52 protein-coding genes and 1 riboswitch (2 of these 53 running past the window's edge) are annotated in these 56,740 nt (G+C 67.4%); of the genes, 26 read left to right on the forward strand and 26 right to left on the reverse strand.

Annotated elements, in window-relative coordinates; all coding sequences use genetic code 11:
* The 3 genes from NA12_RS00550 to NA12_RS00560 form a co-directional block, all read right to left on the reverse strand.
* On the reverse strand, positions 1-1,085 hold the 5' portion of the coding sequence (locus NA12_RS00550) for a saccharopine dehydrogenase NADP-binding domain-containing protein (RefSeq protein WP_067444581.1). It extends 40 nt beyond the left edge of the window; 1,085 of the gene's 1,125 nt are visible here — the first part of the coding sequence; it begins with the start codon at positions 1,083-1,085; the stop codon falls past the left edge of the window.
* Positions 1,086-1,238: 153 nt separating this feature from the next.
* On the reverse strand, positions 1,239-2,219 hold the full coding sequence (locus NA12_RS00555; protein WP_067444584.1) for an enoyl-CoA hydratase/isomerase family protein: 981 nt from the start codon (positions 2,217-2,219) through the stop codon (positions 1,239-1,241).
* A complete protein-coding gene (locus tag NA12_RS00560; protein WP_067444587.1) occupies positions 2,216-3,553 on the reverse strand; it encodes a M28 family metallopeptidase in 1,338 nt (445 codons plus the stop codon). The genes NA12_RS00555 and NA12_RS00560 overlap by 4 nt, the downstream gene beginning before the upstream one ends.
* Positions 3,554-3,606: 53 nt before the next feature.
* Between NA12_RS00560 and NA12_RS00565 the strand changes: the two genes are divergently transcribed.
* Positions 3,607-4,224 (forward strand): TetR/AcrR family transcriptional regulator, encoded by a 618-nt coding sequence (locus tag NA12_RS00565; protein WP_067444591.1) that lies wholly within the window; start codon positions 3,607-3,609, stop codon positions 4,222-4,224.
* Between the two features lie 1,200 nt (positions 4,225-5,424).
* On the opposite strand, the gene katG is transcribed toward NA12_RS00565, so the two are convergent.
* Both katG and NA12_RS00580 read right to left on the reverse strand, forming a co-directional pair.
* Positions 5,425-7,656, reverse strand: coding sequence for a catalase/peroxidase HPI (gene katG / locus NA12_RS00575; protein ID WP_067444597.1), 2,232 nt, complete (start codon positions 7,654-7,656; stop codon positions 5,425-5,427).
* 22 nt (positions 7,657-7,678) lie between these two features.
* Entirely contained in the window at positions 7,679-8,134 is a 456-nt protein-coding gene (locus NA12_RS00580) for a Fur family transcriptional regulator (protein WP_067444600.1), read from the reverse strand.
* Between the two features lie 190 nt (positions 8,135-8,324).
* Here NA12_RS00580 and NA12_RS00585 point away from each other — a divergent pair, with 190 nt between their 5' ends.
* Positions 8,325-8,966: a hypothetical protein gene (locus NA12_RS00585; protein ID WP_132369820.1), complete on the forward strand. Its 642-nt coding sequence runs from the start codon at positions 8,325-8,327 to the stop codon at positions 8,964-8,966.
* Positions 8,967-9,119: 153 nt separating this feature from the next.
* Here the strand turns inward: NA12_RS00585 and NA12_RS00590 are convergent, their stop codons facing one another.
* Complete coding sequence (locus NA12_RS00590) at positions 9,120-9,470, reverse strand: histone-like nucleoid-structuring protein Lsr2 (RefSeq protein WP_067444608.1); 351 nt, start codon at positions 9,468-9,470, stop codon at positions 9,120-9,122.
* Between the two features lie 271 nt (positions 9,471-9,741).
* Between NA12_RS00590 and NA12_RS00595 the strand changes: the two genes are divergently transcribed.
* The 3 genes from NA12_RS00595 to NA12_RS00605 all read left to right on the forward strand — a co-directional run bounded on the left by NA12_RS00595 (position 9,742) and on the right by NA12_RS00605 (position 12,949).
* Positions 9,742-10,551: an MmyB family transcriptional regulator gene (locus NA12_RS00595; RefSeq protein ID WP_067444611.1), complete on the forward strand. Its 810-nt coding sequence runs from the start codon at positions 9,742-9,744 to the stop codon at positions 10,549-10,551.
* Between the two features lie 432 nt (positions 10,552-10,983).
* Positions 10,984-12,690, forward strand: coding sequence for an alpha/beta hydrolase (locus NA12_RS00600; protein WP_165914792.1), 1,707 nt, complete (start codon positions 10,984-10,986; stop codon positions 12,688-12,690).
* A gap of 28 nt (positions 12,691-12,718) precedes the next feature.
* The gene (locus tag NA12_RS00605) at positions 12,719-12,949 is read left to right on the forward strand and encodes a DUF1049 domain-containing protein (protein WP_067444618.1); all 231 of its coding nucleotides are present in this window, start codon (positions 12,719-12,721) and stop codon (positions 12,947-12,949) included.
* Positions 12,950-13,062: 113 nt separating this feature from the next.
* Here the strand turns inward: NA12_RS00605 and NA12_RS00610 are convergent, their stop codons facing one another.
* From NA12_RS00610 to NA12_RS00625, 4 genes are all read right to left on the reverse strand, one after another.
* On the reverse strand, positions 13,063-13,896 hold the full coding sequence (locus NA12_RS00610; RefSeq protein WP_067444621.1) for an alpha/beta fold hydrolase: 834 nt from the start codon (positions 13,894-13,896) through the stop codon (positions 13,063-13,065).
* A gap of 362 nt (positions 13,897-14,258) precedes the next feature.
* Positions 14,259-15,077 (reverse strand): alpha/beta hydrolase, encoded by an 819-nt coding sequence (locus NA12_RS00615; protein ID WP_067444624.1) that lies wholly within the window; start codon positions 15,075-15,077, stop codon positions 14,259-14,261.
* 22 nt (positions 15,078-15,099) lie between these two features.
* A complete protein-coding gene (locus NA12_RS00620; RefSeq protein ID WP_067445203.1) occupies positions 15,100-15,927 on the reverse strand; it encodes an alpha/beta fold hydrolase in 828 nt (275 codons plus the stop codon).
* A gap of 95 nt (positions 15,928-16,022) precedes the next feature.
* Positions 16,023-18,806 (reverse strand): helix-turn-helix transcriptional regulator, encoded by a 2,784-nt coding sequence (locus NA12_RS00625; protein ID WP_165914793.1) that lies wholly within the window; start codon positions 18,804-18,806, stop codon positions 16,023-16,025.
* A gap of 167 nt (positions 18,807-18,973) precedes the next feature.
* On the opposite strand from NA12_RS00625, the gene NA12_RS00630 reads away from it, so the two are divergent.
* The gene (locus tag NA12_RS00630) at positions 18,974-19,957 is read left to right on the forward strand and encodes a helix-turn-helix domain-containing protein (protein ID WP_067444627.1); all 984 of its coding nucleotides are present in this window, start codon (positions 18,974-18,976) and stop codon (positions 19,955-19,957) included.
* Between the two features lie 9 nt (positions 19,958-19,966).
* Here NA12_RS00630 and NA12_RS00635 read toward each other — a convergent pair whose 3' ends face one another.
* The gene (locus tag NA12_RS00635; RefSeq protein WP_165914794.1) at positions 19,967-21,217 is read right to left on the reverse strand and encodes a PucR family transcriptional regulator; all 1,251 of its coding nucleotides are present in this window, start codon (positions 21,215-21,217) and stop codon (positions 19,967-19,969) included.
* 273 nt (positions 21,218-21,490) lie between these two features.
* On the opposite strand from NA12_RS00635, the gene NA12_RS00640 reads away from it, so the two are divergent.
* The gene (locus NA12_RS00640) at positions 21,491-22,249 is read left to right on the forward strand and encodes a MerR family transcriptional regulator (protein WP_067444633.1); all 759 of its coding nucleotides are present in this window, start codon (positions 21,491-21,493) and stop codon (positions 22,247-22,249) included.
* An 87-nt stretch (positions 22,250-22,336) separates the two neighbouring features.
* Here NA12_RS00640 and NA12_RS00645 read toward each other — a convergent pair whose 3' ends face one another.
* The 6 genes from NA12_RS00645 to NA12_RS00670 all read right to left on the reverse strand — a co-directional run bounded on the left by NA12_RS00645 (position 22,337) and on the right by NA12_RS00670 (position 29,402).
* Positions 22,337-23,986 (reverse strand): FAD-dependent monooxygenase, encoded by a 1,650-nt coding sequence (locus tag NA12_RS00645; protein WP_067444636.1) that lies wholly within the window; start codon positions 23,984-23,986, stop codon positions 22,337-22,339.
* 232 nt (positions 23,987-24,218) lie between these two features.
* On the reverse strand, positions 24,219-25,583 hold the full coding sequence (locus NA12_RS00650) for an NtaA/DmoA family FMN-dependent monooxygenase (protein ID WP_067444639.1): 1,365 nt from the start codon (positions 25,581-25,583) through the stop codon (positions 24,219-24,221).
* A 10-nt stretch (positions 25,584-25,593) separates the two neighbouring features.
* Positions 25,594-26,802: an LLM class flavin-dependent oxidoreductase gene (locus NA12_RS00655; RefSeq protein ID WP_067445208.1), complete on the reverse strand. Its 1,209-nt coding sequence runs from the start codon at positions 26,800-26,802 to the stop codon at positions 25,594-25,596.
* 381 nt (positions 26,803-27,183) lie between these two features.
* On the reverse strand, positions 27,184-27,597 hold the full coding sequence (locus NA12_RS00660; protein ID WP_067444642.1) for a hypothetical protein: 414 nt from the start codon (positions 27,595-27,597) through the stop codon (positions 27,184-27,186).
* Between the two features lie 55 nt (positions 27,598-27,652).
* Positions 27,653-28,477, reverse strand: coding sequence for an SAM-dependent methyltransferase (locus NA12_RS00665; protein ID WP_067444644.1), 825 nt, complete (start codon positions 28,475-28,477; stop codon positions 27,653-27,655).
* Positions 28,478-28,508: 31 nt separating this feature from the next.
* The gene (locus NA12_RS00670) at positions 28,509-29,402 is read right to left on the reverse strand and encodes a helix-turn-helix domain-containing protein (RefSeq protein WP_067444646.1); all 894 of its coding nucleotides are present in this window, start codon (positions 29,400-29,402) and stop codon (positions 28,509-28,511) included.
* 157 nt (positions 29,403-29,559) lie between these two features.
* Between NA12_RS00670 and NA12_RS00675 the strand changes: the two genes are divergently transcribed.
* Positions 29,560-31,011, forward strand: coding sequence for an NsdA family TPR-like regulatory protein (locus NA12_RS00675; RefSeq protein WP_067444648.1), 1,452 nt, complete (start codon positions 29,560-29,562; stop codon positions 31,009-31,011).
* An 80-nt stretch (positions 31,012-31,091) separates the two neighbouring features.
* Complete coding sequence (locus NA12_RS00680) at positions 31,092-31,709, forward strand: hypothetical protein (RefSeq protein ID WP_067444651.1); 618 nt, start codon at positions 31,092-31,094, stop codon at positions 31,707-31,709.
* A gap of 24 nt (positions 31,710-31,733) precedes the next feature.
* Here NA12_RS00680 and NA12_RS00685 read toward each other — a convergent pair whose 3' ends face one another.
* The 7 genes from NA12_RS00685 to NA12_RS00710 all read right to left on the reverse strand — a co-directional run bounded on the left by NA12_RS00685 (position 31,734) and on the right by NA12_RS00710 (position 39,625).
* A complete protein-coding gene (locus NA12_RS00685) occupies positions 31,734-33,233 on the reverse strand; it encodes an ABC transporter ATP-binding protein (RefSeq protein WP_067444654.1) in 1,500 nt (499 codons plus the stop codon).
* Positions 33,226-34,041 (reverse strand): ABC transporter permease, encoded by an 816-nt coding sequence (locus NA12_RS00690; protein ID WP_067444656.1) that lies wholly within the window; start codon positions 34,039-34,041, stop codon positions 33,226-33,228. The genes NA12_RS00685 and NA12_RS00690 overlap by 8 nt, the downstream gene beginning before the upstream one ends.
* Positions 34,038-35,009, reverse strand: coding sequence for an ABC transporter permease (locus NA12_RS00695; protein ID WP_067444659.1), 972 nt, complete (start codon positions 35,007-35,009; stop codon positions 34,038-34,040). Before NA12_RS00695 ends, NA12_RS00690 begins: the two co-directional genes overlap by 4 nt.
* A gap of 5 nt (positions 35,010-35,014) precedes the next feature.
* Positions 35,015-35,776: a class I SAM-dependent methyltransferase gene (locus NA12_RS00700; RefSeq protein ID WP_067444662.1), complete on the reverse strand. Its 762-nt coding sequence runs from the start codon at positions 35,774-35,776 to the stop codon at positions 35,015-35,017.
* Positions 35,773-37,299 carry an ABC transporter substrate-binding protein gene (locus NA12_RS00705; RefSeq protein WP_067444665.1) on the reverse strand — a complete coding sequence of 509 codons (1,527 nt, stop codon included), beginning with the start codon at positions 37,297-37,299 and terminating at the stop codon, positions 35,773-35,775. Before NA12_RS00705 ends, NA12_RS00700 begins: the two co-directional genes overlap by 4 nt.
* A gap of 109 nt (positions 37,300-37,408) precedes the next feature.
* A riboswitch (cobalamin riboswitch) is annotated at positions 37,409-37,528 on the reverse strand.
* Complete coding sequence (locus NA12_RS32905; RefSeq protein ID WP_157106368.1) at positions 37,527-38,444, reverse strand: LLM class F420-dependent oxidoreductase; 918 nt, start codon at positions 38,442-38,444, stop codon at positions 37,527-37,529. (Overlaps the previous riboswitch by 2 nt.)
* Positions 38,445-38,512: 68 nt before the next feature.
* Positions 38,513-39,625 carry a GGDEF domain-containing protein gene (locus tag NA12_RS00710; RefSeq protein ID WP_067444668.1) on the reverse strand — a complete coding sequence of 371 codons (1,113 nt, stop codon included), beginning with the start codon at positions 39,623-39,625 and terminating at the stop codon, positions 38,513-38,515.
* 194 nt (positions 39,626-39,819) lie between these two features.
* On the opposite strand from NA12_RS00710, the gene NA12_RS00715 reads away from it, so the two are divergent.
* From NA12_RS00715 to NA12_RS00780, 14 genes are all read left to right on the forward strand, one after another.
* The gene (locus NA12_RS00715) at positions 39,820-40,473 is read left to right on the forward strand and encodes a TetR/AcrR family transcriptional regulator (RefSeq protein WP_243654857.1); all 654 of its coding nucleotides are present in this window, start codon (positions 39,820-39,822) and stop codon (positions 40,471-40,473) included.
* A gap of 244 nt (positions 40,474-40,717) precedes the next feature.
* A complete protein-coding gene (locus NA12_RS00720; RefSeq protein WP_243654858.1) occupies positions 40,718-41,269 on the forward strand; it encodes a hypothetical protein in 552 nt (183 codons plus the stop codon).
* 2 nt (positions 41,270-41,271) lie between these two features.
* Complete coding sequence (locus NA12_RS00725) at positions 41,272-42,102, forward strand: MlaE family ABC transporter permease (protein WP_067444671.1); 831 nt, start codon at positions 41,272-41,274, stop codon at positions 42,100-42,102.
* Positions 42,102-42,956 (forward strand): ABC transporter permease, encoded by an 855-nt coding sequence (locus tag NA12_RS00730; RefSeq protein WP_067444674.1) that lies wholly within the window; start codon positions 42,102-42,104, stop codon positions 42,954-42,956. Before NA12_RS00725 ends, NA12_RS00730 begins: the two co-directional genes overlap by 1 nt.
* Positions 42,957-44,222, forward strand: coding sequence for an MlaD family protein (locus NA12_RS00735; protein WP_067444676.1), 1,266 nt, complete (start codon positions 42,957-42,959; stop codon positions 44,220-44,222). It abuts the gene before it with no gap.
* Positions 44,219-45,256: an MlaD family protein gene (locus tag NA12_RS00740; RefSeq protein WP_067444678.1), complete on the forward strand. Its 1,038-nt coding sequence runs from the start codon at positions 44,219-44,221 to the stop codon at positions 45,254-45,256. The genes NA12_RS00735 and NA12_RS00740 overlap by 4 nt, the downstream gene beginning before the upstream one ends.
* A 4-nt stretch (positions 45,257-45,260) precedes the next feature.
* Complete coding sequence (locus NA12_RS00745) at positions 45,261-46,271, forward strand: MCE family protein (RefSeq protein WP_067444681.1); 1,011 nt, start codon at positions 45,261-45,263, stop codon at positions 46,269-46,271.
* Positions 46,268-47,371, forward strand: coding sequence for an MCE family protein (locus tag NA12_RS00750; protein WP_067444684.1), 1,104 nt, complete (start codon positions 46,268-46,270; stop codon positions 47,369-47,371). The genes NA12_RS00745 and NA12_RS00750 overlap by 4 nt, the downstream gene beginning before the upstream one ends.
* Entirely contained in the window at positions 47,368-48,474 is a 1,107-nt protein-coding gene (locus NA12_RS00755) for an MlaD family protein (RefSeq protein ID WP_067444687.1), read from the forward strand. The genes NA12_RS00750 and NA12_RS00755 overlap by 4 nt, the downstream gene beginning before the upstream one ends.
* Complete coding sequence (locus NA12_RS00760) at positions 48,471-49,757, forward strand: MlaD family protein (protein ID WP_067444690.1); 1,287 nt, start codon at positions 48,471-48,473, stop codon at positions 49,755-49,757. The genes NA12_RS00755 and NA12_RS00760 overlap by 4 nt, the downstream gene beginning before the upstream one ends.
* Before the next feature lie 44 nt (positions 49,758-49,801).
* The gene (locus tag NA12_RS00765) at positions 49,802-50,413 is read left to right on the forward strand and encodes an Rv1363c family protein (RefSeq protein ID WP_067445214.1); all 612 of its coding nucleotides are present in this window, start codon (positions 49,802-49,804) and stop codon (positions 50,411-50,413) included.
* A gap of 128 nt (positions 50,414-50,541) precedes the next feature.
* A complete protein-coding gene (locus NA12_RS00770) occupies positions 50,542-51,819 on the forward strand; it encodes a cytochrome P450 (RefSeq protein WP_067445216.1) in 1,278 nt (425 codons plus the stop codon).
* A gap of 30 nt (positions 51,820-51,849) precedes the next feature.
* A complete protein-coding gene (locus tag NA12_RS00775; RefSeq protein WP_067444693.1) occupies positions 51,850-52,686 on the forward strand; it encodes a mycofactocin-coupled SDR family oxidoreductase in 837 nt (278 codons plus the stop codon).
* 66 nt (positions 52,687-52,752) lie between these two features.
* On the forward strand, positions 52,753-52,947 hold the full coding sequence (locus NA12_RS00780; RefSeq protein WP_067444696.1) for a ferredoxin: 195 nt from the start codon (positions 52,753-52,755) through the stop codon (positions 52,945-52,947).
* Between the two features lie 142 nt (positions 52,948-53,089).
* Here NA12_RS00780 and NA12_RS00785 read toward each other — a convergent pair whose 3' ends face one another.
* Together NA12_RS00785 and NA12_RS00790 are read right to left on the reverse strand one after the other, a co-directional pair.
* A complete protein-coding gene (locus NA12_RS00785) occupies positions 53,090-53,314 on the reverse strand; it encodes a hypothetical protein (protein WP_067444699.1) in 225 nt (74 codons plus the stop codon).
* 20 nt (positions 53,315-53,334) lie between these two features.
* Positions 53,335-54,165 carry an SDR family oxidoreductase gene (locus NA12_RS00790; protein WP_067444702.1) on the reverse strand — a complete coding sequence of 277 codons (831 nt, stop codon included), beginning with the start codon at positions 54,163-54,165 and terminating at the stop codon, positions 53,335-53,337.
* 95 nt (positions 54,166-54,260) lie between these two features.
* Here NA12_RS00790 and NA12_RS00795 point away from each other — a divergent pair, with 95 nt between their 5' ends.
* The 3 genes from NA12_RS00795 to NA12_RS00805 all read left to right on the forward strand — a co-directional run.
* Complete coding sequence (locus NA12_RS00795; RefSeq protein ID WP_067444704.1) at positions 54,261-55,838, forward strand: methylmalonyl-CoA mutase family protein; 1,578 nt, start codon at positions 54,261-54,263, stop codon at positions 55,836-55,838.
* On the forward strand, positions 55,838-56,239 hold the full coding sequence (locus NA12_RS00800; protein ID WP_067444706.1) for a cobalamin B12-binding domain-containing protein: 402 nt from the start codon (positions 55,838-55,840) through the stop codon (positions 56,237-56,239). The genes NA12_RS00795 and NA12_RS00800 overlap by 1 nt, the downstream gene beginning before the upstream one ends.
* Before the next feature lie 69 nt (positions 56,240-56,308).
* Positions 56,309-56,740, forward strand: partial view of a TIGR03564 family F420-dependent LLM class oxidoreductase gene (locus NA12_RS00805; protein ID WP_067444710.1) — the beginning only. 525 nt of this gene lie beyond the right edge of the window; 432 of the gene's 957 nt are visible here — the first part of the coding sequence; it begins with the start codon at positions 56,309-56,311; its stop codon lies beyond the right edge, outside the window.

Here is a 56,740-nt window from a genome sequence, read left to right on the forward strand (position 1 = left end):
GAAAGGCCGTGCTCGGTGAGTCCGGCGAGAAAAGTCTTCGGATCGACAACCTGCGCGGGGGCCAACGCACCGGCTGCCTCGAAGGAGTCGTGAAGGGTGACTTCGGCGATTCTGGCGGCGATCGGCGCGGTGATGTCGAAGATTCCCGCCGCGGCGAGGGTCGCTGTTCGCACGATCGTGTCGGCTCGGAGGGTGACCGCGATTCGGAAACGGGTGGGATCGTTGTCGATCCTGTCGTGTGAGGAACCGGTCGTGGCCTCCAGAACTTTTTTCACCAGGGGTGCGGCGGGTCCCCGCAATCCCTTCCCGATCGCTCTGGTCACTGTTGGCACGAGTCGGTCCGGAACTGGTGTTCTGAAGGTGGATGTCGTCATCGATGTCCGTATGCGGTCGATATTCTGGTGTCGCGGGAGGGTGAGCACTTCGGGTGCGGGATAGGTGAAAACTCGCTGTGCTCCCCGCGTTCGGCCGAAGTCGGCCGTGTAATAGGCGGGCGTGGCGACATCGATGAATCCGTGATCGAACTGGACGACGGGTTGGCCGATGCCGCGCAGGAAATTGTTGTATGCGGCGCCGCTGGGGGTCCAATCGGTGATGTCGTAGGCGATATCGACGGTATCGATGCGGTCGAGGCCGGCAGCGGTGATCGGCACGAGCATATCGGCGAGCGCGGCGTAGAACGCCGCGGAGGGAATGACCGCGATCCCGGCGGACACGGCGAGGTCGTGTAACTCGTCGAACACGAACCGGATCGGGCTTTGCTCGCCGCTGATGTCGAGGTAGTGAGTTCGCGTGGTGATCGCGGCGCGAGCGATCGGTTCGCAGGTCTCGGCGAACGAACCCGCGGCGTTGACGACGGTGGTCACCATGGCGCAGATCGCCTCGAGCCGTGGGCGATCGGTCAAATCCACGATTTCGATCGGAACGGGTTGACCAAAGGTGGCGGTCAGCGCTTCGAGTGTGGCGCGGTCGCGGCCGACGCAGACGACGTCGCGGCCGGCGGCGAGCAACTCACGGACGATCTGTTTTCCGGTGTAGCCGGTCGCTCCGAAAACGGCGACCTCGTGGGCCCGATGGCTTGACATGAATGGCTCCTCGAGACATTGCGTGGTGAAGGGAAGGGATCGACAGCGAGTACGGGATTCGATCGCGGGCGCGAATCTCTCGCTGGGGTGTCGGCACCGAGCACCGGTCGGCTGCGCTGACCGATTCGAGGGATTGCCCCGCGTTTCGCGTGTTCAGATGTGCTGTCCGGTGTCGGCGTTTCCGAGCAACGGTGTCCAGCCCCGCAGGATCACCTCGTCGGTCAAGGGCTCGTGCGTGGCGAGGTAGTCGTCGTAGATAGCCAACGCCCGCGCCGCGTCATCGGTGGTGAGGGTGCGGATCAGGCTCGCCGTCTCCGCGCGGAGGGCAGCCCGTGCCGGTCGCGTGGCGGAATCGTAGACCGACCGTTTGATTTCGCGAGTGACAGCCGGAGATCGGCCGGCCAGACGCTCCGCGATCGCACGCGTTCGCGCGGGCAACTCGGCACGCGGGTAGACGTGGTGGACCAGACGCGACCGCGCGGCTTCCTCAGCGGTCAGCACGCGACCCTCCAGGAGCAGCTCGACCGCGGTCGCGGCGCCGACGGCGTGGGTCAGCCGTTGCGTGCCGGTCGCGCCCGCGAGAACCGCCAGGCCCGATTCGACCAACCCGATCTCGGTGTCGTCGGCCATGATCCGGATATCGCAGGCCAGCGCGAAGATGAACCCCATGCCCAGGGCCAACCCGTTGATCTCGGTGATCACCACTTGGTCGAGACGTGACAGCCGGTCCAATGCGGCGTAGGTGCGGGCCACGAACAACGCGTCGCGGGCGACGGTATGTCGCAGCGCCGCGTCGGCTTGTCGGCAGGCGACGGTGAGCCGCGCGGCGGCGGCGATCAGTCGGGCGGGGCGGTAGCCGATCGAGACCGGCGCCGCCTCGGCACCTCGGCGGAGGGCGGGGACGTGGAAGTGGGTGAGGTAGGTGTCGGCCGAGCCGGTGAATATCACCGCTCGCACCGTGGAATCCCGGCGCAGAGCTTTGGTCAGCGCGTCGAGCTCGATGCTCATCTGTTCGTCGAAGAAGTGGCGTGGCGGGTTGTCGAACCTGACGGTCAGTACGCGACCTGACCGGTGCGCGATCAATCGGCGGCCGGTGGTGGGAACTCCCGGATCGTCGGTGCGGACGGCGTTCATGGTCGGTCGACCTCGACCTCGGTGTGGGCGGACTCTGTCGCCCACGTCCGCGCGATGTGTCCGGTCAGGCGCACCGCATTGTGCACGGTGTTCCAGTCGACGTTGTCGACGGTATCCGAGGGTTGGTGCAGGTTGCTGATCCATCCGTCCTCGACTGACAGCAGCGACACCGTGGGCAGGCCCGCGACGGTCATCACGGCGGCGTCGGTCGCGTTGGGGATGGCGATCTCGTCGACCGAAAGGTCCAACTCGGCCGCGGCCCGCAGCGCCCGGTCGACGGCACCGGCGTCGGAGCGGTTCGTCAGCCCTTCACGGCGGGCGACACCGAGTGGTCCGTGACTGCCGACCGCGTCGAGATTGACAACCAGTGTCGTGGCGGGGTCGAGGTGGCGTCCGGTCGTGTGCAGCCAGTCCCGGATGCCGCCGTTGGCGGCTTCCTCGCCGCCTGGGAACACGATCACGACCGTGGTGTCGGGCAGCGGGTCGAGCGCCAACTGACGCGCCACTTCGAGGACTCCCGCGACACCGGACGCGTTGTCATTGGCGCCCGGCGCCGTCGGGCTGCGCATCGACTGAACCATCAGGGCGGCGCTGATGGCCATGATCGCCCCGGCGGCGGCGCGAGCCTTTCGGGAAGGGATCGCTGCCGCAGTCAACGCCGCCAGTGGCATCGCGTGGCTCGGGAGCGCGCGGCCGGTCGACTTCGCCAACGAGCGGCTGCCGGCCACCGCGTGCGGATGCCAGACCATGCCCATGTGCGCGGCGTCGTGATGGGCCACCAGCACCAAGGTTCGCCGGGTCGTTCCCTCGACGGGGATCCGGGCGGACACGGAAGTTCCGCGGCGGGCAGGCAACAATCGCTTCGCCACATTCAGGCGCCCGGAAACCTCCAGCTCGTAGGCCGCCGCCACGGCGGCTCCCGCGATCCGCGCGGCGGGATTCGACAGCAGCGCGAGGTCGGCCCCGATCGCGAGGTAGGCCAAATGTGCTGGTGCCCAGGATGATTGAGTTCGGAATGTGGTTGTAGCGATATCCTTCGCGCCGATCTCGGCGAGCCGGGTGGCGAGGTAGCGCGCGGATTCGCGTTCGCCCCGGCCCACCGTGCGACGGTCCAGACCGACGAGCTGTTCGACGTCGCGCCGCAGCCGGGCAGCGGCTTCGGCGGGCACGGTGTGGTCGGTGACATCGGGTGACGCGCTGGTTGTTCGCGTGATGGAGGTCATCGTGGGGTTCCTTCCTTCGGGCTTCTCGTCCCGGACCGGGTCAGCGGTGGAGACGAACGACAGGGGTTCGCGGGCGAGGATGGCGGGCTGGTCTCGCGGACGAACGTACATTCACAGAGTGTGACTCTGTAACCGAGTTACAGTCTGCGAGTATGGTCGGCTCTATGAGTGACGTCAAGCCCCGTCGCCGCGATATCAGTGCGGCCCTCACCAGAACGGCAGTGCTGGACGCGGCACGCGCACTGTTCACCAGCAAAGGCTTCGAAACGACCTCGATCGACGAGATCGCCCGCGCCTCGCAATCGAGCAACGGCGCCGTGTATCACCACTTTCGGGACAAGCAGGAGATCTTCGCCGAGGTCTTCCGCGCCAGCCAGGCCGCGGTCATGCACGCCGCCGTCGCCGCCATGCCGTCCGAGGCCACCGCCTGGCAACGCGTCGAACAGGCCACCCGCGCGTTTCTGCGCAGCTATGTCGTCGACGACGACGCCAGGGCGCTGCTGCGGCAGGCGATCAGCGTGCTCGGGTGGGACCGCGTGCGCGAACTCGATGAAGAGCAGTCGCTTCCGTTGATCCGGGCGACCCTGGCCGAGGCCATGCGAACCGGTGAAGCCAAACCCGTTCCCGTCTCCGCCGCCGCCGACATCCTTTTCAGCGTCTACTGCAACGCTGTTCTGGTCATCGCCGCCGGACCCGACCCCGGCCGAGCCGCCGACGATGTCGAAACCGTCATCGTCACCCTGCTCGGCGGATTACGCGCCGATCCGGAACGCGCGGAATAGATATCCGCTCCGTGAATAACGCCGTCGACGCGGGAAGGTGGGGCGTTCGGCCGGTTCGGTTTCGATGATGCGCGCTTCTTCGACGACACGGGTTGTTCCGTGCTGTTCTCGCGGGGGCGGTGTGGATATCCGTGCCCGGCCGCTACCGTCGAGGGACGGCGGTCGGGGTGTCCTGACGTGCGAATCGGCGGGCGAACGGCCGTGAGCGAGTCCGGTTGGGAGGGTGACCTGTCGGAACGATAATTCACTGTTAGTGAATGAAAATTCGTGCTGTATGTGCCGAATTGTTCGTGCATTCGCCTCCGGTGCGAAACTGATCGCGGTCGACCGTTGCCGTGGAGCCGTCACCGCGCCCGCGATTGTCACGATTTCATAAACTATTTCGATGGATTCGCTGTCCATTCGACGTGTTATGTAGCTGCGCGCCCAGCGTGGAGCCACATTGTTGCCGCAAGAAATCTTTCACCGATAAATGACGACCCCGGAAATCGGTGAACGAGTTCGCGTTTTCGGCTTCCATCGACTTCGGTGATCTGGCACGCTATGGGTCACCGACGGAGCGGCGTCGACTTCAACGACCGCAATTCTCGGCTGAGCCGATCGTCGCTATCAGGGGAATATTCGGGCGTGGGTGAAATTGTCCGGCTGGGGTGGCCGGGTGGAGGATGGCATGGTCTACATCAGAACTCGCATCGATAATCGGTTCGCGGTGCCGGAGTACGGCGATGATTCGCACCGTGGGATATCAGACGAACGCGGTGACGAGTTGGCGCCGTTGGCGCCGCTTGCCGTCATTGTGTCGTTCGCGCTGGTGGCAACAGGATGCATCGCCTCCCCGTCGATGGGGACGTGGATCCGAGACTATGGGGCAGAGCTTGTCGTCTTCGCCTTTTGTCTGCACATGTCTCTTTCCGTTTTGCTGGGTTCATGGGGACTTCGCGTGTGGCGGCATTCGCGATAGCTCGCTCGGGCACCGCGATCGTGGTTGGCGGTTGCCGGGGCCGTCGTCTGGGACAGCGTCCGCACGGGGCGCACTGGTCCCGGCAACCGCCCGCCTACCGGTCGAGAGTTCGGCCATCCCGTCCCCGGTGGCGGTCCTGGGTGTACAAGTCGGCGATACCCGGACGCGCCGCGTCCAAACCGGAGGCTGACGCGACAAACCCCGGCCGACTTCGGGTCGACCGGGGTTCGCCGGACAGATCAGCGCAGGTCGAACCGATCGTTGTCGACCACCTTGACCCAGGCATCGACGAAATCGTTCACGAACTTCGCGCCCGCTGTGTTCTGCGCGTACACCTCGGCCACCGCGCGCAGCACCGAGTGTGAGCCGAAGAGCAGATCGTTGGCGGTGGCTGTCCATCGCTTCTCGCCGGTTCGCCGGTCGACACCGTCGTAGACGTTCTCCGCCGACTCCGAGGCCTTCCACTCCGTGCTCTGATCGAGCAGATTCACGAAGAAGTCGGTCGACAGCACGCCCGGCCGGTCGGTGAAGACACCGTGTGCGGTGCCACCGTAGTTGGCGCCGAGCGCACGCAAGCCGCCGATCAGCACCGTCAACTGCGGCGCGGTCACGTCGAGCATGTACGCGCGGTCGAGGAGCAGACGCTCGAGCGGAGCCTTCTCGCCTGCCCGCACGTAGTTGCGGAACCCGTCGGCGCGCGGCTCGAGCACATCGAAGGTGTCGACATCGGTGTCCTCCTGCGAGGCATCGGTGCGCCCCGGTGAGAACGGCACGGCGACCTGATGACCGGCGTCGCCGGCGGCCTTCTCGATCGCCGCCGAACCGGCCAAGATGATCAGGTCGGCCAACGAGACTGCCTTGCCACCGGTGGCCGAGGCGTTGAAATCACTTTGGATCTGCTCGAGGACCGGCAATACCTTCGCCAGCTCGGCGGCCTCGTTGACCTCCCAGTCGCGCTGGGGTTCGAGCCGGATCCGGGCGCCGTTCGCGCCGCCGCGCTTATCGGTGCTGCGGAAGCTCGCGGCCGATGCCCACGCCGTCTTGACCAGTTGCGCGACCGACAGGCCGGACGCGAGCACGGTGTCCTTCAGCGCGGCGATGTCTTGCTCGTCGATCAGTGCGTGGTCGACGGCGGGAACGGGGTCCTGCCACAGCTGCGGCTCGGGTACCCACGGGCCGAGGTAACGGCTGAGCGGGCCCATGTCGCGGTGCAAGAGCTTGTACCAGGCCTTCGCGAATGCCTCGGCCAACTGCTCGGGGTGGTCGAGCCAGCGTCGAGTGATCTCCGCGTAGATCGGGTCCTCGCGCAGGGACAGGTCGGTGGTGAGCATCGTCGGGGTGCGCGCGGGGCCATCGAACGGATCGGGGATAAGGCCTTCGCCCGCACCGTCTTTCGGCTTCCACTGCCACGCGCCGGCGGGGCTCTTGGTGAGTTCCCATTCGAAGCCGTAGAGGTTCTGCAGGAAGCCGTTGCTCCACTGGGTCGGGGTGGCCGTCCACACGACCTCCAGCCCGCTGGTGATCGCGTCCTTGCCCTTGCCCGTGCCGTAGGTGCTCTTCCAGCCCAGGCCCTGCTGCTCGAGCGGCGCGGCCTCGGGTTCGGGGCCGACCAGATTCGCATCGCCGGCACCGTGGGTCTTGCCGAAGCTGTGACCGCCGACGATCAGGGCGGCGGTCTCCTCGTCGTTCATCGCCATGCGCGCGAAGGTCTCGCGGATGTCGCGTGCCGCGGCCACCGGATCCGGCCTGCCGTTGGGCCCTTCCGGGTTCACGTAGATCAGACCCATCTGGACCGCGCCGAGCGGGCCCGACAGCTCACGGTCGCCGCTGTAGCGTTCGTCGCCGAGCCAGGTGTCCTCCGGGCCCCAGAACACTTCCTCGGGCTCCCAGACATCGGGTCGGCCGAAGCCGAAGCCGAACGTCTGGAAACCCATGGACTCGAGGGCGACGTTGCCGGTGAACACGAGCAGGTCGGCCCAGGAGATGCTGTCGCCGTACTTCTGCTTGACCGGCCACAGCAGCCTGCGAGCCTTGTCGAGGTTGGCGTTGTCGGGCCAGCTGTTGAGCGGCGCGAAACGTTGCGCGCCCTGACCGCCGCCGCCACGTCCGTCGGCGATGCGGTAGGTGCCTGCCGCGTGCCAGCTCATCCTGATGAACAGGCCACCGTAATTGCCGTAGTCGGCGGGCCACCAGTCTTGCGAGTCGGTCAGCACCGCGGCGATATCGGCTTTGAGCGCCTCGACGTCGAGCTCGGCGAAGGCCGCCGCGTAGTCGAAGTTCTCGCCCAGCGGGTTGGACTTGGACGAGTGCGCGTGCAGGACCGATACGTCGATCTGTTCCGGCCACCAGTCCTTGTTGGAGTGGGGGCGGCGATCGGTCTGCGCGGTGGGCGAGGGGATCGCCGGATTCTCGCTCTCGCTGTTGCTGAGCGTATCGGCGTCAGGTGCAGGTGGGCGGCTATCGGAGGTCACGATATTCCTTCCTGGACGGGTCTTACAGGCTGCGAGCGGAGTTGGCTTCGCTGTGCGCGGAGTTCGCGCACTCGGGGCACAGGCCCCAGTAGATGACCTCGGCCTCATCGATCGCGAAGCCGAGGTCGTCGGAGGCGGTCAGGCAGGGCGCGTCGCCGATCGCGCAGTCGACATCGGCGATGGCGCCACACGTTCGGCAGATCACGTGATGGTGGTTGTCACCGACCCGGGCCTCGTACCGAGCCAGCAGACCGCGGGGTTGGATGCATCGGAGCAATCCGGCTGTGGTGAGCGTGCGCAAAGAGTCGTAGACGGCCTGATGCGAGACCGCCGACAGGCGAGATCGAACGGCACGGATGATCGAATCCGTGTCGGAGTGTGGGCTGGCGTGCACGGCGCTCAGTACCGCCACCCGGGGTGCCGTCACCCGCACGGATACTCCCCGCAGCATCTGCTGGAACTCCGCGTCGGTGGGCATGTTCGCAGTGTTCCCCGTTTTCTGGAATCAGTCAAGTATTTGCTGGGCCGCTGTGTCGATGTATTGCCTGATGGCGAACCGCCCGGTGCGCGGCGGGCAGTCGGGCGATGGGCGACGAGCGAACCGGGATCCTAGGATGGCGCGTGGGCCCGGGACAGTGGGCGCGGACGAGATCGATGAGGAGCAGGTTGTGTCGGACACGTTTGTTGTCGCTGCGCGAATTCCCATGGATCGGGCGGCATTCGAACAGTGGTTGCGGACACCGGCGCTGGGGCCGGGCAGCATCGACAATCACGACTCGATGTACGACGGGTGGTTCTGGGACGGGAAAGCGCCGGACTGGCGCCAGGCCGAGCAGGGGACAACGCCACGGGAGTATTTCGCCGACTGTTTCGGGGAGGACACCGGCGGGCTGACCTATGTGCTGCGGTATCGCGAAGGAGCGCTCGAGGCGTATCTGATGCACTTCGGGTTCTGTGAGTCGAACATCTATACCGCGCTGGTGATGCTCGCCGCGGCGGGGCGGTCGAGTTCCGCGGCGGCGCCGAGTGTGGTGCTGTTCTGGGCCGAGACCAGCGGGTCGCTGTTCGAGGCCGATTCGCGGGGGTGGCTGGCGACCTTGTCGGTGGGTGTTGACGGGGCGAGGTTCGCCACCGATATCGACCTCACACCCACGATCGCGCAATTGCGGACGGCCGAGGCGAGCTACTTCGACTTGCTCGTTCGACTTGCCGAGAAACAGGAAGCGGTCGGCGCCGACGGCGGGTCCGGGTTCGCCGCGATCGCCCGTGATCCGCGATATGTGGATGCCGCAGTCCTCGCCGAGGTCTGAGCGGGGTCGGTGCTGGACCCGGACGTTGTGCGCCCGGACGCCTGGGCACCGGCCACACATCTACGCCGGGATCCGACGCGCGACCCGTTGTCGGTCATACGCGGCCGGCCATCCGCCGAAATCCACTACGTCATTCGGGGTCATCGGTGTATCTCAGGCGGAGGCTGCGTCATAGGCGGCGATGATGTCCGCGGAGATGCGTCCGCGCGTCGATACCGTGTGGCCGTTGTCGGCGGCCCAAGCGCGAATGGCCGCGAGGTCGTTGCGACGGATCGGTGTGCTCGCAGGAGTTTTCGCGGCGGGTCGACCGGCGGACGACTTGGTGCGGCCGATGCGGCGGGCGTAGGGGAGCCACTGGTCGAAGGTTTCGCGCAGTTTGGTGGCATTGGTATCGGACAGATCGATTTCGTAGGCGACTCCGTCGATTGCGAAGGTGACCGTCTCGTCGGCTTCGGAAGTGCCGTCGAAGTCGTCGATAAGGCTGACAATGACTTTGCGCGCCATGGGATTCCTTTTCATTCGGGTACAGACGGTGTCCACGGATCGTAGTGGCCCAAGCCGTATCGAGCGCGTCCAGTGCCAGCGCACAGGCAGCAAAAGGGCGCGAAGCCCGAACCGCGGTCGTCGGTGCTCCGGGACCGGCGCCGCGCGTGGGCTGTGCCGAACCTCGGGGAAGGCCTTTATCGTCGACCCGAACCTGCGTGTTCCTGGCCGGTAGCGGGCAGTAGTGGCTATCGTGCAGGGCGTAGGCAAGGCTCGAACGGGAGTGAAAGCCGTGAACCAACTGACCAGGTCGCGCGATTCGGAACTGTTGACGTTGCCGACATTCGGCAACTTCTTACGGTGGTTGCGCGACGAACGCCGAATGTCGCGTGAACGACTCGCCATGTCGGCGGGAGTCAGCGCCAGCTACATCACCCACCTGGAGTGGGGCGACCGGGATCATCCAGCGCGTGCGGTCGTCGAATCCTTGGTCGATTGTCTGGGTCGGGCCCGTGCGCTGACGATGACCGAGCGACGGCACCTGTTCGATCTGGCCGGACTACCGATTACCGCGACGCCCACGGTGGACCAATTGCGCGCCCGGATCAGCGACGACGCGCTGCGCATACTCGACGCGCATCGCGGTGGTGTGGCGGGATACTTCGACGCCCGCGGCAATATCCTGGCACTCAGCACCGCAGCGCGGTCGATGCTGCCGGGGCTGGGGGTGGGGGACAATGGGCTGCATTGGCTGTTCGGGAACGAGATCGCCCGGCAGGTCCTCCTGGATTGGGACTGCGTCGCTGCGGCGACGGTGAGCGGATTGCGTGGCCGAATCGGCACTTTCGGTCATGCGGACTGGCCGGAGCAGCTACTCGACGAGCTCGCTGTCTACCCGGAGTTCTGCTCGATATGGAACGCCTGCGAGGTGACGTTCACCTCGGAATTGCCGCCGATCCGACTCCGTGAATCCACGACGGCACTGCCGGTCGGCCTCAGTGTGCAGGTATTCGACGTCGATGTCGTGGATTATCCGGGCTGGTTACGCGCCTTCGTGGGGACACGGCGAGATTTTCCAGCGGCAGGGGTGTCGGTCAGGTAGCCCTGGCGAAGATTCAACCCTGTCCAGTGGTTGTACCGAACAGGGTCGACCTGTATTCAGCTCACCTTGCCGGATTCCGGGTAGAACGGTCACCTGGTCGTATAATCCACTCCACTGAAACTAATTGTGGATATGGCCTCGTTGTCGGCCTGACAGCACGAATTTTCTTGGTGAAACGCAGATTCTGGCCGATGCGCGGAGCTGCGTCGGGTTCGGTAGTGGCATCTGTGCGCCGGTGGATTTCGGTCGAGTCGCAGGGGAACGAATGCATTCCACGCGTAGACGTTTCCGACGTCGGGTCGGTCGAGCGAGACATGTCGACAACATCACCCGGCGAGCTGGGGGGTGGGGCGGGCTCGGCCCGGTAGCCGAGGGTTCGGCGGCCTCGGTACCCGTGGCATTCGGGGCAGTTACATGGAGCGGGGCGAGCGGATGAGTTCCCAGGATCCCGACGCCCCCACCGGCTCACGCCAGCAAGACTCGTCCGCACGAGCCGAGGAGTTCGCGCCACCGGCTTCCCGAGGTCGGGGATTGTCTTTCAGCGGGGCAGTGGGGGCCTCGGTGTTGGTGTGGTTGTCGCTGACGCCGTCGCTGCTGCCGAGAGGACCGCTGTTCCAAGGCATCGTCACCGGCGCCGCGGCCGCCTTCGGATATGCCCTCGGCCTCGCGGTCGCCGCCCTGATGCGGTGGATGCTGCAGCGACCGCGTCGGCCGACGCCGTCGGTGGCGTGGTGGGCGTTGGCCGTCGTGGTCTGCCTCGGATCGGTCGCGGTGCTGGCCTGGTACGGCGATTGGCAGAGTGATCTGCGTTCGCTGATGGGGGTGAACGGACTTGCCTGGCACGCCTATCCGATCATCGTGGCGATCGCCGTTGTCGTGTTCGCGGTGTTGATCGCGGTAGCGCGGCTGTGCTCGGCGATGTCGAGAGGAGTCGGTGGACTGTTGGCCCGGGTGATGCCGACGCGCGTCGCGGCGGTGCTCGGCGGTGTGCTGGTGGCCGCCGTCGCTGTCGCCGCGGTGAACGGGTTGGTCGCGGACGTGGCGATGTCGATGCTCAACGAGACCTTCAAGGCCGTGAACCAGGAGAGCTCGCCCGATACCGAGGAGCCCGTTGTCGCGGAGCGTTCCGGTGGTCCCGGCTCACTGGTGACGTGGGAATCGCTGGGCAGACAGGGCCGAATCTTCGTGTCGAGTGGTCCCACCGCGAACGAACTCGCCGCATTCAGCGCACAGCCCGCGCGCGAGCCGATTCGTGTCTACACCGGCCTCGAATCCGCGGAGACCATCCGAGCCGAAGCGGATCTGGCCGTTGCCGAATTGCGTCGGGCCGGTGGATTCGAACGAGCGGTCCTCGGGATCGCGACCACCACCGGTACCGGGTGGATCAATGAGTCGACCGCCTCGGCGTTGGAGTATCTGGCCAACGGTGACAGCGCGTTGGTGAGTATGCAGTACTCCTACCTGCCCAGTTGGTTGTCGTTCCTCGTCGATCAGGAGCGCGCTCGACAGGCCGGGCAGGCATTGTTCGAGGCGGTGCACGCCGAGTGGGACCTCATGCCGGTCGATCGTCGGCCGAAACTGGTGGTTTTCGGGGAGAGCCTCGGCTCTTTCGGCGGTGAGGCGGCGTTCTCCGGCATTCAGGACATGGCGGCCCGTACCGACGGCGTCCTGTTCGTCGGTCCCACCGCCACCAATCCGGTGTGGCGCGACGCCACCGCACGACGCGACCCCGGCTCCCCGCAGTGGCTGCCGATCTACCGTGACGGGCACACCGTTCGATTCGTCGCCGACACACCGGATCTCGCCCGCCCCGGCACCGAGTGGCCCGCACCCCGAGTGGTCTATCTCCAGCATGCCTCCGACCCGATCACCTGGTGGACGCCGGGACTGCTCTTCCAGAAACCTGACTGGCTGCGCGAGGAACGCGGACGCGATGTCTTGCCGAGTACCCGCTGGATCCCGGTGGTGACGTTTCTGCAGGTGTCGGCGGACATGGCGGTGGCGGTCGATGTGCCGGACGGGCACGGCCACACTTTCCAGGCCGATATCGCCGATGCCTGGGCCGCGATCCTGTCGCCGGCCGGCTGGACCGTCGCCGACACCGAGCGGTTACGACAGATCCTGCGTGGTGACGAGTGAACGCCACCCCATCGAAAGGAGGACTCTGATGAACGATTCCGCCGGTAAGCGGTCGGTACTGCGACGCATCTCGCCAACCCAATGGGTCGCCATCGGGTTGAGCATCCTGGCTGTCGTGTTCGTGGTGGAGAACAGAGGAAAGGTCTCCGTCGAGATCCTGTTGATCACGGTCACCTCTCCGATGTGGTTGATCCTGCTGGCGATGTTCATCGTCGGTTGGATCGCCGGAGTGCTGACCACCCGTCGCGCCCGCAAATAGCGGTGTGCGCTCGATGGTGGTGATCATCGGGGCGGAACCGATATCCACCTCGGTTCCGCCCCGACATCGCCGCCTACCGATCGCCCTCCGTCAACCGAGTCGGCGCCTGGTCGCTATCGGACCGAGTTCGCGGCCTCGGTGATGGTTTCGGCGACGATGACCGGCTGGGAGACCAGAGAGGCATGCGAGGAGCTGATCTCGCGAGTGGTCGCCGCGGCACGTCCGGCCATGAATCGTTGCGCGGTCGCGGGAATCACGCGGTCGTCGCTCGAGATCAGGTACCAGTTGGGTGTGCCCGCCCACGAGGGTGCGCCGGAGGGTTCCAGATTGGCGGTCATCGCCGCCGAGTGCTGGTGGGCGTACATGTTCGCGGCGGTGTCGTCGCTGACGTCCTGGGCGAAGATGCCGTGGAAGTACGGTTCGGCGATGTAGCCGTCGATATTCTTGCCCGCCACACCGGTGGCGTCGTCCACCACCCGTACCTGCAACGCGGGCGGGAGCAGTTGGCTGCCGGGGAACCGGATCGGGTCGAGCAGACCCAGGACGAACTCGCCCTGCGCCGGTGCGAATGCCGCGATGTAGACGTTGGCTTTGACCTTGGGGTCGTGGGTGTTGGTGATGACCGCCCCACCGTAGGAGTGCCCGACGAGCACAACCGGGCCGTCGATGGTGTCGAGTACGCCCTGCAGCGCCTGCGCGTCGTTGCTGGGTCCGCGTAGCGGGTTATCCACTACGACAACGCGATAGCCGCGTCCACGCAGCTCGGCGGCGACGCCGTCCCAGCTGGTGGCGTCGGCGAAGGCGCCGTGCACCAGAACCAGGGTGGGTTCGCCCGGATCGGCGGTCGCGAGCGCGGGGACGAACGGGCCGAGCGCGACAACCGTCGCTGCCACGACGCTCAGTATCCGGCGTCGGCGCGGACTCGCGGCGTTGGTCGACGAAGACATGATCAGGTCACCCTTTCGGTGGCGCTCACGGGGTGAGCGGTGGTGTGGAGGAGGCAATTCGATGGGGAGTCCGAGATAACCACCGCACCCGGTGGTGAACGCCCTCGGACTCCGACAGCAGACGGACGCGAGCGCGGTCGTGACTCGAGCGGCGATCAGAACCGCACCCGGATCCAGCGGTGCGAGTCGGCGGGCGACGTGCTCGAGTCCCCGAAATTACACGGAGTCGCCCGTTGTCCAGCCCGCGACATGCGGTCGGATCGGCGCGGATGTTCCCCCGTCCAGCACGTTGAGAGCGGGCGGCTCGCCGCTGTCGGCGAGCCGCACACCCGGGCCGGTGACCGCTCCTGCGCCTGCGGAAATCAGGTCGCCGAGTGGCGCAGCGACCAATCGAGTGCGTAGTCGGCGATCTCCTCCCACCCGTCCTGGCTCACCAGCCGGTGCGTGCGGTCGGGGAACTCCACCTGCTCGACCAGCGCGGTGCCCTGCGCGTACTTGCGCAGCGTGGCCTTCTGGATGGCGGGTGGCGCGACGTGGTCGATGCCACCGGAGATGAGCAGCAGCGGCGCCCGGTCCGCTTTGCGGAAGTCGACGGCGGTGATGCCCGACTTCTGCTTCGGCAGCGACAGCACGCCTTCGAAGAAGACCCGATTGGACGAATTGACCGCGCTGGCCTCCCATTCCCGGTCGGAATCGGCGCGGCTGAGATCGTTGCCGAACGTGTAGTGGAAATGCCCGGCCGAGATCGGGCTGGCTTTGCCGGACCCGAACGGATTCGACAAAATCGGCAGACCCGTGCGCAATGTCGAAAACGGCAGTGTCAGAACGCCTGCCGGTTGACCCGGCGCCACGCCGACACCGGCGATTCCGAGGCCACGATCGAGCAGCAGCTGGGTGAAGATCCCGCCGAACGAATGGCCCATGATGATGGGCCGCTCGGGTAGCGCGGTGATGAGATCGGCGTAGAAGTCGACGATCTCGACGATGCCGACGCCTTCGAGCGGGCCCGGATCCGCGCGAACCTCGGCGGGGGTGCGGTCACCGATGCCGGGCCACCCCTCGGCGATGACCTGGTGGCCGAGGTCGCGGTAGCGGTTCGCCCAGGTGTCCCAGCTCCGGGGTGTCATCCAGAGTCCGTGGATCAAGACGATCGGTGGTTTGCCGGTCTTCGGCTGGTTCATGTCGGTGTTCTCCGTTCGGTGATCAGGACTGGATGAAGTCGAGAAGGTCCTGGGACAGTCGCTGTTTCTCGGTGTCGGGCAGTGCGTGCCCGGCGCCTTCGTACACGGTCAGTTCCGCACCGTCGAGGAGCTTCGCCGAGCGCAGGCCACCGACTTCGATGGGCACGATCTGGTCGTCGTCGCCGTGGATGACCAGGGCAGGCACGGTGATCTCGGCGAGGTCGCCCCGGAAGTCGGTGGCCGAGAACGCGGCGATGCATTCGTAGGCGCCGCGATGGCCCGACGCGAGTCCCTGCGACCAGAATGCGTCACGCATGCCCTGCGGGATGTCGCCACGCCGGTTGTGCCCGAAGAACGGGCCGTCGGCGAGGTCGCGGTACAGCTGTGCGCGGCAGGCACGTTCGCCCGCGCGGATCGCGTCGAACACCTCGATCGGCAAACCCTCGGGGTTGTCGTCGGTACGCGTCATGAACGGCGGCACTGCCGAGACAAGGACGAGTTTCGCGACTCGCGACGACCCGTGGCGAGCGATATAGCGCACCACTTCGCCACCGCCGGTCGAATGCCCGACCAGCGTGACACCGGTCAGGTCGAGGGTGTCGAGCAGGGTCGCGAGATCATCGGCGTAGGTGTCCATGTCGTTGCCGTTCCAGGACTGGCTGGAGCGGCCGTGGCCACGGCGGTCATGCGCGATGACCCGACACCCGTGCTCGGCGAGGAAGAGCGCTTGGCTTTCCCAGGCATCGGAATTCAGCGGCCAACCGTGGCTCAGCAGAACGGCGCGACCCTCGACCGGGCCCCAGTCCTTGTAGAAGATCTGTATTCCGTCATCGGTGGTGATCGTGGGCATTTCGGCCTCCTGACGAACGCGCGTGTGGTGCACTGTGCTCAGCATCGGCGATCGCCGACCCTGCGCGAACCACGTATCGCACGTGGTCGTTGCGCTCAGCGACCAGGTGGCAACCGATCCCGGAGTTGGCGGCGCGAGGAAATATCCAGTTTGCGAAAGACTTTGCGCAGGTGGTAGTCGACGGTGTTGGTACTGAGGAACATGGTGGCGGCGATTTCGGCGTTGGTATGGCCTGCCGCCGCCGACGCCGCGACCTCTGCCTCCCGCGCGGTGAGCTGGGTCAGATCGGGCGCGCCGGCGACGGGCGTCGCCTCGCCGAGAGCGTTGAGCTCACGCGCTGCTCGGTCGGCGAAGGACACCGCCCCGAATCGGGTGAGTCCCGCAGCGGCGGTGCGCAAATGGACCTTGGCGTCGGCACGCCTGCGCTGCCGACGCAACCACTCGCCGTACAGCAGATGGGTGCGGTACAGGTCGATGGGGGTGTCGGTCGCGGTCAGCGCGGCGATGGCGGCCAGGTAGCGCTTCTCGGCATCATCGGTCGACGCGACCAACGCCGAGCACCGCAATGCGACGCCCTGCGCCCACGGTGAGCCGATGATGTCGGCGAATTCACTGAATTCGGTGGCGACCCGCGCGGCATCGGCGGCGCGGCCGGTGCGGGCGGCCGCTTCGACGTATTCGGGAAGCTGGTGCGGTGAGACCTGGTGGAAGCGCTCGGCCTCGTACGGCGCCAGCAGCGCGTAAGCGTCCTGATAGCGCCCCTCGGCCAGGTCGCGAATCGCCAGCGCGTTGATCGAGGCTGTGTGCGCACCGCCGAAACCCGCGGCGAGAGTGCGCTCGGCGACCTGCACGACCACCGCCGTCGGCGCTCCCGTCCAAGCCAGATAGGCGCCGTTGACGACGTGTTCGGCCGGATATCCCATCGCCTGGCGCAACTCGCGTACCCGCGCGACTGCCCGGCCCGAGGCCAGGACATCGCCGCGGTCGAGGTCGGTCAGCGAACGCATCCACAGCAGGGCATCCAACTCGCGCAGGCTGCCCGACTCGGTGGCGACGCGCTCGCCACGATCGAGCCAGTTGTCGCGGGCACCCGCATCCCACAGCGCGCTCGTCAAGACCACCCCCGCGATGGTGAACTCCAGCACTCGACGATCGTCGAGGTCTGCCAGCTCCCGAACCGCAGCCCGGATGGGGGCGACTGCCTCGCTCCACGGATCCAGGATCAGGGCGCCGAGTCCGAGCAGGACCGCGCGGGTGCTCGGTTCGGCGTCGTTCGCGGCGGCGCGCATCCGCCGACCGATCTCGACTCTGACCTCGGCGGCAGCCAATCGCTCCGCGACATTGGCCGCGTCGAAGGCCCGCAGCAGGGCGAGATGCTCGCGCCCCGCATCGCGGCCGTGGAACAGGTCCGCCGCCGCCGACAGTTGGTCGGCCGCGAGCGGAACAGCGCCCGGCTCGCCGAGGAAATTCGCCAGTGACGCGCGCACGAACAGCCACCGTCCGCCCGCGACCGGATCGAGGGCATCGGGGGCGGGGATGCGATCGGTCAGGTCGAACGCGAATCGTCCGGCTCCGGCCTCGGAGGCCGATTCGGCGGCGGCGAGCAGGCGATCGTCGCGCAGTGCGGGATCCTCGCTCAACTCGGCCGCGCGGGCGAGCAGGCTCGCCCTGGCGATCAACCCACCCCGGCGGCCGGCACGGTGCGCCGCATCGACCAGCCGCCGCGCAACCGCATCGTCTGGGCGCGCGATCGCCGCGGCGGCATGCCATGCCCCGATGTCGACCAACCCCGCCGCGTCAGCCGCGCGGGCGAGGGCGTCGTGTACGCGCCGTCGCGCGGCGGCCGTCGCGGCGCCGTACACGGCCGCCCGCACCAGCGGATGTCGAAAGGTCACGGCACCGTCGATAACGACCAATCCGGCGATATCGGCTGCCTCCCCGGCATTTTCGTCGATGTCTAGCAACGCGCACGCGCGGTCGACCAGCTTGAGATCGCCCGCTGATTCCGCGGCGGCCACCAGAATCCAGTCCTGGCACGCCTCGGGCAGGAGCGCGACCTTGCGCCGATAGAACTGTTCCATGCGGTTGCCCGCGCCCGTCGGGGAGGGAAGGAAGGACGAATCCGTGAGCTGGCGCGCGGTGAACTCACGTGCCAAGTCGGTCAGGACGAGTGGATTCCCCCCGACCGCGTCGACAACACCCGCCGCCACTCGCGGCTCGAGCTCATCGCCGAATGCCGAGGTCAGCAACTCGATGGCAGCGGGGCGCGCCAATTCCTCGACGTGCAGCACCCGCACACCCGCGAGCCGCACGTCCACATCGTCGTCCTCGCGGGTGCCGAAGACCACGACCGCAGCTTCGGCATGCAGACGCCGCGCGACGAACCCCAACACGTCCAGCGATTCTCGATCCAGCCACTGCGCGTCGTCGATCGTGCACAGCACCGAGGATCCACGACCGAGGATCGCCAGTAGCCCGAGTACCGCCCGCCCGACCAGGAATCGGTCGGGCGCCGGACCCGGCGAAACGCCCAGCGCTACCAGCAGTGCCTCCCGTTCCGGGGTGGGCAGCTGTGCGCAATGGGCCTCGACCGAACCGACCAGACGTTGCACGCCCGAATACGGCAGGGTGGACTCGGCCTCGTAGCCGTCCGCGCGCAGGATCCGAAACCCCTGGGCGGACTCGATCGTGGATTCGATCAGCAATGACTTGCCGACTCCCGGCTCGCCCCGCAGGATCACCGCGCGACCGAGACCGTTGCGCGCGGCGGCCACGAACCCGGCGAGGCTGTCGAGTTCGCGTGCTCGTCCCAGCGGTCGGGGGTGCGCTCCGCCGATCCCCGGTCGACGCGCCGATCCGAATGCGCCACCAGTAGACACCGAACCTCCCATATCGGGGCATGCACCCCGAGTCACGTTGGTGAGCGTACGGTGCCGCGACCAGTCAAACTGGAACAGGCGTGCACGATTTCTAGGCTGATCGTGCGGCGCGGATCGAGTCGCGATCAGGCGGAGTTGTTCGTTCGAGTCAGTGGAAGGCGGCGTTCGTGGCCATCGTGTTCGACACCGGCGGGGTGGCACCTGCCGAGCGTGCCGACGCCATCACCGCCGCGATGCAGGAAGCCTCGGCACCCTGCAACGTGGTCCACGAGAACCTGGACGGTTCCGCGCATGCGCGGTTCGCGGTGTGGGAGTTCGGTGATGTCAACATCTTTCGCGCGGATATGTCGGGCATCCAGCTGATCCGGACACCGAAACAGATCAGGACCAGCCCGTCGCCCCTGCTGGCCATCGCGGTACACCGCCGCAGCGCCGCCCGCTACGAGCAGAACGGCCACCAGCACGAACTCGCCGTCGGCGACCTGCACATGATGGATCTCAACGCGCCCTATGACTTCCGCTGGATGGGCGCGGGCGGGTCGACGTGCCTGCACGTTCCGCTCGATCAACTCGATCTCCCGATCGAACGCATCCGCCGCGCCGCGCCGCACCTTTCGCGCAGTCCGTTCTACCGACTCGTCGCCGGTCATATCACCGAAATGACCAGGCAGGCAGACCGGCTCAGCGCCGACCCGACCGCCCGCCTGACCGGCTCGGCCAGCGTCGACCTGATTCGTGGGCTACTGCTGTCGACCAGCGAACCGGAATACCGAGACGGCGCGGTCATTCCCTCGCAGATCATGCTCGCCGAGATCCGGGGCTACGTGCGACGAAATCTCGCCGACCCCGATCTCGACGCCGCGCGCATCGCCCGCGCCCTCAACATCTCGGTGCGCCTGCTGTACAAGACCTGCGCCGCCGCCGATTACAGCCTCGCCCAATGGATCATCAGCCAGCGCCTCGACCGAATTCGCGACGACCTCACTCGACCTCACCTTCGTCACCAATCGATCGCGGTGATCGCCCTGCGCTGGGGATTCCGCGACCCGTCGCACTTCGCGCGGCGCTTCCGCGCCACCTACGGGGTGACTCCTCGTGAGTGGCGCCGCACCACCACCGAGGACGGCGGCCACGCGGCACCGCGCGCCTGACCGGTCGGGTCATGAACCGGCACCCGGTTCGTCCTGCGCCGCGTCGGCCGCGTTGGCTTCGTGCGCGCGGGCCACCAGCGCGGCTTGCAGATACCACAGCCCGTGGACGTGTGCCGGATCCAGGCCGGTTTCGATGGCCACCCGGCGGAGTCGGTAGTCGACCGTGTTGGGATGGATATGCATGATGTTGGCGGTGCGGCGGCGATTGCGTTTGTTGCGCAGATGAACGACCAGCGTTTCCAGCAGTTCGGGTTGATCATTGAGGGGATCGAGCACGGCCGCCAGGTGCCGGCGTCCCGGGCCCGGCCGGGTGACCTGATACTCCACCACCAGGTCCGACATCTGATACACCCCCGGCGGACGGTACAGCCGCTCGGCGAGGTCGACGAGTTCGTGTGCTTGCCGGGTGGCCGCGGGGATCTTGTCGATGGGGGCGTGGGCCAGGCCGACCCGCAGCGGTATCCCGATCGCGGCCTGCAAGCGGTCGAACAGACCCACCGCCGCGGTGCCGCCGAGGATTTCGTCGGCGATCAGCACCGTGCCACCGTTCACGCCGAGCAGCGCGGGCGGCGAACCGCCGGGAAACGACGAGAGCTCCATGCGCAAGCGCTGCAACCAGCGCGGTGGGCGGCTCCCGGTATTACCGACCGGCTGGTGCTCGGTGGCCAGCGCGAGCACGTTGTAGGACTCGCTGAGCACGAACCCACTGCTGCGCGCCCATGTCGACGTCAGCGAACCCGTGATCAGAGCCGAGGCCAGCACCTCGCCCGCGTCGTCACGCTGGGCGGCCTCGGCGTGCACCACCCGCAGGTAGGCGGCGGTGAAGGTGGTCTCGATATCTTCCAGCACCACCGACAGTCGTTGTCCGGCCATCGCCAGGGCATGACCGTCGGCGCTGGTGGCGCGGTGCCACAGCTCATCGAGTACGAACCGGAAGCCCGCGTGGGTGCTGTGCTGGATGGCCTCGAGGGCCACTCCCGTTGTCGCCCACTCACCGATTCGCACCTTCAGCGCGGCGGGTACGGCGGTGGGGTGCGATCCCTGCAGTACGGCCACGGCCAGCTCCAGGCAGCCCCGCACGACCTCGGCGGCCTCGGTCCATCGAGCGCCGCACGGCATCGTCGTGCCGGTGCGGGAGGGCTGTCCCGCGATCTGCGCCAGCAAACGCTGGGATAGGCGCGGATCGCCACCCAGATGCGCGGCGGCGGGCAGGCCGCCGATCTCGAGGACTTCTGCGCAGGGACTGCTGCTCGTCGGCATGACTGTGGACACTTCCTGTGGTGCGTGGACGGCCCCTCCCCGCACGCCGACCCCTCGGCGCTGACTCATGCATTACAGCGTTGACTGTAACGGTAATCGCGTCGACAAACCACGAAATCGCGCAACTTTCCGCTGTACGCGCTGATTCTCGGGCACTCGGTGCGTTCGCGGACCAATCGGCTCAGTGTCTACTGGGACGGTTGGGTACCATCGTCACAATGCGACCATCGTCAACGATCACCTCGAACATCAGACCGGAGGGGAGGTGCGCGAATGGGGAGCGAGGAAACTGAGTACCGCGTCGCGGAACTGGCGGAAGCGGCCGCCGTCCCGGTACGCACTGTGCGCTACTACCAGGAGCGGGGCCTGCTCGACCCGCCCGCCCGCCAGGGTCGGCACGCCATCTACAGCGCGAGCCACCTCGAGCGGCTGCGGCTGATCACCGACCTCCTCGCCCGTGGGCACAGCCTCGAGGGCATAGCCGACTTGCTCGCCAGTGCCGAACACGGCGGTGGCGTCACCGAACTACTGGGTTTCGAGTCGGTCGCCGCGACCGCGTGGAGTGACAACGAGGTCCCCCTGGACATGGACCAGCTCTTCGCCCGCTTCGGTGATCAGCTCACCGCCGAGAACCTCACCGAGGCGATGGCGCTGGGATATCTGCGAGTCGAGGGAGGCCACTTCTCCTTCGCCAGCGGACGTCTGCTCGACACCGTGACGGCATTGGTGCGGGCCGGCATCCCACTCGGCTCACTGTTGACGTTGTCGTGGGAACTGGAGGCTGCCTTCGATCGGATGGCTTTCGCGTTCGTGCAACAGTTCCGCACCCATCTGCTCGGACCGGTCCTCGACCAGCCGTCCCCCCAGCACGTGCACGGGCTCGGCCACCTCCTCGACGAACTGCGCCCCGTGGTGCGCCAGGTCGCCGACGAGCTACTGGCCCGCGCGATGGATCGCCGCATCCAGCTCGACCTGCCCGAAGTCTCCCAGCAACTCAGCCACGCCACCGACTCGCCCACCTCGGCACCCTGACCGAAAAGGCTCCTCGCGCACAGGCAATTCCCGACGCAGGCAGGCCGCGGGAAGGTCGGGCTTGCCGACCTCTGGCCCCATGCTGGATCAGGCGGTGCCGAGAACGGTTTCGGGGGCCGGCGCGAAGGTGAACTCGACATGGCGGATGAGGTCGTCCGGGGTGGCGGGGGAGGCGGCGTAGCCGAGGTAGCCGTCGGGTCGGATGAGGTAGGCCGCGCCGGCGGTGCAGTGATAGTGCCGCGCGAAATCGGCGTCGCTGTCGCGGATGATCGGCAGGATTGTCGGGTCGATGGTGGCGTGCCGGCTCGCGACGAGGTAGGCGTCGAGGTGGCCGTCGGTCGCTTTTCGGAGCAGGTCGACGTGGCGTTCGAGCTCGGCGAGAGCGGTTGTGTCGCAAGCGTTGTCGATGTACCAGAGCAGGGTGTGGTCGGGGCCGGAGAGCAGGGTGAAGAGCCGGAAGGGCGACGTCGCGCCGTCCCTGGTCAGTCCGATCGCATCCGGAGCGCGGCTGCCCGCGACGGGAGACGCTGTGCCGGTGGGGGATTCGGTGACGATGGGGCTGTCGCGATAGTCGATCAGGAGTTGGGCCTCGCGCAGCAGCACGTGGGTGGGGTCCGATTCGCCGGCGCCGATCCCGTCGCGGGCGTTACGGACGGTGCGGCCGACCACCTCCTCGCCGATCGGCCTGCGTTCGGCGTCGTAGCTGGCGAGCAACGACGGCGCCGCGACCTCCTCGACGGCCAACGCGAGTTTCCAGGCGAGGTTGTGGGCGTCCTGGATGCCGGTGTTCATGCCCTGGGCGCCGGTGGGCGGGTGGATGTGAGCGGCGTCGCCCGCGACGAAAACCCTTCCCCGGCTGTAGGAGTCGACGATGCGATGGCTTATCCGGAAACTCGAGGACCAGCGTAACTGCGTGGCGGTCACCGGTTCGGGCGCCAGCCGGTCGAGCACCGCCTGGATGTCGGCCAGTCGCGGGCCGGGCCCGGCGCCGAGCCCGTGCTCGACCTGGTCGCCGCCGACGGTGGTGTCGGTCGCGAGTTCCGGTGGAACTTGCATCGACACCCGGTAGCGGTGGCGGCCCGGTAGCGGGACGCACACCAGCACGTCGTCGGTGACACCGTTCGTCTGATGCATCGACCGCACGGTGTAGCCGCGCGGTTGTGACCAGTCGAGCTCGACATCGCCGAGCATGTACTGCTCGGCGAACGCCGCGCCTTCGAAGGTCAGCCCCAGCGTCTTGCGGACGATGCTGTGCGCGCCGTCGCAGCCGACCAGGTACCGGGCCCGCACCGTGTGCTCACCCCCGGGTCCGGCGAGCACGGCATCGACGCCGTCCTCGTCCTGGGTGAAACCGACGAGCCGCACCCCGCGCTCGACGCGCGTCCCCAGTGACTCCAGTCGGCGGCGCAGAATCCGCTCGGTCTCGTACTGGGGCAGTCCGAGGAACCCGAAAGGAATCTCGGCGGGCAGCGCCAGATCCATCCGATCGGCCTCGACGCCGTTGATGTACACGATCTGACCCCGCAACAGGATCGCGGCGTCGAGGACCTCGCGCAGGACGCCCATCGCCTCGAACAGTTCGAGGGTGCGGGGCTGGACGCCGACCGCTTTCGCGTACTGCGGCGGATCGGCGAGCGCGTCGACGATCCGGCACCGGATGCCGCGCCGGGCCACCTCGATAGCGGCCGCCGAGCCCACCGGACCCGCGCCGACGATCAGTACATCGGTATCGAACATGCGACATCACCTCGTCTGGGAGTCCCCGCCTCATGCTGTTCGCCGATCGTACGCCTGGTTCCTCGGCATATCCGAGCGCCGACCAGGACATCGGTGCGGCGCGGTAGCCGCGCGCTGCGTGACCGCGCGAGGAATGCCTCGCCCGCAGACACGCCGACTCATGATGACCCGTCACGCGTGACGCGGGCTGCTGTGGGTCCCCCGAGCGAGATACCCACAGCAGCAGCATCGTTCAGGCGTCGACGGGAACGGTGGCCGACCGCAGGGCGGGCAGACCGAGATTGTCACGCAGGGTGGTTCCGGTGTAGTCCGCGCGAAGCGCGCCGCGGTCCTGGAGCAGGGGGACCACCCGGTCGACGAATTCGTCGAGGCCGGTCGGCACGAGGTGCGAGCCGAGGATGAAACCGTCGGAGCCGTCGCCGCTGACGAAGTCGTCGATCCGCTGCGCGACCTGGGCCGGGGTTCCGACGATCGGGCCGCGCTCGAACTGATCGATCACCGTCTCGCGCAGGTTCAGCTTCTTGGCCTCGGAGACCTCGCGCAAACGCCGCACGGTCGCGAAGCGGTCCTGGTGGATGAACGCGCGACCCTGGATGAACGGCGGCGCGTCGGGGTCGGGCTCGATGTCGGGGATCGGGCCCTGCGGGTCGTAGCCCGACAGGTCCCGGTTCCAGATCTGTTCGAGCAGGATCAGCGCGGTCTGTCCGGTGACCTGTTCGTTGCGGATCGTGTGGTACTTCTCGATCGCCTCGGCTTCGGTGTCGCCGAGGACGAAACTCGCCGACGGCAGGATCTTGATGTCATCGGCCGCGCGCCCGGCCGCCACCGCGCGTGCCTTGATATCGCGATAGAAGTCCGCGGCTTCGGGCAGCTTGCCGTAGGGGGAGAAGATCGCGTCGGCGTTGGCGGCGGCGAAGTCGCGGCCCTGCGGTGAGACACCGGCCTGCAGGATCACCGGCCTGCCCTGCGGGCTGCGCGGCACGGTGAATCGGCCGGAGATGTCGAACTGGCGACCACTGAACTCGAACTTACCGGCGTCGGGTCGCGCCAGGAATCGGCCACTGGCCTTGTCGGCGACGATGTCGTCGGCGCTCCACGAATCCCACAGGGCACGAACAGCATTCAGTGTCTCCTCGGCCCGCACGTACCGGTCGGCCGGGTCGAGGAAGCCGCCGCGGCGGAAGTTCTGTCCGGTGAAGGGGTCGAAGGAGGTGACCACGTTCCAGGCGGCGCGTCCGCCGGAGAGGTGGTCGAGGGTGGCGAACTGGCGGGCGAGTTCGTAGGGCTCGTTGAACGTGGCGTTGATGGTGCCCGCCAGGCCCAGGTGCTCGGTGACCGAGGCGATGGCGGCCAGCACGCCGAAGGTGTCGGGACGGCCGATGATGTCCTGATCGAAGATCTGGCCCGCGCGTTCGCGCAGGATGAGACCCTCGGCGAGGAAGAAGAAGTCGAACTTGCCGCGTTCGGCGGTGCGGGCGGTGTGTTCGAAGGAACTGAAGTCGATCTGGCTGCCTGCCTCGGGGTGCCACCAGGCGGTGTGATGGTTGACGCCGCCGAGGTAGGCGCCGAGGATGACCTGCTTACGGGGTGTACTCATCGGTGGGACCTCACACTCTGGCGTAACGGTTGGGCACGGTGGTCGACAGGCCGAGTAGTCCGCGCAGGGAACCCTCGGGGTAGCTGGTGCGGAACACTCCGCGATGCTGCAGGGCGGGCACCAGCGTCGCGGCGATCGCGGTGAGGTCGTCGACCGCGACACCGGGACGCAGCCGGAACCCGTCCACGCCCGAGGCATCCCATTCGGTGAGCAGATCGGCGAGTTCCTCGGCGCTGCCGGTGAAAATGGCCGCGTCGGAGGTGAATTCGGCACCGGACTGCTCGTTGAGCCGGGCCAGGCGCTGCTCGCCGGTGCCGTCGTCGGTGTCGAGGAAGACCACCAGGTCGGCGTACACCCGTAGTGGTTCGCCCACCCTGGTCACGCCGGCGGCCGCGACCTGTCGCAGGATGTCGGCCGGTCCGTGCTCGCGGGTGGGTGTGATGAAGACGAGATCGGCTGCCGCGGAAGCGAACTCGTAGACGCGCGGGGCGTGCGCGAGTGCGGTGACCACCGGCTGGCCCTGCGGGGGGCGCGGGGTGATGGCGGGACCACGAACAGCGAAGAAGCGACCTTCGAAGTCGATGTAGTGCAGTTTGTCGCGGTCGATGAAGCGGCGGGTGGCGACGTCGCGGATCTCGGCGCCGTCTTCCCAGCTGTCCCACAGCCGACGCGCCACCTCGACGGCGTCGGTGGCTTCCTCGAACAACGCTTCGGCGTATTCGGGGAGCTTGCCGGTGGCGACGATCTCGGCGAATTCGGCCGGTGTCGGGTCGGTGACCTCGCGGCGACCGAAGTGCTCGGCTTCCTCGGCGCCGGCCGAGACGCGCACCTGCCAGCCCGCGCGCCCGCGCGAGGTGTAGTCGAGGGTGGCCAGCGCCGTGGCGACGTGGAACGGTTCGGTGTGGGTGGTGGTCACCGTGGGGATGAGCCCGATGTGGTGGGTGATCGGCGCGAGGGTGGCGGCGATCAGATGCGCGTCGAGTCGGGCACGGACCTGGTCGGTGGCCCCGTCGTCGCGAGTGTGCAGTGGACCGGGGACGCGCAGGCTGTCCTCGATGGTGACGAAGTCGAGCAGCCCACGCTCGGCGGTGGCGACCAGGTCGGTCCAGTAGCGGGCGCTGAACAATTCGGTGGGCCGCGAGTTCGGTGCTCGCCAAGCGGCCGGGTGCCAGCCCGCGCCGTCGAGCGCGACACCCAGGTGCAGTGGGTTCGGTGCCATCGTCTGCCATTTCTGTGGTTCGGTGAACGGTGCCTGGTGCAACGCTCGATGCCAGGGCCGGGGCAGGTGGCAGGCGCCGTGGCGCGGTCGACGTACGGGTGGCGGTCAGATGTCGGTGGCTATCGCCGGTGGCCAGGCAGTCGGCAGGGTCAGCGGATGCGTTCGCCGCGATGACGTCAACTATTGAATTCAGCCCGATCGGCGGGAAATAGGCTGTCGCCGAGCGGATCGTCGACCGCCCACGCACCCTTCGCTCGATCCGTACGCAACGTCAGGCTGTGACCACGGCGGATCTGAACGAAGGGGTGTGGGGGCGTCGCGGCTGCTAGGCAGTGCCGTGTCCGAACCGGGTCGGCACGTCGGCGCGCACGGTCGGTCAGGTCACGCGGCGGGGGAGAAGAAGGCTGATCGTTCGAACTCGTGGTGTCGCACCGCGTGGACGAACGCGGTGTATTCGTGACGGTCGAAGAAGAGCCTGGCGGTTCCGGCGCGGGCTCGGTATTCCGGTGCGGCGCTGAATTCGTAGCGGCCGTCGGATCCTCGACTGATGGTCAGGGCGCCATGGCTGGGCCGGCCGGTACGGATCGCGGTCTGGAGGGCTTCGAACTGGTCGTGGTCGAGGGTCAGGCATTGCTCGGGTGGGACAGGATGTGTCGCAGTGTCGACGGGATTCGCGAGTTTGTCGTCCCAGATGAGGGTGCGGTGGTTGTCGCGGTAGACCATGACGCACGCCTGCTGTGGGGAACTGGCGGCCGCTTTGCGGAACTGCGCGATGGTCGGTGTCGGTAACGACATGGTGGATCCTTTCGAACAGCGCTGCCGGCGACGGTGCCGACAGCGCGGGCGCCCGCTACGGCAGGGAGCCGATAGCGGCGAAGTTGCACGGTCGGGCGTAGTCGTCGTGATCGATCGGCTGGTCGGGTCGCCAGTCGGTGGCGTAGGTGACGCCGGGGTCGACGATGGTCCACCCGTCGAAGAAGGTCTGGAACTGCGCACGGGTGCGCAGGGTGACCGGGGTGCTGGCATCGGTGAAGATCGCCGCACCCGCGGCGACCTGCGACTTGATCTCCGAGCCCGCGTCCTCGAGGGACACGTGCGTCATCGCGATGTGGCTACCGGGTGCGAGGGCATCGCGCAGTTGCGCGACGATCTTGGCGGGCTCGCTGGCGTCGGTGACCCAGGGAAGCACCGAAACCACCAGCAGACCAACGGGTTCGGAGAAATCGATCAGGCGTTGGGTATCGGGGTGGGCCAGGATTCGCGCGGGCTCGCGCAGGTCGGCGTCGACCATCGTCGTGGTGTCGGTGACGCCCTGCGCGCGCAGCAGGTCGCGGGCGCGGTTGATCGCCTCCTCGTCGTTGTCGACGTACACGACGCGGGCGTCGGGCACGAGTTCGCGGGCGACTTCGTGGGTGTTGCCGCCGGTCGGCAGGCCGGACCCGATGTCGAGGAACTGGCGAATTCCGGTGCCTGCCATGTAGCGAACGGCGCGGGCGAGGAATCGGCGATTGTGCTGGGCCCACAGCGGATAGAAGGGGATATCGGTGTAGAGCCGCTGGATGAACGGCAGATCCGATTCGAAGATCACCTCACCGGTGACCATGTGGTGATAGATGCGCGCGGAGCTGGGTTTGTTGGTGTCGATGGGGCGGGGCTCGAAGTCACTGTCGGACATCGTGTTTCCTCTGCGGTTGCGGTGGAGCGGGTTATCGCTGGATGGTCGGTCGGCTGCGGAGGCCGCGGACGAGGTGTTCCATGAACTGGCGGGAGTCGTGCGGGCTCAACGCGGTCATCGTCAGGCGGTTGAAGATCTTGTCGCGGATTCCGACGGCGGGTTTGTCGTCGATGTAGCGGATCTCGCCCTGCGCCTCGACGACGGCCATCTCGAGATCGCCCGCGGCGCCGGGGGAGGGCACGCGAACCAGGATGTAGCGGTCTTCCATTCCCGCGCCGGGCGCCTGGTGGGTGAAGGGCATGACCTGGATCTGGATGTTGGGACGGGCGGACAGCTCGAGCAGATGCGTGATCTGGGCGAGCATCACCGCGTCGCCGCCGTAGGTGCGGCGCAGGCAGGACTCGGACAGGATCGCGTGGAACTCGGGGGCTCCTCGTTCGAGCAGGATTCGCTGACGCGCGGTGCGGGCGCGTACGTAGTCCTCGACGGTGACCGCGTCCGGATCGTCGGGGTCGGGTTGCAGGGGTTCGTGCAGGGCGCGGATGTAGCTCTCGTGCTGGAGCAGACCGGGAACGATCTCGGCCGCGGTCTCGCGGAGCCGATCCGCCACGGCCTCGAGGTCGACGAGCAGTCGCAGTTCCTCGATGTAGGCGCGGCGGTAGCCGGAGTTCCAGAATCCGCGGCGATGGCTGTCTTCGCGCAGATCGAGCAGGATCGCGATGTAGTCGTGGTCGGTGACGCCGAGCTGTCCGACCAGTGCGGTGAGTGCCTGGGCGCTCAGATTGCCGGTGCCGCTGATCACCGCCGCGATGCGCGACTGGCTGACGCCGATCATCTTCCCCGCGTCGGCCTGGGTAGTGCGCGACCGGCGCAGCAGCGCATCGATCTCTCGACCTAGCAGCACTTTTCGTGCGGTTCGTGCCATGGATCCCACCGTATCGGGCTGCTGGGCGGCGGCTGCCACCTGTTTCGCAATCCTGATTATCAGGTTAGATTATCAACCACGATTATTTGGCGAACAAGTCGGAGGGTGTATCCGAATTGCGACATACCCTGCGGCGCAAGAAGAGTGGGGCCCACTCATGGAAGTCACCGACCCCGAGACCCTGCGCGGTACGCTCGACGGCGGGGCAGGCAACAGCTGGGGACAGCGACTACGGACCTATCGACGCGCTCGATTAGGGCTCAGCCGTGGGGATTTCGCCGAGTTGATCAACGACCGCGCTCGTCGTGATCGCGTCAATGTCGCGTGTTCGGAACGACACATCGCACGCTGGGAACTGGGCGAGGTGCGCAGGCCGAGTAAGTCCTATCGGGCGCTGCTGGCCGCGCTCGGCGCCCCGGTTCCCGGGATCGACTCCGTCTTGTCCTCGCCGGGCCCCGATGTGGGGGTCGCGCGCGAGACGGTGTCACGGTCTTCCGATTCGCTCTGCACCGGAACGCGTCGCGCCACCGACGCCACGCTGCTGGAGGCCCTCGCGTCCGCCGTTGTCGGTTCCGCTGACATCCTGACGCCCTGGCTGCCCTCCCTCGACATTTCCGAGATGCCCTGTAAAACAAGGCGACTCGACCTCGACGCCGTGCGCGGTGCCACCGCGGGCCTGCGTGAACGCGACCAGCGACACGGCGGTGGCTCGGTCGCCCGCACGGCTGTCGAGCTACTGAAGTCGACAACCGCGTTGCTGGCCGGCTACCGCGGGCACACCACCCTCGCGCACGCGCTGCTGGTCGCCACCGCCGATCTGGCCCGCCTGATCGGCTGGGCCTACCACGACATCGGTGATCAACATCGCGCTCGCCAATACGCGACAATGGCGTTGGTGTCCGCGCGGCGAGCGGGCGCGGACAGTCTGGTGGCCTCGACGCTCTATGTGCTGGGACGGATCAGTTTGATCGAACGTGACCCGCGTGCCGCGCTGCGGATGTTCCAACTCGGCCAACTGCCCGCCCAAGACGCCACCGGCGGTGGGGAATCGGCCCGCCTGTATGCCAATGAGGCGTGGGCACACGCCATGATGGGCGACGTCGGCCGCATGCGGACCGCGCTCGCGCGTGCCGAGGACGAGGTCGCCCGGGTCGCGGACGCTCCCATCGACCCGTGGACCCGGGTGTTCTTCACCCCGGGTGAGTTCACCGGCATGCGATCGGTGATCTACAACGAGTACGCCCTGACAGCACGCGGACAGACCGCGCAGCACTACACCGCCGCAGCCGTCGATGCCGCTCGTGCCTCGCTGGCGGCGTCCACCCCGGGACGGCCCGCGCGCAGCATTCTGTTCGACAACATCACCATCGCGACGGGTGCCTTCCGGCTCGGCCAGATCGATGACGCGGCGTCCTACGCGAGTGCCTGTCTGGAAATGACCGGCCAGGTCGACAGCGGGCGAGTCGGTGAGCGGTTGGGACAGCTGGAGCAGGCCGCGACCCTCGCGTCGTCGCGATCCGACGTCCGCGAGATCTGTCAGGCGATCCGGCGAACCGTGCGCACGGCGCGACCCGCTCCGCTGACCGAACATCACCTCGCAAGCGCGTAGCAACCCGACGATGTCATCGCCATCCAGTCGTATTAACGACATGCCCTGTCGAATGTCATTGCCGCAGAGATTATTCGGCGATGTACTCGGATCATGACTACGACGACGCCGAGACGTGGCCATCGGACAATGGACAGCCGTCGGTGAGCCGGGTGTGTGTAGCAGTGACGCACGCAGGCGGCTCCGCCGCGAAGCCGGACGGCCGCGCCGCGCAGGACCAACGCGGACAGACCGCGGAAGGGTTACTGGAGGCCCGTCAGCTGCTGCTCGCCGTCGCCGGGAACCTGCAGGGCGGGTCGCCGTTGATCGGCTGGGCGCGCGAGCTGGCGGATCTGCACGCCACCCTGTTCACCGCATCGGTGTCGACCACGCGCAGGCCCGCCGACTTCGACGGTCCTGCCACCAGCGGCCGGATCAACACCGTCATCGGCCTGATCGACGAGTGGTCGGCCTGCCATCTTCCCCGCCCCGCCTCGGGCCGGCGCCACACCCATTCCCTCGGTGAGGTGATCAGCCACGTGGCCGACACCTACACCCATGTGCAGTGGACGCTGCGCCACACCAAGAGCGCCGAGCACCAGCATCACGCTGCTGTGCGCTTCGCTCAGGTCCAGGAGGGCTACGCCGATCTGGTCGGGGAGATTCGGGCATTGCGCGTCGCGTTACCGCTGGGCCGGGGCAACCAACCGACTCCCTGACGCCGTGCGAGAGATGTTGTGCCGCTAGCGGTTCGGGATCGCGCGCTGGTGGCCGACCTCGTCGGCCGCCAGGAATCGGGACAGGATCGGGTCGGCCGGATCGGCGGACACGTCGACCTCGGTGACGCGCCCCGCGTCGACCGTCACGATCCGGTCGGCGCGGTCGAGCGGGATACGCAGGTCGTGGGTGATCATCAGGATCGCCGCGTCGGCCCGGTGTCGGTAGGCGTCGAGGTACTCCAGGATGCGGTCGGTCAGTGGTGCGTCGAGCGCCGTGGTGATCTCGTCGCACACCAGAACCTCGGGTTCGGCGCCGAGTGCTCGTGCGAGGGCGGCGCGTTGCAGTTGGCCGCCCGATAGCCCAGCGGGGTATCGACCTGCTTGGCGCTCATCGATACCGAGGTCGTCCAGTAGTGCGCGGGCGCGGTGCCGGGCGGTGTCGCGGTCGAGGCCGCGCAGCCGGATGGCGGTGGCGGCGACCTGGTCGAGAACCGTGCGTCGAGGGTCGAACGAGGCCGCCGACTCCTGCCACACATACTGAACGGCGGCGATGTGGGCGCGGCTACGCCGACGCAGCGGGGGCAGTGGCTCGCCGCCGAGCATCACTCGGCCGCCCTGCGGCGTGACCAGTCCGGCTATCGCGCGCCCGATCGTCGACTTGCCCGCTCCGGATACCCCGATCATCGCGACGAGTTCGCCGCGATACAGCTCGAGGTCGACACCGTGTAGTACGCGCGAACGCCGTTGGGAGACAACGATATCGCGCAGACTCAGCACCGGTGATGTCGACCGGGTCGCTCGTCTCGGAGGCGATTGCGCCGGTGGCGCGGGCAGGGCGCTGTCATGGAGTCGACCCGCGCGCACGAACAAGGTCCGGTCGCTGACCTGCTCGACGGCGACGGTGTCGTGGGTGACGAGCACCACGGCCTTACCCAGCCCGCGCAGCCGGTCCAGCCCGGTGAGCAGGGCGGCTCGGGCGAGGGGATCCAAGCCGACTGTCGGCTCGTCGACGATGAGCACATCGGGATCCGACATCAGCACCTGTGCCAGCGCGAGCCGGGCCCGTTCGCCGCCGGAGAACTCGAACGGATACTTGCCGAGCACGGCGCCGATGGCCTCGTCGGGTACGTTGAACGCCGCGGCCATGAGCACGTCGGCGAGGTGGCGGCGCCGGGTGGCTCGATCGGTGCGTGGCGCCCCGAGGCGATGTCGACGCAGTCGTACCAGCTCGGCCAGCGCGGTGCCGATCCGGCGAGCGGGGTTCAGGGTGGACGCCGCGTGCTGGGGCAGGTAGCCGATTCGGACGCTGTCGCGCGGACCCCGGCACGCAACACTGCCCTCGACCACAGTTCCCGCTACGGCGACGCCCGCTATCGCCGTGGCGATGGTGGTCTTGCCGGCCCCGGAGGGACCGAAGAGGGTGACGATCTCGCCGGCGTGCACGTCGAGGTCGATGTCGTCGACGAGAACAGTGCGGCCCGCGCTGACCCGCAGTGCGCGCACGCTGATGAGCGGCTCAGTCATCGCGGGTGGCTCGTCGAGCGGCGCGGGCGCGGGGGTCGGCGAGCAGGTCGTCGGCGAGCAGATTGACGCCGACGATGAGCGACACGATCAACAACGCGGGCAGGGCGACCGACCAGGGCGCGATGGTCAGCGCGTCCTTGTTGGCCGCGACCGAGACGGCCCAGTCGGTGGAGGTGGTGTCGAAGCCGAGGCCGAGGAAGTTGGCCGAGGCCAGAAAGTACACGGCAGCGGTGAATCTCGTGGCCAGGTCGGCGGCGATCGGTCGCGACATCTCGGCTACCGCGTAGTTGCCGTAGCGGAAGGCCCGGTTCTCGCCTTGCATCCGCAACGCCTCCATGACCGGACCGTGGACCGTCCCCCTGGCAGTCATGCGAACGAATCGCGAGATCGGCGCGACGAGCACGAACCCGATCGCACACGCGATCGCGACGGCCGAGCCCCGGGTGCGCAGCGCGGCGACCATGATGATGAGCAGCGAGGGCAGACACAGCAGCACATCCATCGGGCGCATCAGCAGCTCGTCCACCCACGCGCGGGGCGCCGCGGCGGCCGCGAGACCGATCAGCGAGCCGAGGAGATAGGCGAGGGCGACGGTCACGGCGGCGACGACGAGGAATGTCCGTCCACCGGTGAGGGCCGCGGCCAAGACATCTCGCCCGAGCCGGTCGGTGCCCAGCGGTGACCATTGCGAGGGCCCGAACGGCGCCTGACGGCGCTGCGGCGCCCCCATGGCGATGATCGGTCCGATGGTCGCGACGAGTACCGGCACGGCGACCAGAGCGCTGTAGAGCCAACGGCGCGGGGTCATCGGCTGCCACCGTCGGCCGAGACCGGAACCATGCGTTGTCCGGCGATGTCGATGACAGTGTTGATCGCGATCGCGACGACGCCGGTGATCGCGACGATCGCGAGGATGACCGGGTCGTCACGGTTGCCGATGGCGCCGATGAGCGCGGACGCGATGCCGGGTACCACGAACACCGCCTCCACGATGAGCACCCCGGAGAGCAATCCGTCTCCGGTGCGCCCCAGCTCCTGCATCGCGGGCGCGAGCGCGTTGGGCGCGACATGCCGGACCAGTAGCGACATCCGGCCGACGCCGAGCCGCCGGGCCTGGGCGATATAGGGCTGATCCATCACCTCGATCACCCCGGCACGGACCAGTCGCACCAGGGGAGCGGCGACGCGAGCGACCATCACGATCAACGGCAGCACCAGGTATTGCGGACGGGCGAGCAGCGTGTCGAGGTCGGTCCCCAGGAAAGTGGCGGGCAGCAGGCCGAGATCGAGGGCGAGGTAGCTGACGAGCAGGACCGCGAGCACGAAATCCGGAATGGAATCGAACCCGATACTGACGGCGCTGATAATCCGATCGCACCACGTTCCCGGCGCCGAGCCCGCGGCGAACCCCGCCGTGACAGCGACGGGGACCAGCAGCGCCAACGCCAGCACAGCCATCAGCGCGGTGGTCAGGAACGGGTCGGCGATCACCTCACCGACCGGGTGTCCGTTGGCATAGGAGACGCCGAAGTCGCCGTGCGCGGCGCCGGCGAGCCAATCCAGGAAGCGCTGGATCGGTGCGACGTCGAGGCCGAGCAGATGTCTGGCCGCCGCCCGCTGCTCCGCACCGAGGACGTCGTTGCTCTGCACATCGGCGGCATCGCCGGGCAACGCCAGCGAGAGCAGGAACACCAGGACGAGCAGCACGCCGAGCTGGCCTACTCCGATGACGATGCGGCGCAGCAGAAATCGGGTGAACGGCGTGGAGAACCGCACGGACGCTACCGGATACCGACCACGATGCGGTCGTCGCCGTACTGCCAGACGATGCCCGCCTCGGCGAAGCCCGCGTCGCGGGCGAAGTCGAGATAGTCGTGCACGGTCGGGCGATCGTGCACGGTGTGCTCGAAACCGCCGTCACGAGCCCGCACCAGGTCGGCGAGCTCGGGTGCTCGGTGCACCGCGTCCCACCAGGCAGCCCAGTCCTCGGCGTCCGCGGTTCCCTGCCGCACGGCGCGGCGCGCGGTCATCGCGGTACCGAGGGCGTCGAGCCCGGGACCGGCCGGGCCCTCGTAGAGGTGGTCGCCGTCGATGAACAACCCGCCCGGTTTCAGCGCTTGCGCGCACGTCCTGAACAGCTCGCGCAACGGATCCCGATTCATCCAGTGCAGGGCCGTGGTGCTGACGAACGCGTCCGGGACCCGCTCCAGCTCCAGCGCGTCGAGCCATTCCGCCGATCGCAGGTCGGCGTTCACGGTCCGCAGGCGTGGGTCGGCCAGGGCCGCCTCGGCGAGACCAAGCAGCAGTGGATCGGCGTCGACGCCGACGACACGGGCGTCGGGAAACCGGTCGAGCAGCCGCTGCGCCAGTGTGCCAGGGCCGATACCGAGATCGACGATCAACAAGTCGTCGCGGTCACGACGTTCATCGAGCACATCACCGATCACCTCGAACCGCTGCTCCCGGTCGGGCATATAGTGCTCCTGCTGGCGATCCCAGCGCGCGAGCCAATAGCGCGCCCTCGCCGCGTCGAGCCCGGTCATCGTGCGTTCACCTCGTCGAATCGGGCCCAGCCGTGCGAGTTCGGCACCGCGGCGGGCAGCTTCTGGAAGCGATCGCCCGCGGCGCTGTTCCAGGCGGTGTTGCCGAAGAAGATGAATCCGCCTCGGTCGTAGAGGATTTCGTGCATCGTGCGGTAGATCGCCGCGCGGCCTTCGGTTGTCGGTGTCGACTGCGCCTTGACATAGAGCGCGTCGAACTCGGCATCGGACCACTTCGTCCGATTCTGCGGCGATCCGGTGAGCAGCCGCGACGCGAAGTGGTTGGGAACCGGCAACGGCCCGGACTGGCCCATGGTGAGGTGGCCGGTGTTGAGCGCGTCGGTGTAGTAGGTGTCCTTGGAACCGAGAACGACGTTGACCTTCACCCCGCAGCGGCTCGCGTGTTCGGCGAAAAGCCGTGCCGATTCCACGAATCCATGCGCCACCGGCGCGGTGAACAGGTCGAACGACAGGTCACGCACCCCGGCGCGGCGCAGCAACCGGCCCACCTCGTCGGGGTCGTAGGTGTGTTGCGGCAGGTCGGCGGAGTACTGGAAGCCCTTGCCGAAGACATCGTTGCCGACCTCGCCATTGCCCTCGAGCGCGACCTTGACCAACTCGTCGCGGTCGACCATCCGCATGAGGGCCCGACGTACGTCCGGGTTGTCGAACGGGGCGCGGTCGGTCTTCATCGCGAAGAAGTAGATGCCGCTGTTGGGGGTGGCGACGAGTGTCGATCCGGGCAGACCCCGCAGGGTCCGTGCCGCCGACGGCGTGAGGTTGTCGGCGTAGTCGATCTCGCCGCTGCGTACCGCCGCGAGCCGGGCATCGGACTCTGCGCTGACGATGCGCAGCCGTCGGACCGACGGGGCGCCGTCCCAGTAGCGGTCGTTGGCAGTGGCAACGAATTCCTTTCCCGCTGTGAAGGATTCGAAGACGAAAGGGCCGGTCCCGACCGGTCGTTCGAAGTCGGTGGCCCCGTTCTGCACGATCTTGGTCCCGTAGGCCGACAACGCGATGAGGAACTCGAAAGCGGGCTCTCTCGAGACGATCTCCACCGTGCGCGCGTCGATGGCGCGACTCTGGGTGAGGTCGATCTTGTCGAGCGAGGAGGCGGCGATGAACGGGCGACGCTGTGGCGGCCCGAGCACCCGCGCGAAGGTGTAGAGCACATCGTCGGCGGTGACGGCTTTCCCGTTGTGCCACACGGCATCTCGCAGCGTGATGCGCCACCGGGTACCGTCGGCGTTCGGCTCGGCCGCCGATGCCAGGCGCGGGATCGGCGTCATCGTCTCGTCGATCTCGAACAGTCCGTCGTAGACCGCTTTCATCCGAGCCTCGTCGATGAACAGCGTGTTCACACCGGGATCGATACCCTCACCGGCGCCGGAGCCCTGGAACGCGGCGGTGAAGGTATCGAGCGAGTTTTCCGACGATGTCGAGCGGTTACACCCGACCAGAGCCGTACCCGCGGCGAGTGCGCCGCCGAGCAGAAAGGTGCGGCGGCGCAGATTCGATGGCTGCATGGGTGCTCCTATCGCGTGGGCTCTCACGCGACGAAGAAGACATGCGGAAACAAGCCACGACCGGTGCGGCTCGGTTCGGCGCATCGATCAATACCCACGTGATCACGACCGTTTCAACAGTTCATCCGCAGGTATCTGGCTTCGGCTCGTGAACGAACCTCACAGTTGCGGGACAGCCCCGGACTCGCACCGGTCTTCCCTACGGACAGCGAACATCCTACCCACACTCAGAGCTGGGAACCCACCTCGGCGGCGATGAGTTCGAGGTGGTCGAGATCGGCGAGATCGAGGATCTGGAGGTAGATCCGGCTCGCGCCGATCGCGCGATAGTGGGCGATCTTGTCGACGACCTCGGCGGGCGAACCCGCCAGGCCGTTGGCCTTCAGCTCGTCGACCTCGCGTCCGATCGCGGCGGCCCGGCGCGCCACCTCGGCGTCGGTGCGCCCGACGCAGGCGACCAGGGCGTTGGAGTAGATCAGGTCGTCGGTGCGTCCGGCCGCGCGCACCGCCGCGCGCACCCGCTCGAACTGGGCGGCACTGTCGGTGATCGAGGCGAAGGGCATGTTGAACTCGGTGGCGTAGCGAGCCGCCAGGCGCGGGGTGCGGACCTTGCCGTTGCCGCCGATGATCACGGGTACCGGATCCTGGACGGGCTTGGGCAGGGCGGGGGAGTCGACGAGCTGATAGTGGGCGCCCTCGAAGCCGAACGTCGCCCCCGGCTTGGTCTCCCACAGGCCGGTGATGATGGCCAGTTGCTCTTCCAGCAGGCTGAACCTGTTGTCCGGGAAGGGAATTCCGTACGCGGCGTGTTCGGCGGCGAACCAGCCACTGCCGAGGCCGAGTTCGACCCGCCCGTTCGACATCTGATCCACCTGGGCGATCTGGATGGCCAGTGGTCCCGGCAGCCGGAACGTCGCGGCGGTGACCAAGGTGCCAAGCCGGATGCGGGAGGTGTCCCTGGCCAGGCCGGCCAGGGTGATCCAGGCATCGGTCGGGCCGGGCAGGCCCGAGGCATCGCCCATGGCGAGGTAGTGGTCGGAACGGAAGAACGCGTCGAATTCGAGCTCCTCGGCGGCGCGCGCGACCGACAGCAAGGTGTCGTAGTCGGCGCCCTGCTGGGGTTCGGTGAAGATGCGGAGGTCCATGATCACCATCGTGCCCGATGCGGTCAGCTCCGGCGCGGCGATAGCCTGGTCGCCGGGAACGATCGGGGCTACCCGTTGTTGTCCGGGTCGGCCGGGTGGCGGTGGTCCGGCGGCGGGCTGAGCTCGTCCACCACCACCAGGTTCCCGCCGGACTGCTTGGCCCGGTACATCGCCGCGTCGGCGGATTGCAGCAGGCGGTCCGCGGTCGGTCCGGGGCAGCGCGGACAGATCGTCGCGTCGAAAATCGCCACACCGACGCTCGCGGTGACAGCCACGGTGGTTTCCGGGGGTTCGGCGATCACCCGGCACAGCCGTTCGGCTTCGTTGCGCGCGGCGGCCGCGGCGAGCGGGGCCGCCACCACGAACTCCTCCCCGCCCGTCCGCGCCACCACCGCCATCTCCCCGGCGGCGTCGTGCAGCCGCCGGGCGGTCCGCATCAAGACGATGTCGCCGATCCGGTGGCCCCAGGTGTCGTTGACGTTCTTGAATCGGTCGAGGTCGAAGCAGATGACACACATCGCGGGATTGCGGTCCATGAGCTGCTGCAGCCGGTTCTCCAGGCCGCGGCGGTTCAGCAGTTCGGTGAGCGGGTCCGACTGCGACTCGGTGCGCAGCAGCGAATAGAGCAGCTGGAACGCGGGCACCGCGCTGACCACCGACGCGAGGAGCAACGCGACCGCGATGGCCAGTTCGATGCTCCCATCGCCGGTGGCGATCCGCACCGAGAACGCCACCACCGAGAGCAGCGACCACGCCGAATGCACGGCCAGTGCTTTGGCGCTGTGGAAGAAGCTCAGGTAGCTGCCGGTGCCGAGGAGCAGCACGGTGCCCATCGCCCCGAACAGTCGATCTTGTAGCTGGAGGAATTCCACCGTGAACAGCACATCGGCGCAGGCGATCAGGACCAGCGACTCGGTCTTGCTCGGCCAGGGCCGCAGCCACCAGCGCGCAGCCCACAGGGTCCCCGACAGCACTCCGATCGTCGAAGCGAGGCCGGGATGGCCGGGCGGTCCCACCGGTGTTCCCGCGATCACCGCGCCCATCACCGCGATCGCGGCTCCCGCGAGCCCGATCAGGATCTTCAGCGGAACCAGCGCCGACTTGGCGGCCAGCGTGCGGACGAGCCATCGGTAGTCGACAGGATCGTGCCACCAGTCCCGCAGCGTCTTGCCGTTGTTCATCGACTCACCCTTGGTCTCGACCGCATCGCCTAACTGTCGGTTGCGCGGGTGAGAATTCCGGGAAAACCCACCAGCTGGTCGGCAGTAGTCTAGGTCGGACGGTCTCGGAATCTCGCCGGTTCGCCTCGCGCCGCTGGGTTGCCCACGGTCGGCCCGGAAGTAGGTCAGTCGACCAGCGGCGATACCGTATCGGTGTGAAACGGTCACCGGAAACGGACTCCTCGGTCCGGATCATCGACGTCGTGATAGCGATGTTGATGTCGGATGGGTACGACGACCTGCAGCTCAAGGAGGTTGCGCGTCGTGCCCAGGTGTCGCTCGCGACGGTGTACAAGAAGTTCGCCACCCGTGACGAGTTGATGGTCGCCGCCGTCACCCGGTGGATGGCGATCAACAGTTACGCCGAGCTGGAGATGCCGGTTCCGGGTGAGTCGCTGCGCGATGGGTTGAAACGCGTCATTCGGCACGTTTTCGAGCCGTGGGAGAGCAATCCCAGAATGCTCGAGGCCTACCATCGCGCGCGCAGCGGCGTCGGTGGTCGGCAACTGGACGCACAGGGCGTGAACGCCGTGCTGCCGGTCGCCGCGATGCTGTTCGAGGGCTACGATCGCGCCTACGTCGAGGACGTCGGATTGATCATCACCAATTTGATCTACGCGTTGACCGGTCGATTCGTCGACAAGGACCTCGACGTGGCCGAGATCCTGCCCATGCTCGAGCGTGCGATCGACCGATTGACCAGTGACAGCGTGACCCAAGCGGCGCGCGTCCGAGTAGCCGACGGCGAGGAGAGCTCGTCGTCGCTCGTGTATCCGTCGTTGGCTGGGCCGTACGGGCCGGAGCGATAGCCACGGACGGAGCCCGTTGGTCGACGGCTCCGACAACCCTGATGACCTGCGATTGAACGAATTTCAGTGCTGGACGTCAAGCATAAATCTATGTGATGTAGATCACTAGTTACTTGGCTGAGACTGCTGTCACATACGGAGTAACCGGATTACCGTGTGGTCGGCAGGGGCTCCGAGCGATCGAAATCCGGGCGTGGGGCGCACCTGTCGAGATCTTCAGATTCGAAGTTTGGATGGGAAGCCCATGGCCGCACAATTCGTTGATTCCGCCCACTGGAGAGCCCACGCCCGCCGGCATCCGCTGCGATATCGCCTCGCCATTGTCGCACCGAATGCCGCGGAAGTGGTGCGCTACGCCGGAGGCTGGCTCTTCGATCGGACGACCGCGGGGTGGGAGGTGACCGTGCTCGTCGACGATCACTCCGATATCCGCCCGTTGCAGATCCTCGGCGCGACGGTGCTCGATATCGAGCAGTCGCTGGCGGCGGCGAAACACGACACCTGGCCGCATGCCGTGGCGGTCCCCGCCGGGATGGTCACCGACCGTCGGGTGCGCGATGGAATCCTCGACTGTCTCGACCACCGTTCGGCCGAACTGTCGCTGTGGGGCGAGGAGCTTCCGGCCGAACTGGCGGATCGAGTGAAGATCACCCACCACCGCGTGAGCCGCGCGGCGCGCGCGTTCAAGGCCTGCGCCTTGGCGACGGCGGGATTGCCCGCCGAGGAAGTCGGTCCCACCGAGGTGTTCCGGGTCAGCGCGTCACGGACCACCGCTGGATTGGTGTCCGCGAGTTGACGATGGCAACGGCCGATCGTGAGATAGCCGAGTGGGCGCGCGGCTATCTCCGCCGACACCCGATTGCCGCCTTGGAAACGGTCGGTGGCCAATTCGTTCTCGGCATGCGCGCCTTGCGCTTCCTCGCCGTCGACGTGGTCACCGGACGCTTCGCGTTTCAGGAGTTCGTCCGCCAAGCCGCGTTCATGGCATCGTCGGCGGCCTTGCCGACGATCTTCGTCGCGCTGCCGATCGGGGTGACGCTGTCCATCCAGTTCGGGTTGCTGGCCGGGCAGGTCGGCGCCACCTCGCTCGCGGGGGCGGCCAGTGGGCTCGCGGTGATCCGGCAGGGCGCGCCGATGGTCGCGGCGCTGCTGATGGCTTCGGCGGTCGGCTCGGCGATCTGCGCGGATCTCGGGTCGCGCAAGATTCGCGAGGAATTGGACGCCATGGAGATCATGGGCGTCTCGGTGATCCGCCGCCTGGTGGTACCCCGGCTGGCGGCCGGGGTACTGATCGGAGTGTCGCTGACGGGCATCGTCTGCTTCGTCGGCTTTCTCGCGGGGTACCTGTTCAATGTCTTCGTCCAGGGCGGGGCACCGGGAAGTTTCGTCGCGACCTTCTCCTCGTTCGCGACCGTGGACGATCTGGTGCTGACCATGATCAAGGCCGTCGTCTACGGAGCGATCGTCGCCGTAGTGGCGTGCGAGAAGGGGCTGACGACCAAGGGCGGCCCGGCGGGCGTGGCGAATTCGGTCAACTCGACCGTGGTCTCCTCGATTCTGCTGCTGATGATCGTCAACGTCGCCTTCACCCAGCTCTACATGATCCTGCTACCACGGCAGGGGCTGTAATGGCCGCGCAGTACTACCCGCCGGGGGTGCGACCGCTTTACCGGGCAGCATCCCGGCTGGCCTCGGGGGCGATGCGCGTCGGTCATATGGGGACGTTCCTGTTCCGCGCCCTGATCTCGATCCCGGTGATGCTGCGGCACTACCGCAAGGAGTTTCTGCGCATCCTGTCCGACATCACCTGGGGCAACGGTTCGATCGTCGTCGGTGGCGGAACCGCGGGCGTGATCATCGTGCTCGGCGCGGCGGGCGGTGCGATCGTGGGTCTGGAGGGCTACAACGCACTGCACCTGCTTGGCATGGAGCCCACTGTCGGGTTGATCGCCTCGACCGCCTCGACCAGGGAACTGGCGCCCATCATGGCCTCGCTGGCGTTCGCCGCCCAGGCGGGGTGCCGGTTCACCGCGCAACTCGGTGCGATGGGGATCGCCGAGGAGATCGAGGCGATGGAGGCGATGGCCATTCGCGCGGTTCCGTATCTGGTCAGTACCAGGATCCTCGCGTCGGTGGTCGCGATGTTCCCGCTGTATCTGGTCTGCCTGGCGGCCAATTATCTGGCGGTGGAAGTAGTGGTCGGTCTGTCCGGCGGTCTGTCGGCGGGCACCTATCAGCACTACTTCCAGCTGGTGCTCAACGGTCCCGACATCGTGTACTCGCTGATCAAAGCGATTCTTTTCGTGATCCTCACCTCGACGATCCAGTGCTACTACGGCTTCTACGCCGCGGGCGGCCCCCAGGGCGTCGGCACGGCGGCGGGCCGGGCGATGCGCGCGTCCATCTCGGTGATGATCGTGGTCAATTTGCTGCTGACCGTGGGTCTGTGGGGCATCGGTTCGAGCGCACGGCTGGGAGGGTAGATGTCGGCGTCGCTGTTCGAGAAGGATGGGCGCGGCCCCAGCGGATTCTCGCTGGTGCTGCGCGGCGTGGTGCTGATCGCGCTGACGGTAGTCATGGTCACGGCACTGTTGATGAAGTCGACGGGCCGCTTCGACGACAAGGTCGAAGTGATCGCCATGCTGGATCAGCTCGGCGATGGTCTGCCCGCCCGATCCGACGTGAAGTTTCGTGGTCTGCTGATCGGCGCGGTGTCCACGGTGGCGCTCGCCGACAACGGCGGTCCGAATCGGGTGACATTGCTGCTCGACCCGGTGTACGCCGGGAAAGTGCCGCGCACGGTGACCGCACGGGTGGTGCCGAGCAACGTCTTCGCCGTGTCCTCGGTCCAATTGGTGGACAACGGGCCCGGCCCCGGGCTGACCGCCGACACCGAGATCGTCCAGGACCGCAGCCTGGCGACGGTCCAGTTGCAGACCGCGTTGACCAAGTTGCGCGAGATCATCGCGAGTACGGGGCGGGTCGGGTCCGACACCACAGTCGGAATGCTCGCCGCGGTGGCCGCGGCCACGGATCGACGGGGTGACGACATCGTGCGCGCCGGTGGGCAACTCGACCGGATCACCAGGGAATTCGATGCGCTACTCGCGCCCGATGGTGGGCCCTCGACCCTGGGCGCGATGGCCGAGGCGGTGCACGGGCTCAACGCGGCGGCCCCGGACCTGCTCGATGCCCTGCACTCGGCGGTACTTCCGCTGCGCACGGTCGCCGAACGCGAGGGCGAACTGATGAACCTGCTGTCCGCGGGCAACAACACCCTGTCCAAGGTGGGCGGCGGGCTGGCTCGACATACCGATCAGATCGTCACAGTGACGAATGATCTGGTGCCGGTCCTCGATGTATTGGGCGAGGGAGCCGGCAGTTTTGCACCGATCGTGGTCCGGATCAAAACGATCTCGGATCTGTGGTTCGCCGAGTTCTGGAACTCCGACACCCAGATGGGTACCGGCAAATTCCAGTTCCGGTTGAGCCCGCACACCGCCTACACACGCGCGGACTGTCCCCGATACGGCCAGTTGGCCGCACCGAGTTGCACCACCGCACCGGACTCGATCCCCCAGCAGGAGTTGTCACCCAGTATGAATCCGCGGTCGTATTCGGTACCCCAGCTGGCGCCGGAACTGCAGGACCTGATCCGCCGGATTCTGGGCGGAGAGGCCAACGCCGCGGAATCGGTACTGGCGCAACTGCTCTCCGACAGTCCGCTCCCGGTGGGTGGCGGCCGATGAGTTTTCGTCGATCACTGATCGGGCTGAGCCTGTTCCTGGTCGTGTCCCTCGGACTGATCTGGGTCACCTTCGTGACGCTGCACCGCGGGGTGGACGGCTCGGCGAGAACGTACTCCGCGATCTTCAGCGATGTCACGGGCCTGCGCGCCGGTGACGATGTGCGGATGGCCGGGGTGCGGGTGGGTCGCGTCGACGGGATCGCGCTGGTCGGCAATCGCGCCGAGGTGCGGTTCCGGGTCGAGGAACAACAGAAGGTCTTCGGGAATACGAAAGCCTCGATCACCTATCAGAATGTCATCGGCCAGCGCTATCTCGGCCTTTCCCTGGCCGACTTCGGGCAACCGCAGGAGGTGGCGCCCGGTGGCACGATCCCGCTCGAGCACACCGAACCCTCGTTCGATATCTCGGTGCTGCTCAACGGGTTCGAGCCCCTGTTCGGTGGGCTGGATCCGCAGCAGGTCGACAATGTGACCGGAGCGCTGATCACCGCGCTCCAGGGCGACAACACCTCGCTGGTGCTGCTGATCGCGCAGGTCTCCACCCTGGCCGAGTCCGTCGCCGGACCGGATCAGGTGCTCGGGGCGGTGATCACGAACCTGAGCCAGGTGGTGGGCGACTTGGCGGCGCACAGCGGTACGGTGAGCACCCTGCTCACCCAGTCGCGCTCGATCATCGACGGGCTCTCGCGTCACCGTGACGAGCTGATGGGGTCGTTGACGACCGTCGCGTCGGTGACCGGGCGCCTGGCCACCGTCGTCGAGGACGTGCGGCCACAGCTGAACGAATTCCTTACGCGCGAACCAGGATTCACCAAGCACTTCGAGCAGAACAAGGACAGTTTCGCCTACCTGGGCTTCAACCTGCCCGCGCTGCTGAAGGGGCTCGCCAGGGCGAGCCAGGAGGGGTCCTACCTCAACACCTACCTGTGCAACATGGGCGTGACGTTCCTGCCCGCGCTGGCCACCCTGGTACCGACCATCGTCGCTCTGGCGTCGCCGACCGGCGCCATCCAACAATCACCGATCTGCAGGTGAGGCAATGACATCGAAACAGCCTTCGAAAGCCGTGCTGGGGCTGATCGCGCTCGGACTGTTGCTCGCGATCGTCGCCGGGGCGGTGGGTTTCAACTCCCTCGGCGTCGGACAGCAGCGCTATGACGTCGAGTTCGCACAGGCCGCCGGTCTGCGCGTAGGGGACGGGGTCACCGTCGCCGGTGTTCCGGTCGGCACGGTCGCGGGTCAGCGGCTGGCCGGCGACCGGGTGCTGGTCACCCTGAGCGTCGATCGGTCCGCAGCCCTCGGCGCAGACACCCGCGCCGCCATCAAACTGACCACCCTGCTCGGCGCCCGCTACGTCGAACTGACCCCGGCGGGTGGCGGCGAGATCGCCGATCACCGAATCGGTCTGTCGCGCACCGCCGTTCCCTACGATCTGCAGCAAGCACTCGACAACGCCACCGCGACATTCGAACAGATCGACTCCGGCCGTATCGCCACCTCGCTCGACGCGCTGGCCAACCAACTCGACGGCGTGCCGACGGTACTGCCCGGGCTGCTGGGGAATCTGCGCTCGCTGGCCGCACTGCTGGGCAGCCGTCGCAACGAACTCGGCGCGCTCCTGACCGGCGTGCAACAGTTGACCACGGTGGTCAACGGTCAGCAGGGCGACCTCGCGGCCATCGTGGGCCAGGGCCGCGACCTGGTCACCGAGATTCTCGCGCGGCGCGGTGCGCTCCAGACCCTGATGGACTCGACGCGGCGGCTGGCGGATCAGGTCAGGGTGTTGGTCGTCGAGGATCGGCCCAAGATCGACGAACTGCTGCGCGGTTTCGACGGATTGCTCGGCAGCCTCGCCCGCCACGACGACCTGTTGCGCAACATCCTGCAGATCTTGCCCGTCCCCATCCGCAATTTCGCGAACGCGTCGGGCACCGCCAACGAGGTCGACTTCACCGCGCCCGCGGGGCCGCTGATCGATTCCTGGATGTGCGCGCTGAGCGGGCGTGCCGACCAGGTCTCGCTGGCCCCCTACTTCCAGGACTGCAAATGACACGACTCGCCACGCTGGCCAGGATCGTGCTGGTGCTCGGACTCGGTGCGCTCGCGGGGTGCGCGGGCAGCCCGAACGACACGGATTCGGCCATCACTGTGACGGCCCGATTCGACAACGGCGCCGGACTCTACGTCGGCAACGCCGTGGCCGTACTCGGGATGCCGGTCGGTGAGGTCACCGCCATCACCCCGCGCGGTTCCCATGTCGAGGTCACCATGCGGGTCGAGGGCGCGGTGGACATCCCGGCGGACGCGACCGCGGTGACCGTCTCGACCTCGGTACTGACCGATCGCCACGTCGAGTTCACACCCGCCTACCGCGGCGGCGCCACCCTGGCCGACGGAGCGCAGCTCGGCCTCGACCGCACCCGCACCCCCATCGACTTCGACCGCTTGCTCGGCGCCGCCGACGGGATGGCCGCGCAGTTGGCCGGCGCGACTCCCGAGACCGGTCCGATCGCGCGCCTGCTCGATACGTCCGCGCGGATCGCCTCGGGCAGCGGTCCGGAACTTCGGGCCACGATGAACGAACTGTCCGGTGCCCTGCGGCTCGGCGAGGACGGGGGAGCCCAGACCCAGAAGGCGATCACCGACATCGTCGAGCACCTGGCGGTCCTGATTCGCGCCGCGGCCGACAACGACCAGACGATCCGGGAATTCGGCAGTGCGACAGGGCAATTGAGTAGTGTCCTGGCCGATCTCCAGATCGGCGCGGGTGATACCGGCGCGCAGATCGTGCAGATCATGCAGCAGACCGATGACCTCCTGTCCCAGAACAGTGCGAGCCTGCGCTCCACGGTGACCAACGCGGGCACCGTCACCCACGCGCTCGCGGACTACCGCGAGGAGATCGCCGAGTTCATCGACGTGACACCGCTGTTGCTGAACAACGCCTACAACGCCATCGACGTCGACTACCGCGGCGTCCGGGTGCACGCGCTGCTGGACAAGGTCTTCTTCGACGGCCAACTGGTGAAGGAGGTGTGCAACGTGCTGGGGCTACGCCAACTCGGTTGCAGCACAGGAACATTGCAGGATTTCGGGCCGGACTTCGGCATCACCGACATGCTAGAGGCGATGTCGAGGTTGCCACGATGAGACAGCGATATCGGTCCGCGTCGACCCTGCTGCTGGCCGGGGTGGTACTCGCTACCGTGCCCGGCTGCGCGGTGGGTCTGGGCGATCTGCCGTTGCCCGCGCCCGGCGTCGGCGACGGCGGCTATACGATCCACGCCGGCTTCGCCAATGCGCTGAACCTGCCCGAGCAGGCGAAGGTGCGGGTGCTCGGCGCCGACGTGGGCGAGGTCGCGCGGATGTCGGCACGCGACTACACCGCCGTGGTCACGATGCGCATTCAGCCGGGGGTGGCCCTGCCGGTGGGCACCCGTGCCGAATTACGCACCGCCACACCACTCGGCGATGTCTTCGTGGCGCTCACTCCGCCCGACGCCGCCGCTCCCGGCGGGCCGGTGCTGCACGACGGCGACACCATCGCGCTGTCGGCCACCCAGGCCGCGGCCACCATCGAGGAGCTGCTCACCACCGCGTCGCTGCTGGTCAACGGTGGGGTGATCCGGAACCTGACCAATATCGTCAACGGCCTCGGACACGCCGTCGGCGACCGAGGCGCGAATCTCGCCGCGCTGCTGGACAGATCGACCAGAGTGGTGCAGGCACTGGCCGCGCGATCGGCCGATATCCGCACCGCACTCGTCGAAGTCGACCAGCTCACCCGGCAATTGCAGGAGCAGCGTCGCCCGCTCGGCGAGCTGGCCGACGTCGCGGGACCGGCGCTCACGGCCGCCACCGACAGTTCCCAGCAGGCGTTGACGCTGATCCGGCAGGTCGATCAGATCAGTCGGGAACTGGCGAAGTTCCCTGCCATCGACGGGTCCGCCGCGGGCATGGTCGCCGACGTCAACCGGCTCTCTGCGGGGCTCAACGCGGCCTCGACCGATCCCAATGCCAGTCTCGCGGCGATGAATTCGATTCTCGGACCGATCATCAAGATCACCAACGGCACCTCGGCGCACGTGAACGCCGATCTGCAGGACGTGACGATCGGTGCGGTGCCCGATCCGGCGCACCCCGGTGATGAGGGCAGCCGGATACCGGACGTGAGCGACTGGCAGGCTCTCGTCGGCACCCTGACCTACACCCTGCTCAAACTGCAGCAGCGCGTGACGGGAGCGGGGCGATGACACCTGCGCAGCGATTTCGGCTCGTGCTCGGCGTGCCCGCGCGCGTCGTGGTCGGCGCGGCCGTGCTCGGCAGCCGGTTCCGGTCCATCCTGTCCAGCGGCGCGCTGGTGCTGACCCTGATCGTCGGCATCGCGTATCTGCTGTTCGGCGCCCTCGGCGTCGACCCCACGGCGGCCACCATGACCGTCCGCGTGCACCTCGCACAGTCCGGTGGGCTGTTGACCGGGCAGAATGTCACCTTGCGCGGTGTCCCGATCGGTGAGGTCACCGCGATCGAGCTGACCTCGACCGGATTGGTGGCCACCGCGGCGATCGACGCGCAGGCCCGGGTGCCCGTCGGCGGCGCGGTCCGGGTCGCGAGCCTGTCGCTGGCAGGCGAGCAGTACCTCGATTTCCGCCCCGTCGACGACGACGGCCCCTACCTCGCCGACGGCGCCGAGATCGAGGTGGAGCGGACTTCGACGCCGGTGCCGCTGTGGCAGACCCTCGCGCAGCTGGATACCACGCTCGCACAGGTGGATCCGGCGCGGTTGGCGGCCATCGTCAAGGAACTCGGGGTGAGTGAGCAGGGCCCGCGCAAGCTCTCCGACATCATCGACGGTGGCATCTTTCTCGTCTCCACCTTGGATTCGGTGCTGCCCCAAACGGTCGGGCTGCTGCGCGACAGCCGGACGGTGCTGAGCACCGCGGCCGCCGCCTCGCCGGGACTGGGTGAATTCGCCGGTGACGCGGCACGAGTGATGTCGGGCGTGGAGGCGAAGTCGGGCGGATTCGTCGATCTGCTCGGCGCGGCACCAGGAACGCTCGGTGCGCTGGACGCGGTGCTGGACCAGAACTCGCCCGGCGTGGGCGACCTGCTCGGCAACCTCACCACGGTGGCCGACATGGCGAACTCGCGAGTGCCTGCCCTGCGGGAGTTCTTCTTCCCGACCGAGCGGGCGGGCTCGACGCTGGGCAACCTCACCGCGGCATTCCACGACGGTGGCCTCTGGGGGCTGGTGAATCTGTACCCCCGCTACTCCTGCGATTACAACCTGCCGCGACATTCACCGTCGCAGCCGGACTTCCCCGAGCCCTACCTCTACACCTATTGCCCGAACGAGGACCCGTCGGTCCTCATCCGCGGTGCGCGCAACGCACCGCGCCCGCCGGGTTCGCGTGTCCCCGGTCCGCCGCCGCCGGGACAGGCGACCGCGACGCAGGCGATCCCGACTCCGCTCGGACCATGGACACTTCCGCTCACCTTCGCCGGGCCGGATCTGTCGACGCCGGTACCTCGGTGAACGGCTCCGGACTCGCACCGCACACCACCACGCTAGGAATCGCTATGAACGACACGGACACCAAGACCGAGACCGAATTGCTCGAACCGGCGGTAGTGAAGACATCGGCGGATTCTGATCCGGCGCCGACCGAAGAGCCGAAACAGGCAGGCCCGACGAAGCTGCAGCGGGTGCGGGCGATCGCGCGCCGGATCGCCGCGCCGGTCACCGTGGTGGCCGCCGTGGCAGCGCTGGCGGCGGCGGGCTTCCTCGGCTGGAAACTCGACGAGAAGTCCGACACCGACGCCGCCGCCGAAGCCGGGCTCGCGGCGGCGCGGGCCTACGCCGTCACCTTGACCAGCGTGGACTCCAACCACCTCGATCGTGATTTCGCGGCGGTGCTGGACGGATCGACCGGCGAGTTCAAGGACATGTACACCCGGTCGAGCGGTCAGCTGCGCCAGCTGTTGCTCGAGAACAAGGCGACCGGCACCGGCACGGTGCTCGACGCCGCGGTGAAATCGAAATCCGAGACCAAGGTCGAAGTGCTGTTGTTCATCGATCAGACGGTCACCAATATCGCCGCCGCCGATCCGCGCGTCGACCACAGCCGGGTCCAGATGACGATGGAACTCGTCAACGGACGCTGGCTGGCCAGCCGGGTCTACCTGCCCTAATCCTCTCCCCGCTCGACCGCGCGGAGTTCCGTGCTGTCTCGCGGGAATGAGGTTCTCAAAAATGAATATGGTTGTTACCATCGAAGTGCGCGTCTTTGTCGCGGCTTCCCGATCACCTGGAGTTCTCCGTGACCGATTTCGATACAGTGAACTACTTCACCGACCCGGATCTGATTCCCGATCCCCATCCCTATTTCGATCATCTGCGGTCGAAGTGCCCGGTGACCCAGGAACCGCACTTCGGTGTGTACGCCGTCACCGGATATGAGGAATCGGCTGAGGTACTGAAGGATTCGTCGATCTTCTCCTCGGCTGTCGCCGTCGGCGGACCCTTCCCGCCACTGCCGTTCACGCCGGTCGGCGACGATATCAGCGACCTCATCGACCAGCATCGGACCGAGTTGCCGATGTTCGAGCACATGGTGACGATGGACCCGCCGCAACACACCTTCGCGCGGTCGGTGTTGAATCGTCTGCTCACGCCCGCCCGCTTGAAAGAAAACGAAGAATTCATGTGGCGGCTGGCCGACCAGCAGCTCGACGAATTCGTCGAGGCCGGCCAATGTGAATTCCTATCCCAGTACGCCAAGCCGTTCGCGCTCTTGGTCGTCGCGGATATGCTCGGCGTTCCCGAAGTCGATCACCAGCAATTCCGTGTCGTGCTCGGCGCGCCCCAGCCGGGTGCCCGACCCGGTGCGATCGACAACGAAGCGCTCTCGAGCAACCCGTTGGCCTGGCTGGACGAGAAATTCGTCTCCTACATCACCGATCGCCGCAACGAGCCACGCGACGACGTACTGACGTCGTTGGCGCTGGCGAAGTATCCGGACGGCACCACACCGGAGGTCCTCGATGTGGCGCGGTCGGCGACCTTCTTGTTCGCCGCCGGGCAGGAGACCACGGCCAAGGTGCTGGGCGCGGCGGTGCGGTTCATGGGCGATCACCCCGACGTGCAGCAGCGATTGCGCGAGGACCGCACCTTGATCCCGAACTTCATCGAGGAAACCCTGCGGATGGACGCACCGGTCAAGAGCGGGTTCCGGCTCGCTCGCCGCGCGACCACCGTCGGTGAGGTGGACATCCCGGCCGGCGGCCTGGTGATGTTCTGCCCCGGCGCGGCCAATCGCGATCCGCGCCGATTCGAGGACCCGCACGAGTTCCGTCTCGACCGCGACAACTTCCGTGAGCACATCGCGTTCGGTCGCGGCGTGCACACCTGCCCGGGCGGCCCGCTCGCGCGGGTGGAGGGTCGGGTCTCGATCGAACGGATCCTGGACCGGCTGCTCGACATCGAGATCGATGCGGACAAGCACGGTCCGGTCGACGCGCGCACCTACGAGTACGAACCCACCTTCCTGCTGCGTGGGCTCAGCGAACTGCACATCCGCTTCACTCCCCAATCCTGACCACGACAACAACGACAGAGGTAGGTAATCATGACCGGACGGGTCGAAGGCAAGGTCGCGTTCATCACCGGAGCCGCGCGCGGGCAAGGCCGCAGCCACGCGCTGCGGTTGGCGCAGGAAGGCGCCGACATCATCGCCATCGATGTCTGTAAGCAACTCGACAACGTGCCGTTCGCGATGTCGACCCCGGAGGATCTGGCGACCACCGCCGATCTCATCCGGGCACAGGGCCGTCGCGTGGTCACCGCCGAGGTCGATGTCCGCGACTACGACGGGCTCAAGGTCGCGGTCGACGGAGCGGTCGCCGAACTGGGCAGGCTCGACATCATCGTCGCCAACGCCGGGATCGGCAACGAGGGCGGCGCGCTGGTCGATCTGCAGGAGAACCTGTGGGACGACATGATCGACGTCAACCTCGGCGGCGTCTGGAAATCGGTGAAAGCCGCTGTGCCGCATGTGATCGCCGGTGAGCGCGGCGGCTCGATAATCCTGACGAGCTCGGTGGGCGGGCTCAAGGCCTACCCCAATATCGGCCACTATGTCGCGGCCAAGCACGGTGTCGTCGGACTCATGCGGACCTTCGCGGTGGAACTGGCGCAGCACTCCATCCGGGTGAACTCGGTCCACCCGACGCACGTGAACACGCCCATGGTGATGAACGAGGGCACCTACAAGCTGTTCCGCCCGGATCTGGAGAGCCCAGGCCCCGCCGACCTCGAGCCGATCGCCCGGTTGTTCCACACCCTGCCGGTCGCCTGGATCGAGCCCGAGGATGTCAGCAACGCGGTGCTGTATCTGGCCTCCGACGAGGCTCGCTACGTCACCGGTGTGCCCCTGCCGATCGACGCGGGCGGAATGCTCAAGTAATCACCCCGTCGCGCCGACCGTGGTGGTCGGCGCGACCCCGAGAAACAACGAAGGCGGAGAACGGTCATGAGGGTGTCGGTCGACGGGACCAAATGTGAGGGCCATGCCCTGTGCGCGGGTATCGCGCCGACGGTGTTCGAGGTGAACGCCGAGGACCTGGCCGTGGTGGTCGACGAATATCCGGGTGGTGCCACCGAATCGGAGGTTCGCTCGGCGGCGTCGGCCTGCCCGACGATGGCGATCGCGTTGGGCGAGAGCTAGCTCCGCGTCCGAGAAGGTCGAATGCAGAAACCCGCCTCCCACGGAGGCGGGTTTCTGCTGTCAGAAGACTTGCGGGGAAAAGTGATTGCCGACATCAGCCGCGAGGATCCGGGGCGGATTCTCGCGGCTGACGGGGTGTCGTTCAGGCGGCAGGGTCGGCCGCGGCCGCACCACCGGTCATGGTGGTACGGGTCACGGGCCCGTACCACCCGCACGGCAGTTCGCAGGTGGCCACCACGTGGCGTTCGATGAGGCCGTCGAGGGACTTGCGTATCGTCTCCGCCGCGCCGGCGGGATAGCCGCAGCGTGGGCATTTGCCGTAGTAGTCGAGGATCGGACGGACGCTGATCTGAATGGTCGGATGCACGGTGTGTCCTTCAGCCGGTCTCAGTCGAGGAAGAGGTCGAGCGTCGGGCTGTCGCCGCCGCCGTAGCGCGACAGGTCCTCGACGCCGGACGCGGTGAGAACCTCCGCGTCGATGTAGCAGTTCCCGCTGGCCGAGCGGGCGGGTCGGGACAGGATCTCGATCGCGGCGTCGGCCATGATCTCGGGGCTGCGCGACGACGAGAGCAGATTGTCGCCGTCGGCCATGTTCGCGACCGCCGAGGTGGCGATATAGGTCTGGGGCCACAGGCAATTCACGGCGATGCCCGCGTCGGCGAACTCGGCGGCCCAGCCCAGCGAGAGCAGGGTCATGCCGTATTTGGACAGCGTGTAGGCGGGGTGGGCGCCGAGCCAGCGCGGGTTCATGTTCACCGGCGGCGACACGGTGAGCACGTGCGGGTTCGCCGAGGCGCGCAGGTGCGGCAGGCAGGCCTTGGTGAGCAGGAAGGTGCCGCGCAGGTTGATCTCCTGCATCAGGTCGTACTTCTTGGCCGAGAGGCTCTCGGTCGGTTCGACGCCGATCGCACTGGCGTTGTTCACGCAGATGTCGATGCCGCCGAACCGTTCGACGGCGGTCTCGACGGCGCGCGCCACGTCGGCTTCGTTGCGCACGTCGCCGACCACGGCGACAGCCTTGCCGCCCGCGGCCTCCACCTCGGCCACCGCGGTGTGCACGGTGCCGGGTAGCCGGGGGTGCGGCTGCGAGGTCTTGGCCAGCAGCACGAGATTCGCCCCGCGCCGCGCGGCGGCCAGCGCGATGGCCAAACCGATCCCGCGGGAGCCGCCGGAGATGACCAGGGTGCGGTCGGTGAGTACGGCGTTCTCGCTGGACATCGGTCTCCTCAGTGCTGGTCCCCGCCGCGGATCGAAGCGGCATTCCCTTTCGATGGTATTGGCATTCTCATTTTTTGCAAGTACCGTAATCACTGATGAACGATCCGATACAGACCTCGTCCGGCATCCCGCTCTCGCCGGTCTACGGACCCGCGGACCTGGCCGCCGCACCGCCCGCACCGGGCGGCTTCCCATTCACGCGCGGCAACTTCGCCTCCGGTTACCGGGGTCGGTTGTGGACGTTTCGCCAATACTCCGGTTTCGGAACGGCGGAGGAGTCCAATCGCCGATACCGATATCTGCTCGACCAGGGCGGAACCGGGTTGTCGGTCGCGCTCGACCTACCGACCCAATGTGGTTACGACTCCGACGATCCGGAGGTGACCGAGGAGGTCGGTCGCGTCGGCGTCGCGGTGGACACCCTCGCCGATGCCGAGATCCTGTTCGACGGCATGCCGCTGGACAAGATCAGCACCAGCTTCACGATCAACGGCACCGCCGCGATCCTGCTGGCGCTCTACGTTGCGGCCGCCGAGAAGAAGGGCGTGCCGCGCGAGAAGCTCACCGGCACGATCCAGAACGACATTCTCAAGGAATACGCCTCTCGCGGCACCTGGATCTGGCCGCCGGAACCGTCGCTGCGGCTGATCGCCGACACCATCGAATTCTGTGCGGCCGAAGTGCCGAGATTCAACGCGATCTCGGTGGCGGGCGCGCATTTTCGTGATGCCGGCGCCAACGCGGTGCAGGAGATGGCGTTCACCCTCGCCGACGGTGTCACCTACTGCGACACCGTGATCGAACGCGGCCGGATGACGATCGACCAGTTCGCGCCGCAGATCTCGTTCTTCTTCTACACCCACGGTGACTTCTTCGAGGAGATCGCCAAATACCGTGCGGGACGCCGACGCTGGGCGACGATCGTGCGCGAGCGCTACGGGGCCACCACCGACAAGGCCTCGATGTTCCGCTTCGGCTGTGTCGCCGGCGGCGCCTCGCTGTACGCGCCACAGGCCCAGAACAACCTGGTGCGGGTGGCCTACGAGTCGATGGCCTCGGTGCTGGGCGGCGTGCAGTCGATGTTCACCGCGGCCTGGGACGAGCCGTTCGCGTTGCCGAGCGAGGAGTCCGCCACGCTCGCGCTGCGGACCCAGCAGATCCTGGCCTACGAAACCGGAGTCACCCGGGTCGCCGACCCGCTCGGTGGTTCCTACTTCGTCGAGGCGCTCACCGACGCGACCGAGGCTCGCATCATCGAGATCATGGACGACCTCGAGCGCCACGGCGGCATGGTCCGTTCGATCGAGGACGGCTACCTGCAGGGTCTGATCGCCGATGAGGCCTACCAGCTGCACAAGGACGTCGAGGCCGGCACCAAACCGGTCGTCGGGGTGAACCGGTTCGTCTCCGACGAGCCCGCGCCCGAGATCGCGACCTACGAACTCGACGCCGAGGGCCGCGACCTGCAACTCAAGCGTCTCGCCAGGGTGAAAGCCGAACGCGATTCCGTGGCGGTCCGGTCCAGCCTCACTGCCTTGTCCACCGCCGCCGAAGGAAACGAGAACCTGATGCACTACCTGATCGAGTGCGCGAACGCGTACTGCACGGTGGGGGAGATGACCGCCGCGCTCAAGGGCGTGTGGGGCGAGTTCCAGCAGCCGGTGGTGTTCTGATGAGCGCCCGTGTGCTCGTCGCCAAACCCGGTCTCGACGGCCACGATCGCGGGGCCAAGATCGTCGCCCGCGCGCTGCGCGACGCCGGTTTCGAAGTGATCTTCACCGGCATCCGCCAGCGCATCGAGGACATCGTGTCGATCGCGCTGCAGGAGGATGTCGCCGTCGTGGGGCTGAGCATCCTCTCGGGTGCGCACGTCTCGCTGACCACGCGCACCGTGGAGGCGTTGCGCGCGGCAGGCGCGGGCGATATCGCCGTGATCGTCGGCGGCACCATTCCCCAGTCCGATGTCGCGCGGCTGCTCGAAGTCGGTGCGGCGGCGGTGTTCCCGACGGGCACCTCGCTCGACACCCTCGTCACCGAGATCCGGGCGCTCACCAATACCCCGTCCCCGACCTGAGCGTCGGGTCGGTCGCAGCGGCGCTGACCACCGTGGTCGCGCGAAAAGTAGTGGAAGACGGAGGAATTCGTGCGTATCGGAGTGATGATCGGGCCCGAAAAGGGCGATGCGGCCCGCAAACTGTCCCGGATGCTCGACGACATCGCGTGGGCCGAGTCGGCGGGCCTGGACACCGCGTGGATACCCCAGATCCCGACCGATTTCGACGCGCTGATCACCATCGCGCTGATGGGACAGGTGACCACCCGGATCGAGTTGGGCACCGCCGTGGTGCCGCTGCAGGCCCAGCACCCCGTCGCCCTCGCCCGGCAGGCACTGTCGGCGCAGGCCGCGGCGAGCGGACGGCTGGCGCTGGGTATCGGTCCCTCGCACCACTGGATCGTGGCGGACATGCTCGGGCTGCCCTACGAGAAGCCGGCGGCCTACACCGCGGACTATCTCGAGGTGCTGAACGCGGGATTGCGCGGGCCCGGCACGGTGAACGTCGAGAACTCGACGTTC

The organism is Nocardia alba NBRC 108234 (genome assembly GCF_001612665.1).
Lineage (GTDB): Bacteria > Actinomycetota > Actinomycetes > Mycobacteriales > Mycobacteriaceae > Nocardia > Nocardia alba.

What these genes read in the sequence shown, in the direction of transcription:
- NA12_RS00555 (WP_067444584.1), bottom strand. Translation starts at nt 2,219, where the DNA reads ATGAACGCCGTCCGCACCGACGATCCGGGAGTTCCCACCACCGGCCGC.
- NA12_RS00560 (WP_067444587.1), bottom strand. Translation starts at nt 3,553, where the DNA reads ATGTACGTTCGTCCGCGAGACCAGCCCGCCATCCTCGCCCGCGAACCC.
- NA12_RS00565 (WP_067444591.1), top strand. Translation starts at nt 3,607, where the DNA reads ATGAGTGACGTCAAGCCCCGTCGCCGCGATATCAGTGCGGCCCTCACC.
- NA12_RS00580 (WP_067444600.1), bottom strand. Translation starts at nt 8,134, where the DNA reads ATGCCCACCGACGCGGAGTTCCAGCAGATGCTGCGGGGAGTATCCGTG.
- NA12_RS00590 (WP_067444608.1), bottom strand. Translation starts at nt 9,470, where the DNA reads ATGGCGCGCAAAGTCATTGTCAGCCTTATCGACGACTTCGACGGCACT.
- NA12_RS00600 (WP_165914792.1), top strand. Translation starts at nt 10,984, where the DNA reads ATGAGTTCCCAGGATCCCGACGCCCCCACCGGCTCACGCCAGCAAGAC.
- NA12_RS00605 (WP_067444618.1), top strand. Translation starts at nt 12,719, where the DNA reads ATGAACGATTCCGCCGGTAAGCGGTCGGTACTGCGACGCATCTCGCCA.
- NA12_RS00610 (WP_067444621.1), bottom strand. Translation starts at nt 13,896, where the DNA reads ATGTCTTCGTCGACCAACGCCGCGAGTCCGCGCCGACGCCGGATACTG.
- NA12_RS00615 (WP_067444624.1), bottom strand. Translation starts at nt 15,077, where the DNA reads ATGAACCAGCCGAAGACCGGCAAACCACCGATCGTCTTGATCCACGGA.
- NA12_RS00620 (WP_067445203.1), bottom strand. Translation starts at nt 15,927, where the DNA reads ATGCCCACGATCACCACCGATGACGGAATACAGATCTTCTACAAGGAC.
- NA12_RS00635 (WP_165914794.1), bottom strand. Translation starts at nt 21,217, where the DNA reads ATGCCGACGAGCAGCAGTCCCTGCGCAGAAGTCCTCGAGATCGGCGGC.
- NA12_RS00640 (WP_067444633.1), top strand. Translation starts at nt 21,491, where the DNA reads ATGGGGAGCGAGGAAACTGAGTACCGCGTCGCGGAACTGGCGGAAGCG.
- NA12_RS00645 (WP_067444636.1), bottom strand. Translation starts at nt 23,986, where the DNA reads ATGTTCGATACCGATGTACTGATCGTCGGCGCGGGTCCGGTGGGCTCG.
- NA12_RS00650 (WP_067444639.1), bottom strand. Translation starts at nt 25,583, where the DNA reads ATGAGTACACCCCGTAAGCAGGTCATCCTCGGCGCCTACCTCGGCGGC.
- NA12_RS00655 (WP_067445208.1), bottom strand. Translation starts at nt 26,802, where the DNA reads ATGGCACCGAACCCACTGCACCTGGGTGTCGCGCTCGACGGCGCGGGC.
- NA12_RS00660 (WP_067444642.1), bottom strand. Translation starts at nt 27,597, where the DNA reads ATGTCGTTACCGACACCGACCATCGCGCAGTTCCGCAAAGCGGCCGCC.
- NA12_RS00665 (WP_067444644.1), bottom strand. Translation starts at nt 28,477, where the DNA reads ATGTCCGACAGTGACTTCGAGCCCCGCCCCATCGACACCAACAAACCC.
- NA12_RS00670 (WP_067444646.1), bottom strand. Translation starts at nt 29,402, where the DNA reads ATGGCACGAACCGCACGAAAAGTGCTGCTAGGTCGAGAGATCGATGCG.
- NA12_RS00675 (WP_067444648.1), top strand. Translation starts at nt 29,560, where the DNA reads ATGGAAGTCACCGACCCCGAGACCCTGCGCGGTACGCTCGACGGCGGG.
- NA12_RS00680 (WP_067444651.1), top strand. Translation starts at nt 31,092, where the DNA reads ATGTACTCGGATCATGACTACGACGACGCCGAGACGTGGCCATCGGAC.
- NA12_RS00685 (WP_067444654.1), bottom strand. Translation starts at nt 33,233, where the DNA reads ATGACTGAGCCGCTCATCAGCGTGCGCGCACTGCGGGTCAGCGCGGGC.
- NA12_RS00690 (WP_067444656.1), bottom strand. Translation starts at nt 34,041, where the DNA reads ATGACCCCGCGCCGTTGGCTCTACAGCGCTCTGGTCGCCGTGCCGGTA.
- NA12_RS00700 (WP_067444662.1), bottom strand. Translation starts at nt 35,776, where the DNA reads ATGACCGGGCTCGACGCGGCGAGGGCGCGCTATTGGCTCGCGCGCTGG.
- NA12_RS00705 (WP_067444665.1), bottom strand. Translation starts at nt 37,299, where the DNA reads ATGCAGCCATCGAATCTGCGCCGCCGCACCTTTCTGCTCGGCGGCGCA.
- NA12_RS32905 (WP_157106368.1), bottom strand. Translation starts at nt 38,444, where the DNA reads ATGGACCTCCGCATCTTCACCGAACCCCAGCAGGGCGCCGACTACGAC.
- NA12_RS00710 (WP_067444668.1), bottom strand. Translation starts at nt 39,625, where the DNA reads ATGAACAACGGCAAGACGCTGCGGGACTGGTGGCACGATCCTGTCGAC.
- NA12_RS00720 (WP_243654858.1), top strand. Translation starts at nt 40,718, where the DNA reads ATGGCCGCACAATTCGTTGATTCCGCCCACTGGAGAGCCCACGCCCGC.
- NA12_RS00725 (WP_067444671.1), top strand. Translation starts at nt 41,272, where the DNA reads ATGGCAACGGCCGATCGTGAGATAGCCGAGTGGGCGCGCGGCTATCTC.
- NA12_RS00730 (WP_067444674.1), top strand. Translation starts at nt 42,102, where the DNA reads ATGGCCGCGCAGTACTACCCGCCGGGGGTGCGACCGCTTTACCGGGCA.
- NA12_RS00735 (WP_067444676.1), top strand. Translation starts at nt 42,957, where the DNA reads ATGTCGGCGTCGCTGTTCGAGAAGGATGGGCGCGGCCCCAGCGGATTC.
- NA12_RS00740 (WP_067444678.1), top strand. Translation starts at nt 44,219, where the DNA reads ATGAGTTTTCGTCGATCACTGATCGGGCTGAGCCTGTTCCTGGTCGTG.
- NA12_RS00745 (WP_067444681.1), top strand. Translation starts at nt 45,261, where the DNA reads ATGACATCGAAACAGCCTTCGAAAGCCGTGCTGGGGCTGATCGCGCTC.
- NA12_RS00750 (WP_067444684.1), top strand. Translation starts at nt 46,268, where the DNA reads ATGACACGACTCGCCACGCTGGCCAGGATCGTGCTGGTGCTCGGACTC.
- NA12_RS00755 (WP_067444687.1), top strand. Translation starts at nt 47,368, where the DNA reads ATGAGACAGCGATATCGGTCCGCGTCGACCCTGCTGCTGGCCGGGGTG.
- NA12_RS00760 (WP_067444690.1), top strand. Translation starts at nt 48,471, where the DNA reads ATGACACCTGCGCAGCGATTTCGGCTCGTGCTCGGCGTGCCCGCGCGC.
- NA12_RS00765 (WP_067445214.1), top strand. Translation starts at nt 49,802, where the DNA reads ATGAACGACACGGACACCAAGACCGAGACCGAATTGCTCGAACCGGCG.
- NA12_RS00775 (WP_067444693.1), top strand. Translation starts at nt 51,850, where the DNA reads ATGACCGGACGGGTCGAAGGCAAGGTCGCGTTCATCACCGGAGCCGCG.
- NA12_RS00780 (WP_067444696.1), top strand. Translation starts at nt 52,753, where the DNA reads ATGAGGGTGTCGGTCGACGGGACCAAATGTGAGGGCCATGCCCTGTGC.
- NA12_RS00790 (WP_067444702.1), bottom strand. Translation starts at nt 54,165, where the DNA reads ATGTCCAGCGAGAACGCCGTACTCACCGACCGCACCCTGGTCATCTCC.
- NA12_RS00795 (WP_067444704.1), top strand. Translation starts at nt 54,261, where the DNA reads ATGAACGATCCGATACAGACCTCGTCCGGCATCCCGCTCTCGCCGGTC.
- NA12_RS00800 (WP_067444706.1), top strand. Translation starts at nt 55,838, where the DNA reads ATGAGCGCCCGTGTGCTCGTCGCCAAACCCGGTCTCGACGGCCACGAT.